This window comes from Streptococcus sp. A25 (assembly GCF_043674095.1).
Lineage (GTDB): Bacteria > Bacillota > Bacilli > Lactobacillales > Streptococcaceae > Streptococcus > Streptococcus suis_V.
On sequence record NZ_JBIMJO010000018.1, the window covers coordinates 1 to 55919 of the forward strand.

52 protein-coding genes and 1 pseudogene are annotated in these 55919 nt (G+C 41.8%); 5 read left to right on the forward strand and 48 right to left on the reverse strand.

What is annotated here, in order from left to right:
- The 19 genes and pseudogenes from ACHBID_RS08485 to hemW form a co-directional block, all read right to left on the reverse strand.
- A partial coding sequence (locus ACHBID_RS08485) for an SspB-related isopeptide-forming adhesin (protein ID WP_394732127.1) occupies positions 1-3020 on the reverse strand: 3020 nt, incomplete at its 3' end.
- A gap of 267 nt (positions 3021-3287) precedes the next feature.
- Positions 3288-3923: a hypothetical protein gene (locus ACHBID_RS08490; RefSeq protein ID WP_000222716.1), complete on the reverse strand. Its 636-nt coding sequence runs from the start codon at positions 3921-3923 to the stop codon at positions 3288-3290.
- 341 nt (positions 3924-4264) lie between these two features.
- The gene (locus tag ACHBID_RS08495; protein WP_394732128.1) at positions 4265-7066 is read right to left on the reverse strand and encodes a phage tail tip lysozyme; all 2802 of its coding nucleotides are present in this window, start codon (positions 7064-7066) and stop codon (positions 4265-4267) included.
- A 1-nt stretch (position 7067) separates the two neighbouring features.
- On the reverse strand, positions 7068-9419 hold the full coding sequence (locus tag ACHBID_RS08500) for a VirB4-like conjugal transfer ATPase, CD1110 family (RefSeq protein ID WP_394732129.1): 2352 nt from the start codon (positions 9417-9419) through the stop codon (positions 7068-7070).
- On the reverse strand, positions 9376-9729 hold the full coding sequence (locus ACHBID_RS08505) for a PrgI family protein (protein WP_394732130.1): 354 nt from the start codon (positions 9727-9729) through the stop codon (positions 9376-9378). Before ACHBID_RS08505 ends, ACHBID_RS08500 begins: the two co-directional genes overlap by 44 nt.
- A gap of 61 nt (positions 9730-9790) precedes the next feature.
- On the reverse strand, positions 9791-10645 hold the full coding sequence (locus ACHBID_RS08510) for a conjugal transfer protein TrbL (RefSeq protein WP_014636634.1): 855 nt from the start codon (positions 10643-10645) through the stop codon (positions 9791-9793).
- Between the two features lie 18 nt (positions 10646-10663).
- Positions 10664-10906: a hypothetical protein gene (locus ACHBID_RS08515; RefSeq protein ID WP_104929938.1), complete on the reverse strand. Its 243-nt coding sequence runs from the start codon at positions 10904-10906 to the stop codon at positions 10664-10666.
- Between the two features lie 17 nt (positions 10907-10923).
- Positions 10924-12741, reverse strand: coding sequence for a VirD4-like conjugal transfer protein, CD1115 family (locus ACHBID_RS08520; protein ID WP_394732131.1), 1818 nt, complete (start codon positions 12739-12741; stop codon positions 10924-10926).
- Complete coding sequence (locus ACHBID_RS08525) at positions 12741-13229, reverse strand: hypothetical protein (protein ID WP_394732132.1); 489 nt, start codon at positions 13227-13229, stop codon at positions 12741-12743. Before ACHBID_RS08525 ends, ACHBID_RS08520 begins: the two co-directional genes overlap by 1 nt.
- Before the next feature lie 76 nt (positions 13230-13305).
- Complete coding sequence (locus ACHBID_RS08530; protein WP_394732133.1) at positions 13306-13890, reverse strand: CPBP family intramembrane glutamic endopeptidase; 585 nt, start codon at positions 13888-13890, stop codon at positions 13306-13308.
- Positions 13891-13892: 2 nt separating this feature from the next.
- Positions 13893-14126, reverse strand: a complete 234-nt coding sequence (locus tag ACHBID_RS08535) for a hypothetical protein (RefSeq protein WP_014636637.1) — start codon at positions 14124-14126, stop codon at positions 13893-13895.
- Between the two features lie 8 nt (positions 14127-14134).
- Complete coding sequence (locus tag ACHBID_RS08540; RefSeq protein ID WP_105141302.1) at positions 14135-14518, reverse strand: hypothetical protein; 384 nt, start codon at positions 14516-14518, stop codon at positions 14135-14137.
- Positions 14519-14528: 10 nt separating this feature from the next.
- Positions 14529-14957 (reverse strand): hypothetical protein, encoded by a 429-nt coding sequence (locus tag ACHBID_RS08545; protein ID WP_170244844.1) that lies wholly within the window; start codon positions 14955-14957, stop codon positions 14529-14531.
- Positions 14941-16296, reverse strand: a complete 1356-nt coding sequence (gene dcm / locus ACHBID_RS08550; RefSeq protein ID WP_394732134.1) for a DNA (cytosine-5-)-methyltransferase — start codon at positions 16294-16296, stop codon at positions 14941-14943. Before dcm ends, ACHBID_RS08545 begins: the two co-directional genes overlap by 17 nt.
- 148 nt (positions 16297-16444) lie before the next feature.
- Complete coding sequence (locus ACHBID_RS08555) at positions 16445-17263, reverse strand: replication initiator protein A (RefSeq protein ID WP_394732135.1); 819 nt, start codon at positions 17261-17263, stop codon at positions 16445-16447.
- Positions 17260-17433, reverse strand: coding sequence for a hypothetical protein (locus ACHBID_RS08560; RefSeq protein ID WP_394732136.1), 174 nt, complete (start codon positions 17431-17433; stop codon positions 17260-17262). Before ACHBID_RS08560 ends, ACHBID_RS08555 begins: the two co-directional genes overlap by 4 nt.
- Before the next feature lie 160 nt (positions 17434-17593).
- Positions 17594-17890: pseudogene (locus ACHBID_RS08565) on the reverse strand (NUDIX hydrolase N-terminal domain-containing protein); the annotation flags it as partial.
- Positions 17877-18617: an acyl-ACP thioesterase domain-containing protein gene (locus tag ACHBID_RS08570; protein WP_105160561.1), complete on the reverse strand. Its 741-nt coding sequence runs from the start codon at positions 18615-18617 to the stop codon at positions 17877-17879. The pseudogene ACHBID_RS08565 and the gene ACHBID_RS08570, both read right to left, overlap by 14 nt.
- Before the next feature lie 12 nt (positions 18618-18629).
- Entirely contained in the window at positions 18630-19766 is a 1137-nt protein-coding gene (hemW, locus tag ACHBID_RS08575; RefSeq protein ID WP_394732137.1) for a radical SAM family heme chaperone HemW, read from the reverse strand.
- Between the two features lie 95 nt (positions 19767-19861).
- On the opposite strand from hemW, the gene ACHBID_RS08580 reads away from it, so the two are divergent.
- Positions 19862-20440 (forward strand): VanZ family protein, encoded by a 579-nt coding sequence (locus ACHBID_RS08580; protein WP_105110403.1) that lies wholly within the window; start codon positions 19862-19864, stop codon positions 20438-20440.
- 30 nt (positions 20441-20470) lie between these two features.
- Here ACHBID_RS08580 and ACHBID_RS08585 read toward each other — a convergent pair whose 3' ends face one another.
- The 15 genes from ACHBID_RS08585 to ACHBID_RS08655 form a co-directional block, all read right to left on the reverse strand.
- Entirely contained in the window at positions 20471-22738 is a 2268-nt protein-coding gene (locus ACHBID_RS08585) for a glycogen/starch/alpha-glucan phosphorylase (RefSeq protein ID WP_394732138.1), read from the reverse strand.
- A 181-nt stretch (positions 22739-22919) separates the two neighbouring features.
- Positions 22920-23267: an HIRAN domain-containing protein gene (locus ACHBID_RS08590; protein ID WP_105122526.1), complete on the reverse strand. Its 348-nt coding sequence runs from the start codon at positions 23265-23267 to the stop codon at positions 22920-22922.
- A gap of 37 nt (positions 23268-23304) precedes the next feature.
- A complete protein-coding gene (gene deoD, locus ACHBID_RS08595) occupies positions 23305-24018 on the reverse strand; it encodes a purine-nucleoside phosphorylase (protein WP_105160564.1) in 714 nt (237 codons plus the stop codon).
- Positions 24019-24027: 9 nt separating this feature from the next.
- The gene (locus ACHBID_RS08600) at positions 24028-24918 is read right to left on the reverse strand and encodes a chloride channel protein (RefSeq protein ID WP_394732139.1); all 891 of its coding nucleotides are present in this window, start codon (positions 24916-24918) and stop codon (positions 24028-24030) included.
- 12 nt (positions 24919-24930) lie between these two features.
- Positions 24931-25263: a hypothetical protein gene (locus ACHBID_RS08605; RefSeq protein WP_394732140.1), complete on the reverse strand. Its 333-nt coding sequence runs from the start codon at positions 25261-25263 to the stop codon at positions 24931-24933.
- Between the two features lie 243 nt (positions 25264-25506).
- Entirely contained in the window at positions 25507-26043 is a 537-nt protein-coding gene (locus ACHBID_RS08610; protein WP_394732141.1) for a hypothetical protein, read from the reverse strand.
- A 22-nt stretch (positions 26044-26065) separates the two neighbouring features.
- On the reverse strand, positions 26066-26875 hold the full coding sequence (locus ACHBID_RS08615; protein WP_172008847.1) for a purine-nucleoside phosphorylase: 810 nt from the start codon (positions 26873-26875) through the stop codon (positions 26066-26068).
- An 11-nt stretch (positions 26876-26886) separates the two neighbouring features.
- A complete protein-coding gene (locus tag ACHBID_RS08620; protein WP_172008848.1) occupies positions 26887-27243 on the reverse strand; it encodes an ArsC/Spx/MgsR family protein in 357 nt (118 codons plus the stop codon).
- The gene (locus ACHBID_RS08625) at positions 27243-28454 is read right to left on the reverse strand and encodes a phosphopentomutase (RefSeq protein ID WP_394732142.1); all 1212 of its coding nucleotides are present in this window, start codon (positions 28452-28454) and stop codon (positions 27243-27245) included. The genes ACHBID_RS08620 and ACHBID_RS08625 overlap by 1 nt, the downstream gene beginning before the upstream one ends.
- Before the next feature lie 91 nt (positions 28455-28545).
- Positions 28546-29220, reverse strand: a complete 675-nt coding sequence (gene rpiA / locus ACHBID_RS08630; protein ID WP_105122532.1) for a ribose-5-phosphate isomerase RpiA — start codon at positions 29218-29220, stop codon at positions 28546-28548.
- Positions 29221-29243: 23 nt separating this feature from the next.
- Positions 29244-29786, reverse strand: coding sequence for a DJ-1 family glyoxalase III (locus tag ACHBID_RS08635; RefSeq protein WP_125266049.1), 543 nt, complete (start codon positions 29784-29786; stop codon positions 29244-29246).
- Entirely contained in the window at positions 29783-31021 is a 1239-nt protein-coding gene (locus ACHBID_RS08640; protein WP_394732143.1) for an FtsW/RodA/SpoVE family cell cycle protein, read from the reverse strand. The genes ACHBID_RS08635 and ACHBID_RS08640 overlap by 4 nt, the downstream gene beginning before the upstream one ends.
- A gap of 194 nt (positions 31022-31215) precedes the next feature.
- Positions 31216-31476 (reverse strand): type B 50S ribosomal protein L31, encoded by a 261-nt coding sequence (locus ACHBID_RS08645; protein WP_105110411.1) that lies wholly within the window; start codon positions 31474-31476, stop codon positions 31216-31218.
- A 111-nt stretch (positions 31477-31587) separates the two neighbouring features.
- On the reverse strand, positions 31588-32616 hold the full coding sequence (locus tag ACHBID_RS08650) for an FAD:protein FMN transferase (protein WP_394732144.1): 1029 nt from the start codon (positions 32614-32616) through the stop codon (positions 31588-31590).
- Positions 32603-33547, reverse strand: coding sequence for a DHH family phosphoesterase (locus ACHBID_RS08655; RefSeq protein WP_172095520.1), 945 nt, complete (start codon positions 33545-33547; stop codon positions 32603-32605). Before ACHBID_RS08655 ends, ACHBID_RS08650 begins: the two co-directional genes overlap by 14 nt.
- Before the next feature lie 95 nt (positions 33548-33642).
- Here ACHBID_RS08655 and ACHBID_RS08660 point away from each other — a divergent pair, with 95 nt between their 5' ends.
- The 3 genes from ACHBID_RS08660 (at position 33643) to ACHBID_RS08670 (ending at position 35891) form a co-directional block, all read left to right on the forward strand.
- Positions 33643-34095: a flavodoxin gene (locus ACHBID_RS08660; RefSeq protein ID WP_105110414.1), complete on the forward strand. Its 453-nt coding sequence runs from the start codon at positions 33643-33645 to the stop codon at positions 34093-34095.
- A 343-nt stretch (positions 34096-34438) separates the two neighbouring features.
- Positions 34439-34714: a chorismate mutase gene (locus tag ACHBID_RS08665; RefSeq protein ID WP_105110415.1), complete on the forward strand. Its 276-nt coding sequence runs from the start codon at positions 34439-34441 to the stop codon at positions 34712-34714.
- Positions 34707-35891, forward strand: coding sequence for a chloride channel protein (locus tag ACHBID_RS08670; RefSeq protein WP_105122538.1), 1185 nt, complete (start codon positions 34707-34709; stop codon positions 35889-35891). The genes ACHBID_RS08665 and ACHBID_RS08670 overlap by 8 nt, the downstream gene beginning before the upstream one ends.
- A gap of 533 nt (positions 35892-36424) precedes the next feature.
- On the opposite strand, the gene ACHBID_RS08675 is transcribed toward ACHBID_RS08670, so the two are convergent.
- The 11 genes from ACHBID_RS08675 to ACHBID_RS08725 all read right to left on the reverse strand — a co-directional run bounded on the left by ACHBID_RS08675 (position 36425) and on the right by ACHBID_RS08725 (position 50435).
- Entirely contained in the window at positions 36425-39622 is a 3198-nt protein-coding gene (locus ACHBID_RS08675; protein WP_394732145.1) for a glycoside hydrolase family 26 protein, read from the reverse strand.
- 182 nt (positions 39623-39804) lie between these two features.
- The gene (locus ACHBID_RS08680) at positions 39805-41196 is read right to left on the reverse strand and encodes a family 1 glycosylhydrolase (RefSeq protein WP_172067156.1); all 1392 of its coding nucleotides are present in this window, start codon (positions 41194-41196) and stop codon (positions 39805-39807) included.
- The gene (locus tag ACHBID_RS08685) at positions 41177-42160 is read right to left on the reverse strand and encodes an acetylxylan esterase (protein WP_172008865.1); all 984 of its coding nucleotides are present in this window, start codon (positions 42158-42160) and stop codon (positions 41177-41179) included. Before ACHBID_RS08685 ends, ACHBID_RS08680 begins: the two co-directional genes overlap by 20 nt.
- A 1-nt stretch (position 42161) precedes the next feature.
- The gene (locus ACHBID_RS08690) at positions 42162-42800 is read right to left on the reverse strand and encodes an SGNH/GDSL hydrolase family protein (RefSeq protein WP_394732146.1); all 639 of its coding nucleotides are present in this window, start codon (positions 42798-42800) and stop codon (positions 42162-42164) included.
- Positions 42801-42802: 2 nt separating this feature from the next.
- The gene (locus ACHBID_RS08695; protein WP_172008869.1) at positions 42803-43675 is read right to left on the reverse strand and encodes an ROK family protein; all 873 of its coding nucleotides are present in this window, start codon (positions 43673-43675) and stop codon (positions 42803-42805) included.
- An 8-nt stretch (positions 43676-43683) separates the two neighbouring features.
- Positions 43684-44397: a GntR family transcriptional regulator gene (locus ACHBID_RS08700; protein WP_105096314.1), complete on the reverse strand. Its 714-nt coding sequence runs from the start codon at positions 44395-44397 to the stop codon at positions 43684-43686.
- 129 nt (positions 44398-44526) lie between these two features.
- Positions 44527-46752, reverse strand: a complete 2226-nt coding sequence (locus ACHBID_RS08705; protein WP_394732148.1) for an alpha-galactosidase — start codon at positions 46750-46752, stop codon at positions 44527-44529.
- On the reverse strand, positions 46736-47329 hold the full coding sequence (locus ACHBID_RS08710) for a hypothetical protein (RefSeq protein WP_394732149.1): 594 nt from the start codon (positions 47327-47329) through the stop codon (positions 46736-46738). Before ACHBID_RS08710 ends, ACHBID_RS08705 begins: the two co-directional genes overlap by 17 nt.
- A gap of 27 nt (positions 47330-47356) precedes the next feature.
- On the reverse strand, positions 47357-48184 hold the full coding sequence (locus ACHBID_RS08715; protein ID WP_105112824.1) for a carbohydrate ABC transporter permease: 828 nt from the start codon (positions 48182-48184) through the stop codon (positions 47357-47359).
- 3 nt (positions 48185-48187) lie between these two features.
- The gene (locus ACHBID_RS08720) at positions 48188-49066 is read right to left on the reverse strand and encodes a carbohydrate ABC transporter permease (RefSeq protein ID WP_172084544.1); all 879 of its coding nucleotides are present in this window, start codon (positions 49064-49066) and stop codon (positions 48188-48190) included.
- Positions 49067-49127: 61 nt separating this feature from the next.
- A complete protein-coding gene (locus ACHBID_RS08725; RefSeq protein ID WP_394732150.1) occupies positions 49128-50435 on the reverse strand; it encodes an ABC transporter substrate-binding protein in 1308 nt (435 codons plus the stop codon).
- A 174-nt stretch (positions 50436-50609) separates the two neighbouring features.
- Between ACHBID_RS08725 and manA the strand changes: the two genes are divergently transcribed.
- Positions 50610-51566 (forward strand): mannose-6-phosphate isomerase, class I, encoded by a 957-nt coding sequence (gene manA / locus ACHBID_RS08730; RefSeq protein WP_172067157.1) that lies wholly within the window; start codon positions 50610-50612, stop codon positions 51564-51566.
- Between the two features lie 737 nt (positions 51567-52303).
- Here manA and msr(D) read toward each other — a convergent pair.
- The 3 genes from msr(D) to ACHBID_RS08745 all read right to left on the reverse strand — a co-directional run bounded on the left by msr(D) (position 52304) and on the right by ACHBID_RS08745 (position 55682).
- Positions 52304-53767, reverse strand: coding sequence for an ABC-F type ribosomal protection protein Msr(D) (gene msr(D), locus ACHBID_RS08735; RefSeq protein WP_394732151.1), 1464 nt, complete (start codon positions 53765-53767; stop codon positions 52304-52306).
- A 119-nt stretch (positions 53768-53886) separates the two neighbouring features.
- Positions 53887-55104 carry a macrolide efflux MFS transporter Mef(A) gene (gene mef(A) / locus ACHBID_RS08740; protein ID WP_394732152.1) on the reverse strand — a complete coding sequence of 406 codons (1218 nt, stop codon included), beginning with the start codon at positions 55102-55104 and terminating at the stop codon, positions 53887-53889.
- Positions 55105-55535: 431 nt separating this feature from the next.
- Positions 55536-55682, reverse strand: a complete 147-nt coding sequence (locus ACHBID_RS08745; RefSeq protein WP_394732153.1) for a DUF1643 domain-containing protein — start codon at positions 55680-55682, stop codon at positions 55536-55538.
- Between the last annotated feature and the right edge of the window lie 237 nt (positions 55683-55919).

A 55919-nucleotide genomic window follows, 5' to 3' on the forward strand; every position in this document is an offset into this window, starting at 1 on the left:
TACTGGTCATAAAAGGCTTGGTTGTCATCCGGCAAAAAGACTTGAAAGGCACCTGTCGGTGTAATCTTAGCACGAGCCAATTTATCTTGAAGGTCTTTAGGGGCTTCATTTAGGGAAGCATAGTTTTTAACCGTAATTCCTGATACCTTCTGACCGTCAAGGGTTGTAACAGCCGTCCCATTTTCCACCACATCAAGCACTTCCTCTGGGTAATCGTCCACAAAGAAGAAGCCTCGTGCAATTGTCTCTTTAGCAGAACGCTCTCCCTTATACTGGTCCAAATCCCAAGTCAAACGATAGTGGTTGGTTGTGCCAAGGGCTACGACCGTGTCATTAATGAGGACACTATCCGCATTTTCATTGTTTTTATCTGGTGTAATGAGTGTGGTTGTCTCCCCATCACCTGGTGTACGAACCGTTACAACATTTGAAGTGACTGTGTAAGCATTTGTTGTGCCCTTGTTCAAAAGGAGTTTGTAACTATTGGAATAGGTTGCCCCATCATTTTGAACAGAACCATAGAGTTTTGGGGCGTTCAGTTGATAAACCTTGGTTAAATCTTTATTTACCTCCTGCAACAAGTTTTCCTTTGCGGTTAAGGTCACAAAATTCTTAGTCGCATCAAAGCTAAGGACATAGTTTCCATTCTCTTTTTGTGTAGTTTCCTTATCAAATAGGTAACCAGCAGGCAAGTAGTCCTCAAAAATGAGACTAGTCGTTTGGGCACGATTGGGCGATAAGGCATCAACTGTTAAGGGATAAATCACCGTTGAATCTTTTGCGACAGTTTTCTCATGAAGATTAGCTTGGTCACTATTGACTACTTCTTTCATAATCTCTGGAGTTGTCGTCAAACGGTACGCATGATAATGGATAGTCGGTACTTGTGGTGGTGTTGGAAGTTCTTTTGGAATAGGTTTAACAGGTAAGGTTACCTTGGTCAAAGTTAGACTAGGCTGCACCACTTCTTCCAAAGGCTTTGGCGTGAAGGTTACAGGCTTTTCTGGTGTAAAGTTTTTTGGAGTATAGACATCTGGTGTTACCGTAATAGGTTCTGGAACGGGTTCAAGTTCCACCGTTACATGAGGTTTGGGACTATAAGGTGTTACTGTACGTGCCACTGGTAGGGTATTTAAGGCAAACCAGTAAGACAAGCCAACATTCTGTGGCATATCGCCTTGCCCAAAGGTGACTGTATAGGTATTTCCTGATGTAACTGTTGAGACAATAGCTCCTTTATAAGCATAACGACTTGATGTGGTATCCCATTCCTCAGGTAAATTCAAATCACTTGCACGGTTGGAACCCAAAGAACGTGCTAGACCTTCATCAGTCACTTGAACGGTTGAACCATTAATCGGAACAAATTTCCCAGATGAATCTTTAACATATTCTAAACCAATGTCATTATGATTGAGGGAAGAGTGTGTGAAGACTCCTGGCTTTTCTTTGGAGAAGGTAACTTGTGAACCGTCTTCCAAGAAATACTTAGCAACTACACGAAACTCTATCTTGTCTGTTCGCCAGTCACCGTTTCCGTCATTTCGATAGGCAATAAAGCCCTCGGTTGGATCATTTGGCACAACCAATTTCACGACATCGGTTCCAGCTGGTGATACAAGGTTGGTAATATCGTAAGTCACTCGACTAATCTTTTTACCATCAAATCGTGCATTTTGAAGATTTTGATAGTTAAAACTAAGGGTCTCACCTGTTTTGAAGCTATCATAGACAAAGAATCCTGTTGAATCCAAAATTCTTGAGTAGCCACCCAGCATAGCATCGCCAGTTGAAATGATCTGATCAGGATTTCGGGTAATGGCCCCATGTTGTGCTTGTGGCTCACCGTTATTGAGATTGAGGGCTTGAGCAAGGGCTTCAGAAATATAACCTTCTTCACCTTTTGAAATCTCGGCTAAGTCACGTTGATAGCGTTCCAATTCTTTGGTATTATAGGCATCAATCGCTTCATTATCTTTTCTGGCTGCGGCTTCTTTTTCTTGATTTCGTTTAGTAATCGCTTCAATCTCGGCTGCACGATCTGAAACGAATTGTTGTTTCTCCTGATTAGCTTGATCTACTGCGGCTTGACCTGCACGGTTTTCAGCATCAACAGCTGCTTGACCTGCCTGATTACGCCTTTCAATGGCTTCATTATCTGCCTTTGCCTTAGCAAGTCCAGCTTCATTTTCTTTTTGAATGGCTTGGTTTTTCGCAACAATATCATCTGCCTTGGTTTTCTTTGTTAGATAATCCGCTACAGCTTGTTCGTTAGTTGATTGAATGGTTTCAACAGCCTTGCCATAGTTTGTATAGTCAAGGACAGATGTCCCATTTCCTGATGAAACTACTTGTTCTTTTACTGTCACATCAGCATCTACATACCGAGTTTTTAGGTCATTGACTTTGGTATCAACCCAAGCATTTGTCTCTTTACCAGTTTGGTTGGCCTCTTCGTAGGCCTGTGACAGCTCCCTATTTTCTTGTTCAATGCGGGCTTTATTCGATTCGTATGTCGCTTTGTCAGCTTTGTAGGTTTCAGTAACTTCATTGATAGCCACAACTTGGTTTTGGGCATCTGCTTCTGCTTTTGAAATTTGTTGGTTGGTCTCTGACGCAGAAGTTGTATTTCCTAAATCCATTGGGCTATCTTCAACCATAGAAACACCTTCAGCCTTGGCCACTTCAACTGCTTGTGTTACCGTATCATGAGGTACGGTGACAGCGATTGCACCATTAGATTGTCCAGTTGAATCTAGGCTATTTGTTTGTTCAGAAACTGGACTTGGTTGAGCCTCTGGTAAATTGGTGGCTGGATTTTCCGTTCGTTGAATGGTGGTGTCAACTGATGATGTGACTTCGTCTGCATGTGCAACCGTTCCTCCCCAAGCAACAACAGCCGTCACCATGGTTCCAAGGGCAACGGAACATAGAGTGCGATATTTTTTACTCTTGCGAAAGACGTGTTTCTCGCCTTTTTCCTGATTGACAAGAAAGTGATGATTACATGTTTTGGTCATAAATAGTCCTTCTTTTCTTTTTTATGTAGCAACAAACTGTCACTCTTTATTAGATACGAGGGCGTTAAGCGAGCACGACAAAAATAGGAGTTTTGACGAAGAACTTTCCGTTCTAGGAGAAACTCTCTTTTTTGTACAGCTCGTAGCCCAAGTTCAATACCATCATAAAAAAGAAAGCTTGATTTTGTTATCACAATAAATTGAGGGAAAAGAAAAAAGCCACCCATAAAAGTGGATGACCTGATTATCAGGATATCAATTTTTACATTAAGACGGCCAATTAACCTTTCTAACTTTAGCAGTCTTAAAGCGTTTCTTGTCAACAAGTTTCAGCTCTATTTCTCTACAATTTGTAATTAAGGTGTCGTTGATTTTAAGACTTCTTGGAAAGTATTGATTTCCTTGTTCATGTGATAATTCAACGGTATAACTAATACCATTACTTAATTTGAAGACCACAAAATAAATATTATCTCTTCTAAATCGTTTACCAACTTTTCTATTCAAAATACCATCCGTTGTATAAAATTTACATTCCATCACATGTAACATTTGATAAAGTAGTAATGTGCCAACGATTTTGAATTTATTTTCGTTAAACCATCCATTATCAGCCTTATTTAGACGCTGCAATGTCCAATCATCCTTTAATCCTTCAAAAATACTCCCTGCATTATTAGTTGGTAAATTGACATGATGATCTCTTGATAATCCTAATAGATGGGGAATAGAGGAATTTGGGACGGAGAGAACAATTTCAGGATAGTTCTCCATATTTGTCTGATAAACGTATTTGTACTGAGAAACATATTTCTCAATAGTATTGGCCAAACAAGACATATCGACATTGAGAATATCAATCTCTCCATCAAAGGTCTCGAGCCATTCCAAAGTATATGTCATTTTATTTTTCTCCTAAAAAAGAGAAGGAAGCAGGTGCTTCCTTCTCTTCCACGTATTGAGTTTCACCTCACGCTAGATATGCCCTATCTATTCCTCAAGGGTAGGCAGTCCTGCTATTCTTTTTCTCAACAAACAGTTTGAACTGAGTGCGGAGCCCACAGGCGGGTGCAGACCATATCCACTAGCCCACAAGTAATTTATAATCTTTATTTACCCTTATTATACGGGATAATTCCTTATTTGTCAACACCTATGTTCACGCTTAAAGTTTAGATGAGATGACCACTTTGTCCCAAATATCATACAACATTTAGGACAAGAAGACAAGTATTCTAATATTTTTATTTCGTCGTATAAGCAAAACTCAAGCTACTATCCACTCCAGATAATTTACGGAAGGTGTAGTTTGGATTGCCATTATAGTTGGTTTCTGAGATAAGAAATGAGCCATCTGGGTAGACTTTTTCGACGAAAGCCACATGACCGTATTCTGTTGGGGTGCCATGTCCTCCTCCCGCAAAGGAAAGGATAGCTCCTTCTTGTGGACTTGTCCCTGTCTCTCCACCGAGACTTGCGGCTGTTCGTACCCAATCTTGGCCATTGCCCATTGTACTGATAATTGGAATCTTCTCACCATTTTTACCTTTGAGTTTTAGCCCCAATTGGTTGATACGGGCTGCAACTCCCCAAGTACATTGGCCGTAAGCATATCCCATACCGTCACCACCTCCTGGAATAGAGTTTTCAAAAAGGTCTCCTCGTACAGCTTCAAGTGCTTTTGGATCACTTTGTGCTGTCCCACCGTTTGGTTGACTAAAACCTTTTTCAATTTGGTAATACCACTCACTTGCCCGTGTTTGGCGTTCAAGTAGCTTATCACCACTATTTCCTTCCCAGTAAATGAGAAAGAGTTGGGCAAGACTAGCTGGACTTCCTGAATTTTTGAAAAAGTCCTTTAACCAGTTGGTGTAATAAGGACTATCCCCATGCAACATGAAATCCAGTTGTAACCCCAAGTCATACCACTTTTGATGTTTTCCTTTGGCATATTCCAACAATAAAGTATGTCTGCGTGACCCATCCGCGGTATCTGTCCATTGGCCTAAGCCTAAACCACGTTTAAGTATATTTGGGTAACGTCCATTGTATATAGTTGGACCATTGATTGAGAGCCAGCCCTCATCATCCCACGAACTATCAGTCGCACCAACTGGCGGAGATAAATAGTCGCCTTCAGCTCGTTTTGGATTAATGGAAGATTCTACCGACCAATTTCCTAAAATAGCTGCGATAGCTTGATTGGTCGCACCTTTGCTTTTGAGATAGTCATAAATTGCCTTGGCTCTCTCGAACTCATCACCGCCAAACTGACCGATAGTTGGAAGAATGGTGGTCTGAACCTGGATCACATTCGGTAAGTAGAATGCTGGATTGACAAAGACCAACTTATCCGTGTCATCATCAACCTTCTGATAGGTGACTTTTAGACCCGTTCCATCCTTGGTCTGACCAATAATGTCTCCTGCCAAGACTTGTTGATGTTCACTCACTCGGCCTGAATGAATGCCAAACAAGGTTAGTTTAGTCTTATTCACTCCCTTACCAGATGTCAAAACAACGTTCTCTCCATCAAGAGATACCTTGCCATCCATCGGAGCTACAACGACTTGACCTTCTTTCGCTTCTAAGATGATATGATGATGAAGCGTTGGTTTCTCATCAATGACCTCATACCCATATCGGTAGGTCATGCTTAAGCTATCCTCGTCAGTCTGTCCCTGAAAGGGATTGTCCAATTCTTGAAGGGCTAAATAGTTGCCTTCTTCGGTCAACTCCTTTAGTTCTTCTTGGTCCTCATCTGACAGCTTGTAAGCAGGTTCTTTATACAAGTCAGACATGGATCTAATAGAGTCACCACCGTTTAAGTCCGTCCACACTTGACTGAGAAATGCTTTGTAGGTCGCACCACCTTTTTCCATGACATCGTCAAGCTTATAGTCTTGGTATTGATGATTCATGTAAACCATGACCTCATCAATTTTGGTGTAATAGGTAATCCCTTTTTCGTTAGTTCTCGTATGCTCCGCATCTTCCCACGTCATGTGGGTATAGGCTTTGGTCAATTCCATCTCATCTTGTTGAATGACACTGCTTCCTGACACACTCATGAAAAAGCTCATCATCAAAAGGAGTATCAAGAGAAGGCCTGAGACAATCCAAGTCAAAGGATTTCCCGCAAGGACAGAAAAGAAGGTCAGACTTCCCTTAATGGCTTGGACAACCCCCTTAACTCCTGCTAGACTGTGCTTTCTGGCATGCTTTAAAAAGGTTTGGTAGCGTCTTTGTGGTTTAAAATGTTTCTGGCGTGTGAATCCTTTTCCCTTTTTGAAGTTCTGGAATCGTTCCTTTCCATGAGCCACTTTCGTCTTTGTATAACGCACACCAGTCTGTCCACTTTTCACCGCCACTTTACCAGCTTGATAGGTAAACCTGCCATAGCGTCTGGCTTTCAAACTAGTATCCTTTAAGGTTCTAAAACCTTCTAAATCATCATCCTGTGCCACCAAGTCAAGCGATTCAGATGCAACTAAGCCTAATCCAACTTTGAACTTGGTGGAGTTTTTCTTAGACTTTTGGACTTTCTTGAGTTGTTTGACTTCACGTTTGGCAGAACTCACTTCTTTTTCTGCACTGAGTCGATCAAATGATTTTTCTTGATGAAACTGAAAGCGAGACTTCAAGGAAAATTTATCTTTTTGGAAGGTAAACTTGGGATTAACTGCCTTTTGCTTCTCACTTAGTTTCACTTCTGACAAATGTTTTCTTGCCATCCACAAACGTTCTTGGGCATGTGGAAGTCGATAGTTCTTGATTTCCTTAACCTTCAACAATCTAGGAGACACATAGGTAATTTCCTTTAGGAACTTCTCTTCTGCTTCCTTTTGGCTTCCTAGCAAATTTTGTTTTAACTCTGTTTTCTTTTCCTGAAAAAGAGAATTTTTAGCTGGTTTTCGAAATCGTCCTTTATTAGGAACAGTCTGTCTTAAGGTCCTAACTTCTTTCCGATAATGCATACGGGCTGATTTTAAGTTGCTTCGAAAGTTTTGCCTGGCTTGTTTGACTACCTTTTTATCCTCTTTCATCTCATGTCCTCATTTTTTCAGGGTCCGTACTCATGATGTCAAAGAGCTTGGTGCGTTGTGGAATCTTATTCTTAAACGGGACAACGGTGGAACCAGCCTTGATAAGTCCTCCCCCTTTTTCAGGATTGACCAAGTATTTCTCCAGTTCCTTGGAAAGTCCAAGCATATGCACCAATTCTTCGCGATCGCTCTTAGCCTGTTTTAATAGAATCATGAACTCGCTATTGGCAATAATACGTCTGCCATTGGCATCCAAAAGAAGCGTTTCTACATTCTGAGTAATGCCTGTCGGTATCGCCCCATACTTACGGACACGACTCCAAAGTTTGAAGAAGAAATCAGAGGCATACTTGTCCAATAAGAGTAGCTGCATTTCATCAAAGTAAATCCAGGTCTTCTTCCCTAGCTTTTGGTTTTTGACCACCCGATTCCAAATTTGGTCAAAGATAACCATGAGGGCAATTTGTTTTAATTCATCGCCTAACTTTTTGACATTGTAAATCAGGAAATGACTGTCTGTTTTAATATTGGTCCGATGTGAAAATATGTCCAGCGACCCTTCCACATAGAGTTCCATATCCAGTGCCAAGTCCTTAGCTTCCTGTTCAGGTTGTTGAGCTAAGACAAAGACCCATTCGACCAAGGACGGTGTGTCAAAATGCTTATAAGTGAGTCTTGTCACACGATCTATCAAGGATTTTTCACGACCATCCATTTTGCGGTCCAAGAGCTTTCCAATCCAAGACAAGAGAAATTCGGATTTGACCTTAACTGGGTCCTCATCCATATTCTCATCAGATAGATCTAAGACATTTAAGAAGGTGGTAGAGTCTGGGGCAATATCAATACTCTCCCCACCAAAGGCTTGACCGATAATACTGTACTCATTTTCTGGGTCAACAATAATAATTTCAGTATCACTATCTGCTTCCTTGAGCTTTGTAGAGATGATTTCATGTTTTGTCGCCATCCCTTTCCCCGCTCCAGAAGTCCCTAAAATCAAACCTGACGGAGTATTTAACTTGCCTCGGTCAATACTGATGATATTACTTGAGATTTGATTGATGCCATAAAATTTCCCACCCTTGTCCTGAATATCTACGGAAGTCCAAGGGGCATTCACAGCAATATTTGAAGTCAATAAAGACCGAGAAACACCTTCGAGATAGTTCTTCCCAAATGGCAAGAGACTATTAAAAGCAGCTTCTTGCATGTAGGTCAAATTATCAATAATCATATCATTAGACCCTGCAACTTGCTTGATAATATCAAGAGATTGTTTGAGTTGGTCTTCAGTATCCGCAAGCACGCCAATTAGAAATACGGTGTCAAACAGTTTATCTCCTGTTTGGGTCATGGTTTGAAGAAGAGCCTCAGCTTCATCGATGTTGTTCTCAAGAACATGGCCGACCTTCTCCAAATAGATTCCAGTCCGAGCCATCTTTTGTTGTTCCCCAATCTTTTGCGATTCCATCAAGGTCTTCTTAGTTCGTAGCTTGGTCATGGTTTCAGACTTGGTAGAGCCTTTGGCATGTAGGCTAATCATCACTTCCAAATCTGACTGCATGAGGTCTCGAATAAATTTATCCCCTAACTCCATGCCATAGTCACGAACATAAACAATCTGTAATAATCGTTCGTCCAATTCAATATGATTCTTGTGTTTAAAGGAAAGGTAGGTTGGGGCAATAAAGTGTTTGGTGGATTGACCTGAGAGAGTCAAATCCTTGTAAGAAAACGGTAAATGATTTTCGCCTCGTAACATATCCGCAAGGACATTCACTCGCTCCTCTCCACCGAGCAAACCAAGAGATACATCAATCTCTGAAAAGCCACTCTTGAAATATTCTCCAATTTGAGACAGAGAACGAAAAGCTAGTTTTGGTGTTTGGTCGCTCTTGCCAAATGAAAGAAACTTGACAGCTGAAAAGTTGTTCTCACCCGCCTCTAAGTTGGCATCCATCATGCGATTCAATTCATCACGATATGCATCAAACCCATCTTCCTGCAAGGGATAGAGAATACTCTTACGGAATTTTTCCAAATTAACTTTTTGATTGAAAATAGTCAGTTGGAAATTGGTCTGATCATCCAGTGAATTGATTAAATCGGAATATTTCTCCACGATAGCTCCCTTATCTTCTAAGCCAACTGTTTGATAATTGACATCTCCTAAGAGATAGGTTTGTGAGAAATAGCTTGGGCTGACCTGCATAAGGCCATTCTGAAAAAGCCCTTGATAGGCTAACGTATTTACGGTAGAAGGTCTGATCTCCTGCTTCTGTGTTTTCGTCTTTTGCTTTTGGTCATTAGAAGGTGTCTTTGGTTTCATTGAGTGTTTTAATTTTTTCACGTTGGTCTCCTTTTCTTCCAGTAAATGTGCGGTCTGGCACCGTTAGTTCATAATGAAAACGGTACTTGAGGTAGGTTTCAAATGGTAAATCGTTGGGGCGATAGACCCCAAATAACATGAGTGGAATGGTAAAGCAAAAAACAAAACCATAGACAAACCAATCCCCAAATTGCCAGTAAAATAGGTTCAAGCCCAATACCAAAATGGTTAGGGCGACAGCTGGAAATACAAAAATAACCTGTCTAGTTGTAAATCCTAGCCATGCCCTGTGTTGAACCTTTGAGATGTCCTTAAAGACACGAGTGTTCATAAATGTTCTCCAATCTAAGTAAGCTATAAAAAGAGGAGGCGAGATAATGACTCCCTTCCTCCTACATCCCCAAAATACTTCGGGCGGTTCGTTGACTGCCAACTAAGGCAATGATTAACAATATAGCCTGTACCAAGCCACCAAACATAATGGCGAGTGATTCCATCACTCCAGCTCCATTTGATACGGCAATCTTTCCAGCCGATTCAAACAAGGGAACAAGAGATACAATTAGAAAAATCAAAATACCTTGAACGGCATAGACCATGATGTTTTTAAGGTAGCCAATCCCAACACTTCTCCAGTCATCACTAAGGAAGGTTGGAATGGTAACAGGAGCAAAAGGTATCATCAGATAGAGTTGGATAAAACGAATGGTAATCAAGATATTGACAACCATGATACTGGCCATTCGTACCAACCAAATGAGAATCGCAAAAAAGCCAATAATCATTTTTCCTACAATCCCAGATCCCTTAATGCCTGAGATGGTATCATAATTAGCACCACCATTCGTGACAAGACTTGCCACTTGTTCAATAACATAAGAGGCAATGGCAATAATGGCTTCCACAATAACCGTCGTATTGGTAATCACGACCGCGACCATGATGTAGCTGACAATCATAGGTGCCATGGCTTCAAAGGTCATTGCACCACCTGAGTTTGCGATTTTCTTGGCCATTTTTGAAAATTCGAGTACGAGAACAACCGCAAGAATAGCTACTCCCAAGGGCTGCATAATCCCCTTGGTAATGGCTGTCATGTAAGACCACACCGTCGGATTAAAGTCCGCTAGTGACTTAACCAAGTTGGCGGTTGATTCTAAATCCACTTGAAACCCTTCAAAAAGGCTATCGCTAGATACTTTTTCAGAGGCTAGAAATACAAAAGGTGACGTAAAATTCATTATCATGTCATGTGCAGTCCTCCCCTAAATGGTAATCTGAGTCACAAAAGCACCAGCGGCTCCCACCATGACCCCACCAACAATTTCTAGAATGGCATTTCGGACACCTGGCCCACCATCTTTAATGTTGGTTGAAAGGTTGATAATGCCCATGACAACAAGAAAGGCTCCTACTGCAATTAAGCCTTTTTGTAATAGAGACATGGCTTGAGTGAACATGGAGCTGGCGTCCACTCCGTAAACAAAGCCTGTTAGTTTTTGATTCATATAATTCCTCATTTCTATTAATGTAGTGTCGTTTCTGTGCTTAAATCCCTAATTCTATGACCTGACAAATCTACTTCTTCCTCAGCGGTTAGGGGAGTGATGTGATAGTGCCACCAGCGTACATCGGTTTCCTTATCCGCAAGCCATTTCCAATTCTTATGTTTGAGTGGAAAATATTTCTTTGATCTAAATACTGGCACTCCTGCAATTCTTACGAGGCACTCATCTCGTTTCATATTCCCGACTTCATCAGCCGTCATCAAGTCACGGGCAATTTTCTGGTGAGAGGTCGAACTTGAACCCGTCTGCCCAAAAGAGCGACTGCTACTTCTGACATCAATGGTTTGTTTACCTAGAAGACCACTCATAAATTTGAAAGTTTCCTCGTCATTTCCACCCAAATAGAGGAGGCTGTCACAGTTCCCCAGTATAGTTTTCCAAGCCTCTTTTTCCTTATAAAGTCCTTGGAGTTGAGCAATATTTTGCAAGATTGGAACTAGACTCATGTTCCTAGAGCGAACTGTTGAGGTTTGTTCAGCAAAGTCTGGGATTTCTCCGACATTCGCAAACTCATCCAGATAGCTTCTAACATGAATCGGCAGTTGCCCTTTAAAGTCCACATCAGCCTGTCTGGTCAAAGTGGAGAAAACCGTAGAGAAAAATAAAGCAGATAGGAAACGAAAGGTCGTATCATTGTCTGGAATAACAAGATAGACCATGGTCTTTTGAGTGCCCCACGTTTTCAAATCCATAGTGTCTTTTTGCGTCAAATCAATCACCGATTGTATATTAAAAAGGGCAAATTTAGCTGTTGTGACAGCAATGACCGAATCCAAGGTCTTGTCCTTGTAGTTCTGAAAATCCGCCCAGTTTCTCATGGTAAAGTTCTCATGACCATATTTCTTAGCATAGTCTTCAAACAGGACTTCAAGAACACATTTGTCCTGAATGTCTCCCTTTGATAAGAGTTTGATGAGTTTTCCAATCTCAGAAAAGGCTGGATAACGGCCACGCTTACGTCTTGCTTCCTGCTCTAGCTTGGAACTTCCTGGAGGATTGTAAAAATCCACCAAATAAGAGGCAATAGCTCTCACCAATGTCATGGAAGCCTCGTCCCAAAATGGATCACTGCGAGAACCATTTCCTTTGGTATTATTAAAATAGACCGTTAACATGCGGTTCAAATCATTCTCTGTTTCTACATAACGAAAGGGATTAAAACCGTCCGAATTGGTCATATTAACCAAGTCTAAAACCTTGACCTGATAACCGTTCTCTAAAAAGAGTTTACCTGTCTTCTCAGCCAAATGGTCTTTCGGATCTACGACAATATTGGAACAATTAAGTTGGATAAGGTTGGGTTTCACAAAGCGAAAGGTCTTACCTGCCCCAGAACCCCCAATGACAATCAAATTTTTATTTCGGTCAAACTGGGGTTTCTTCTTTTCCAACAAGGTTAGACGAACATCACGAGCCAAAATCGTGTCATTTAAAGGATTCTTACTGTAAAAGTTCCACTTTTCCTTACTGGTTCCAAATCGTGCAGAACCGTATTCTTCCCCTTCTCGATACACCTTTTGTCCTGTCGATACATAAAGATAGACTAATGTCATCGTTAGAACCCCAAGGATAAAGGCAAGAAGAGATTTTTGAGTAAAGGAAAATAGCCATAAAGGATTGAAGACTTGATTTAGCCCCTCTCCTAAGAGGTAGGCAAAACGTTCCATAGGTGGGGCATTGGTTAAACTATCATAGAGCAGGGTTAGACGATGGCAGAAATAGCCAAAGGCGAGCCCCAAGAGTCCAAAGACAAATGCTTTTTGCCTGGAATACATTACAAGGTCACCTCCTTGGTTTTGACTGCCGAAGGTTCTGTCACTCTAATTTTCTCTTTGGCCAGTTCTATCTCTTGGTCCAAGGTTTTATCAAAGGTTAAACCTTCTAGCTTCTCTGGATTAGACATCAGTTTCTTCAACAATTCATCTAAGTGATGATCAAGCAAGGTCTTATCCTTGGCATAAAAGTAGAGATAGTCTTTTTGCCAACTAATAGCGATTGGCAGTTTTTCTGACTCCATCAACTCCTTGAATTTCTCCACATTAATTGGCTTATCTAGGATGTCTTTACTAACATCAATCACTTCAATTGCGTAAGGGCTTTGAAGGAGTTCTTCCAGTTTTTGAACCCCAATCTTATAAGCTGAATCTTGAGCCAAGGCTTGCCTAGCCGACCATTCTAAGAGCTTTAAGAGGATTCTGACTGTCAATAAACTACTTCTTTCCACGTATTGCATTGCTTGACGTTCTTGTTGTTCAGATGACATGGTGACCTCCTCTTCTTTGAATCCCCTATCAAACATAAGGTGCTTCCATAATACGGAAGCACTCTTGATTTTGGTATCACAAGAAGGTCAAGACATAAACCAAACTATTCCAAAGTAAATGTAAGGCGATTGCCGTCATACAATCAGTTTTCAATCGAACAGCAGCCAAGGTCAAGCCAAGACAGCTATACATGAGCCAACTCCCTAACTGATTGGGGCCATGGGATAGAACAAAGAGAAAACTGGTCACGCCTATTTGTACAAAAGGGAATATCAATTTTTCCCACAGCAATTGCCTATAAACAATTTCTTCAAGGATACTTGCATTGGCCAGAAACAATAAAAAGATAACATAAGGAACCTGCTTTCCTACTTGTAACAAGACCGCTTGATTCCTAGTCTGAACTGAAAATAGGGAACTGATGAAGACTGCAAAAGCAACCATAGACACAAAACCAAGAAGCAACCATCTTAGACGATTGCTTAAGGTTATTTTTTTTGCTTGAACAGTTTTATGACGGGCAATCTCTAAGCAAGTCACACTTAATAGGACCAATTGTAGCAAGACTATACCCTCTATTGTCAGATACTCTTTCAGGTATAAACTCACCAGAAGTCCATTAAGCTGTATGGCTAGATAAAACAACACTATCCTTATCATTGTCACCTCTTGAATAAATCTTCATAATCAATATCTAAGACTAGAACGATTCGCTCAACCCATCTAGTTTGTGGCATCAGACGATTCGATTTGTAATGCCGTAATTTTTGATAGAGGCGATTAAACTCACTTGGATAAACATATTGACCGTTGAATACTTTGCGAGCTAGTTCTGCCCAAGTGAGGTCTTTTTCTGACAGAATGATTTCTAAATTGTCCCAAAATCGTTCATTCATCTTCACACCTACCCTGTCACTTGTTTCATCAAGCTGGCTTGAAACAGTTCTTCTTTTACCTGTCTGGGAAGAAAAGTACGCACTTCGTCTAATCCAATAGCTGGATAGACGTGATTCTGACAGACAATGAGAGGCAGACGAAGGTTTTGGTCTGGCTTTTGGAGAACGAGCTGAATCATCTCATTCAAACTTATCGAATATTGACGCTTAAAGCAAAGAAATCGTGGCGACAGCAACTCAAAACAATCCATTGTTTTGGCAAAGAGTGACAGTAAGATTTCACGGTCTACATCACACGCTTTTATACAACGATAAGTCACACCATAGGTCGTCAAAATGGTTAGTAAATCTTGATTTGTATTGGCATTATTTCCTAGATATACCTCAAGCATAGGCACCTCCTTATAGGGTTAGGCTATTTTCAACTGTTGGTTCAGGAGTTGAGAAATAGCGACTCATATCAATGGGCATCCGTCCTTCACCAAAGCACTTGACTATCACTAAAGTCGTTAAAATGCCATCCTTTCCTCTAGCAGAATAATTTTCACCAAAGGCACGAAAGGCCAGGTGATTGTCTTTCGTCAGTAGTGTATCTACACCATTTTTAATATCCCTAGTTTCCATAAAATCCGAAATCTGATGAAGATTGGATTCGTAGAATAGGGGATCATTCATCTCTTTGTGGTAATCATCTTCAAAAGTCACCTCAAAGTCACAATCAAAATTGGGGAGCGACAGTATCTTTTGTAATAGCTGATTGGTTTCAGCTTGGTGAATACGTTCTTCTAATTCAGTACAATCTAGGATACTTTTCTTATGTAGTAAGTTCATGTTTTTCTTCCTCTTCCGTTCTTCTAAATTCTCTGGCAATGGCTTCAATAACTGTGACAGTCACGCTATTGCCGGCCTGTTTGTATAGCTGGCTCTTACTGGAAACACTTTCTGCTCTTTCATAAGCCCAATCAGGAAAGCCTTGAAGTCTGAAACACTCTCTTGGTGTCAGTCGTCTTATTCTCAGGCGATAAAGTTTCCCCTCTAAGACAATGCCTGTGACTTCATACCACTTATCCTGTCGATATTCCAGAGCAGCAACCACCACTCCCATATTGTCTGAAGTCGTCAGAGTATTGGATATTCCCTTTCCCACACGTCCCCTACGTTTGGTTGAGTCTGGATAAGCCAGATTAACAGAGTCTCCAAGAGTTGCCTTTGCGTACCCTGTTTTTGTGGCTTCCTTGATTTTCAGAAATGGCAGCTCCTCCCTCAGCAAAATCTTTGGAACCTTATCTCCACCCTGCATGGTGGTCAAGGTCGGTGACAAGCCAGAAATGTCAAATACTCTTCCAGTTTGGTCAAAGCTAGTCGGCAGATTTCCTGCGACAACAACTCCGTGTCTGTCTTGACTGGTCAAAGTAAACATAGGGTCTTGATTGTCCTTAAATCGACGACCATGTTGGCGTTTTTCTAGTCTATCTGGTGTTAAAACTGGAATGGCGATTTTAGCTCCCTCTCCTTTACCTCTTGTTAGTGTAGGAGCAAGTCCACTCGTCAGATAGATTTCACCATTCAAACCACGTTTAGAGGGATTGATATTTCCTAGCCTTTCAAGATGAGCTGGGCTATTTTCTCTTCTGAGAGGAAATAGGAATCTGGAACGGTATCTTCTAGAATGTCCGATAATAAAGACCCGATCTCTGTTTTGCGGGACTTGGAAGTCCTTACTGTTAAGCACCTGCCATTCGACATCATACCCCAATTCATCCAGCGTGGAGAGGATTGTGGCAAACGTCCGTCCCTTGTCGTGATTGAGTAGGCCTTTGACGTTTTCCAAAAATAGAAAACGTGGTTGGATTTGTTTGGCCGCTCGAGCAATCTCAAAAAAGAGAGTCCCTCTAGTATCTTCAAATCCCAATCGTCTGCCTGCGAGTGAAAATGCTTGGCAAGGAAATCCCCCGCAGATGATGTCCACTTGCCCTCTAAATTGTCTAAAGTCGTGGTCTGTGACCTCTTTAATGTCATGGTATTCTATTTCCCCTTCTGTGTTAAACATGGCTTTATAAGATGTTCTGGCGAATTTATCAATTTCACAAAAGCCCAGGCATTTATGACCCTGTGATTCCATCCCTAGCCTAAAACCGCCTATCCCAGCAAATAAATCTAAAAATTTCATTTTTCCTCTCTTTCCAACTAAAAAAGAGCCTTACACTTGTAAAACTCTTGCTTATATATGATCATCCATTTCTGGTGCACGGATGATTTCAAAAATCAAAATGACGATAGAAATCAGATAGATTCCACCTAGTATCCACCAAATCAACTTAATCACCTCCCTTTACTTCTTGTCGTCTCAGTTGCTTGGTCCACTCTGACAGCACACCATTAAATACGTATTCAGCTATTACTTCCGCTGACCGAGCAAATCGCATATGTTCCAAAGCATACTGATAACGGTCACTAAAATAAATCATGGCATAGTCACTAGCTGACTGAGATAGACCCGTCTGTCTTAACTGGTCATGAACCAAACCCCAAATATAGTCTCGATCGTACTTGGTCACGCCATCAACTTTTGAAATAAAGTTCTCTTCTTGTTTCTCATCTACTAGCTGCCTCTCCTCCTCGTCCTCAATAAGGAAATCACTCCCTTTAGTTTCACTATATTTAGTCTCACTTCTTTCAGTCTCACTAGGGGCTGAATTTAAGACCGGCCCCGTCTTTCTTTGAGACCCCCCTAGTGTTTTTTTAACACTAGCCCCGTCTGTATGTAAGACTGGGGTAGTTTCATGTTCTAATTCCCCCAAGTAAATTTTATTTGCCATTCGACCTTTTTCACTCGAGGACTGTTGGACTTCATCAATTAAGCCATAGTCACGTAAGGTTTTCTTGATAGAGAGTAGTTTTGACTTTGAACAGCCTAAAAGTGCCATCAGATTTGAATTGGAATAAATCAAATAAATAGCCCCATCTTCATCAATCCAACCTTTACTCAAAGACAGCTCCAACCTATCTTTTAAAACCGCGTAGGCTACCTTAACCTCCAGCTTCATATCCTTATAACGTTTACTCTCAAACAAGAGTTTTGGGAGCTTATAGTAACGCTCTGATGTCTGATATTGATTAGCGGTAATACGTTTCATGATTGTCCCTCCAAGACTAAAAGTCCAACATTTCCAAATTCATCAAATTGGATTAAACCTAGTTGTTCCAATTCATCAATTAGCTGGGTTGCTTTCTCAATATCAACTCCTAAAATAGCCACGAGATGACACATCACGATTTGGTGTGATGATTGTTCCTTCTTTTTCATAAATTCCTCCTGAAAATAAAAAAACGAGAACACTTATTAAAATGTTCTCGCTTATGCGATATTATAAATAATAAAATAAATTTTTCCTCCTTAACGACAGATTGTAGAACGCTCAAATCCTTGATTAATCAGCGTTTTAAGCACCTGTCATTATTATGACACAATCCCCACCTGGTAAGGACCAGAGCCCATCGTTTTCCTGGACCAGTAGGATTTTATCCTCTTGGAAAATAGCTGCGCGGGTATCCAGCTTGGGTGTCTGATAGCCTGTTTCATTGCAAAACAAGTCTTTCACCACTTCCAAGGGCTGTCCAGACGGTTCTACTAGCATCTCTGCCGCAATCTGTCTGATTTCCTCAAATCGTTCCATGTCATAAACATCTTTTCCATAGGCCAAGCCTGTCTGAGCCAAGGCCTGTAAACGTAAGGCCCATTCCAACCACTTATCCTGTGGCATGATCTTCCCTCCATTCTATAACAGCTTGAGCATGGATATGCCCGTCAACCACAATCTCGTGCTGACTGACCCCAGCTTCCACCACCATGCGTGAACTTACCAAGCTAGTTGCCTCTACTTCTTTGAGATACTTGAGTTGGATTTTTTTAGGGACATGGCAGAGCAGAAAATCATAGCCCAGTGCTTCATACATCCATTCCAGATACTTGCCATTATTGACATGCCCATTCATATCCAAATCAAAATAGCGAACAGGAAATTCTTGAACAGATGGATTTTCCAAGAGCTGATACTTGGGAGCCCGAGGTAATTTCTTGACCTGCTCAGACTGATAAGGAGCAATCAAGGCTTCTGGTACTGGAGCAGCCTTGCGGCTCTCAAAATCAATCAAGACAAAATAGCAGAGAATGTCCAACAAAAGATTGCCTGCTGCATCGTAGATATAGAACATCCGATGACAGAAAAACTTGTTGTAGGCAACCGCTTCTGTTTTAATGGTAATGGATTCATTATACTTGGGTAGGGCTTGAATAGTCAGTTCATAGTCTGTCACCACCCAAATCAAGCCAAATTCCTGAAAAACATAGAGATCACTGCGACCCAGTTCCTCTGACTGTCGGCCCGAAAGCCCCAGACAATAGGAAATCAAGTCAGGCAGTTTGACAGCCTGCTTCACATCACACATATCAAAGGGAATTGTGAAGTTTTCTTGGTAGGTTAGTCCCATTGTGTCCTCTTTCTAATCTTCTATAATGAAACGTTCGGCAACTGTGTCGCCAAGAAACAATCCTTTTTTGGTCATCCGAAGCCAACGGTCTTCTTCTTGCAAGAGACCTTCATTTTTCAAGTCTTTGACCACCTGACCATAGCGGTCTTCAAAGGAGATACCAAACTTTTCCTCGAATCGCTCAATGGACACGCCAGTTTTTTTCCGTAAGCCTAAAAACATCTCTTCTTCCATCTGCTCGGTCTTGCTGAGAAACTCTTCGTGCAGGCGGGAATGGCCTTTTTCGCGGATGGACTTGAGGTAATGCTGAATGGGGCCGCGGTTGCGATAGCGCATGCCGTCGATGTAGCCAGATGCTCCTGCTCCTAGACCATAGTACTCCGAGTTGTCCCAGTACATGAGGTTGTGGCGGCTTTCAAAGCCAGGCTTGGTGAAGTTGGAAATCTCATAATGCTCGAAGCCGTTTTTCTCCAACTCCTGAAGAATATAGTCGAACATATCGGACTCCACATCTTCGTTGGGCAGATGGAGGTTGCCACGGCGTTGACGGTTCATGAAGACCGTATGGTTCTCCAAAATCAAGCTGTAAAGGCTCATGTGGGGAATGTCCAGCTCCAGGGCCTTGGCGACATTGTCCACCACCTGCTCCATGGTCTGACCAGGCAGGGCATAAATCAGGTCGATGGAAATGTTGTAAAAACCCGCTTCCTTGAGGGCTGCAATGGTTTCATAAATCTGAGCTTGGTTGTGGCTACGACCGATTTTTTTCAGCATACGGTCATCAAAGGTCTGGACCCCCAGCGACACCCGATTACACTTGGACTTTTTCAGAACTGCAATCTTGTCTGCCGTCAAGTCACCTGGATTGGCCTCGATAGTGAATTCTTCCACCTGTGACAAGTCCAGCAAGTTCTCCAGATTGGTCAGGAGATAATCTAGCTGGTCTGCCGAGAGAGCCGATGGTGTTCCGCCTCCGATATAAAGTGTGCGGAGAGCTGGCAGGTCGTAAAACTTGACCTCTTCCATAAGGGCAGCCAAATACTCGTCAACTGGCTGATTCTTAATAAAGACCTTGGAAAAGTCACAGTAGTAACAAATCTGAGTGCAAAATGGAATGTGGATATAGGCAGATGTCGGTCGTTTTTTCATAAGAACTATTATAGCACACTGTCAATAAAAATTTTTTTTACAGCCTTTACCCCCCCCTCAAATAATGATATAATGAAATAAAAAGGAGGCCTTCTATGAGAAAAGAAGCTATCTATGACTGTATTAACCTGATCCTGTCATTTCTGCTCTGTCGCTGGCTCTTTATGACCTTTCTTTTTCACCAATTTTCAAACATTTTCATGACGGTTGATTTTTGGCCAGCATTTGCAGCAGTCTTACTGATGACCGGATTTTGCTTTACCCTATTTCGACTTGTCTATAAGCCCCATATTTCGCGACTGACACTTTGGTTTTTCTACGCTTGCTACGGGCTTCTGCTAGTCTTTCTTCTCTTTTTCAAAAGCATGGGCGTCAGAGGTGTCAACTGGGATCTCCTTAGCACCTTCTCTCAAGACCTATTTCTCAATCCTGCTATATTGGTCTTTAATCTCTTACTCTTTTTACCACTTGGGTTGCTTTTTTCATTTTCTTGGAAAAAACTTTCTCTCTTTGTAGGTGCCATATTGCTAGTTGAAGCCTGTCAATTCTTCTTTTCACTAGGCTTCTTTGACCTTGGCGACATCTTGCTGAACACTTCTGGCTTCGCCTTTGGAAACTTCTTGGGACAATCCGCAATGGCTCAATCTTTCAAAAATAGAATACAGAAAAAATGACCCCGAAAGGTCATTTTTAGTTTATTTAGCTTACTTAACTTCCAAATGCCAGATATCTTCATTGTACTGTTGAATCGTACGGTCTGATGAGAAGAATCCTGCTTTGGCAATGTTGACGATGACTTTGTCCAACCAGCTGTCACGGTCTTCATAGTCAGCCAACATTCTTTCCTTAGTCACAATATAGTCTTCCAAGTCCAGCAAGGTCATGAAGTGGTCATTGTGCTTGAGATTGTCCTGTAAGCGCCAGAGGCGTTCATCAATACCTCCAGCATGACGAATGGTATCAGATGTAATGAAATCGATCAATGGACGGATAGCTTCACGCTCATAGAAGGCATAAGGATGATAGGTTCCATTTGCATAGTGGTCAATAACAGTTTGGCTATCTTGACCGAAGATGTAGATATTTTCATCGCCGACCAATTCATGAATTTCCACGTTGGCACCGTCATCTGTACCGATAGTCAAGGCACCGTTGAGCATGAATTTCATGTTACCAGTACCAGATGCTTCTTTAGATGCAAGAGAAATCTGCTCTGAAATATCTGCCGCTGGAATGATGAAGCTGGCTTCCGTTACGTTGTAGTTTTCAATCATGACCAACTGCAAGTGTGGTGCCACTTCTGGGTCATTTTTGATAACCTGTGACAAGACCAAAATCAAGTGGATAATATCTTGAGCCGTTGTGTAAGCTGGTGCAGCTTTTCCTCCGAAGAAGACTGTCAATGGACGAGTTGGGATATTGCCAGCCTTGATATCCAAATACTTGTGGATAACATAGAGAACATTCATCTGTTGACGCTTGTACTCGTGCATACGCTTGATTTGCACGTCAAAGATAGACTCTGGATTGACCTCCACACCTTGCGTCTTAGCAATATGACGTTGCAACTTACGCTTGTTGTGCTGCTTGGTTTTTTCTAACCAAGATTTTAATTCCTTGTCATTCTTATATTCTAAGAGTTTTTCCAACTCGCTAGCATCATGGTGGTAGCCATGTCCAAGTAGTCCATCAAGATAGCTAGCCAATCTTGGGTTAGCATGCATGAGCCAACGGCGGAAGGTGATACCGTTAGTCTTGTTGTTAAATTTCTCTGGGTAAAGCTCGTAGAAGGCTTTTAACTCAGAAGTCTTCAAAATCTCAGTATGAAGGGCTGCTACACCGTTGATAGAGTAGCCGTAGTGAATATCCATGTGGGCCATATGGACACGACCATGCTCATCGATAATATTAACCGCTGGGTCATTCTTCACTTCCTTTGCACGACGGTCCAATTCCTCGATAAATGGCACCAAGTGTGGAACTACACGATTCAAGAAATCAAGCGGCCATTTTTCAAGGGCTTCAGACAAGATGGTGTGGTTGGTATAGGCCGTCATCTTCTTGACAATTTCAATTGCCTCATCAAAGGAAATACCACGAAGTTCCAAGAGACGAATCAATTCTGGAATGACAAGGGATGGGTGGGTATCATTGATTTGAACTACAGCGTAATCCGGCAAGTCATGAAGATTTGAACCTTTAGCAACAGCCTCATCAATCAAGAGCTGGGCAGCATTGGACACCATAAAATACTGCTGGAAGATACGCAGCACCTTGCCCTCATCTGTCGAATCATCTGGATAGAGGAAGAGGGTCAGATTGCGGAAAATGTCTTCCTTGTCAAACTCGATACCGTCATAGATGATATTGTCATCTACAGAACCAAGGTCAAACAGACGCAAACGATTCTTACGCTCTGTCTTATAGCCAGGAACATCAATATCATACAACTTAGATGTCAAGGTAAAGTTGGCGAATGGCACTTGGTAAGAAATTGGGGATTCTGTCAACCAAGAACGTGGCGTAATCCACTCATTTGGCACCGCAGACTGCTGGTGGTACTCAAACAGTTGACGGAAAAGTCCAAAGTGGTAGTTAAGACCGACACCATCTCCATTGAGACCAAGACTGGCAATGGAATCAAGGAAGCAGGCAGCCAAGCGACCCAAGCCACCATTACCAAGAGATGGCTCCATCTCCACATCTTCAATGGCGATTAAGTCCTTCCCTGCCGCTGCAAGCTGGCTCTTCACCTCATCATAAACACCCAAGTTAATCAAGTTGTTAGACAAGAGTTTACCAATCAAGAACTCCGCAGAAATGTAGTAGACTTTTTTCTTCTGCTCATTGGTATATTTAGCCTCGCTCTGTTGCTTTGTAAATGCGAGCAAAGCATAGTAAAGTTCATGGTCAGAACAGTCTTCAATCCGCTTAGCGTACATGGACTGGACAAAATTTTGTAAATTAATCATTCCTAATCTCCTAAATGAAACTAATATATGTAAGTGTTCATGATTATTTCGTTACTATATGTAACCGTTTTCTATTATACACTAAAAAACAAAAAAAGACAAGCTAAGTTCCATACAAATAGAACTTAGTTCGTCTTTCAAACGGTTACAGATTAACCTGATAACTTCTCTGTCTACTGATTTAGGCTGTCGGACGATTGTCCTTAAACTTAACAACCACGCGTAGTTGACGGTCAGGATGTTCCGTCAAATCAATCATTTGAACGCGAGCTTCCAAAATATCCCCGTGTCCATAAAAAAGCATCCGGCTGATTAAACTGTTCTTGTATTTTGGAATGTAGCCCAATTTCTTCCCCCGATAAAGAATAAGCACCGCTTCTGAATCATAAGGATTAGTTGGTTCAGCCAGTAAATCTAGAGAAGTTCCCAATTTTAACTCTTCGACAACATCTAATCCGTCATAATAAGCAAATCCTGCCAAGTGAAAATCTTCTACATTTCGAGTTGGTTCAAAGTGTGCAAATGTCATACATTCCTCCTTATCACAAGTTACTCCTTAGTCCGGCCTATTCCGCAATCAAGGTTTCCAGACCAACCTTCATCATGTCTGTGAAGGTATTTTGGCGTTCTTCTGCCGTTGTATCCTCATCTGAATTGACCAAGCTATCAGAAATGGTCATGATAGCCAGCGTTTCTACACCAAATTTAGCTCCCAAGTAGTAAAGAGCTGCCGCTTCCATTTCAACCGCCTTGACACCGATTTGCCCCAGTTCCAAGTTACGACTGAAGAGTTTTGGAGAATAGAAACTGTCTGATGAAAGGACATTTCCCACGTGAGTGGTCAAGCCAAAGTCTTTAGCAATGTGGTAGGCCTTGTCCAAAAGGTTGAAGCTTGCAATTTGTGGCAAATCGTACTCTGGCCAGTCAATATTGATCATACGAGAGTTGGTTGCAGCTGCTTGCGCCAAGACCAATTCACGAACATGAACATCAGCACTCAGTGAGCCCGCGGTTCCAACGCGGATTAATTTTTTCACACCGTATTCGTTGATGAGCTCGTGGGCGTAGATGGAAATGGATGGCATCCCCATACCAGTTCCCATGACAGAAACACGGTGGCCCTTATAAGTACCTGTGTAGCCGAACATATTGCGGACCTCGTTGAAGCACACAGCGTCTTCAAGGAAGTTTTCAGCAATAAATTTAGCACGGAGCGGATCTCCCGGAAGGAGAATTTTATCAGCAATATCGCCAGGTTTGGCAGAGATATGAATTGACATAGATATTCCTCATTTTCTATTAAATGTAAAAAGATAGTGATGTGAAAGATAGGCGGTCCCAACTGCAAGGAGCAAGGGCAGATAGGCTGGCAAAGGTTGACCAGTGAAAGAAATGACCAAGGCTGTCGCTATCAAGGGTGCCTTCATAGTCATGGCTAGGAAAATAGCAGAGCCTAAAACCATAGCAGCATCCATAGATAGACTAGGCCAAATGACCTTTAAAGCCGTCGCGAGAACATATCCTAGGGAAGCTCCGATGGCAACTGACGGTGTCAACGTTCCTCCATAGGCTCCGGCTCGCAAAACCAGTAATACAAGAGCAGCTTTCAATAGCAACAGGATGACCACCTTTTGAAAATCCATTCCGAGGAAAAGACTCTCAATAAAAGCACTGCCATTTCCCAAGAGTTCCGGAAAGATTGTTGCAGAGATGGCAAGTAGGGAAAAAGCCAGCGGTAACTGCCAAAGCAGTCTATTATCCTTTGCTTTACTAGCCTGGGCCTTGGCGGTCAAACCTCGAAAGAGACCGGCCAGGGGCGCTATGACTAAAGCCAAGCAGACAGCCAAGACTAGATTGCCCCAACTCAGCTCCATGACTGAAATCTGATAAAGTGGTGCGCTGGAAATGGAAAGCCCCGCCACTCCTGCTGCCAGTCCCATAGACAAACTAGCTAGGAGGAAATTTTTTATGGAAAGGCCAATCCCCATAGTCTCAAAGGCAAAGAAGACGCTAGCCACCGGCACCTGGTAAACGGCTGACAAGCCGGCGGCGGCTCCACAAGCAATCATCAAGTGACGGTCAGACAAGGAAAAGTGCTCACGGTCAGATAAGCGACCTGCCAACAGGGCCCCAAGCTCCCGAGGTGCCGCCTCCTTGCCAATGGGCGAGCCAGCCGCCACCGAGATGATTTGTCACGCAATGTGAATCAGATGAGACAGCATACCTGGGCGTTCCTTCACATTCTTGACTGCAAGCTGGGCCTTAATGGTATAAATTCTATGGTTCTGGTTCTGAAGCAGATACCAGACGAGACCAGATAGCAAATCAGTCGCAGTCACTAGGATAACGATTTTCTGCGACGATAGATGAGAGAAATAAGCAGGCGTAAAAGGCTTTTCCCTACCGTAAAGAAGTTCTCCAACCAAGTCTTGCAAGTGATGGAGCAAGATTCCTCCCACTCCAGTCAGCAAACTGACGAGGCAAATGGCCGTTACCAATTTGAACCAGTAGCTAGCTGACCTCATGGTTTCTTACTCCATTGGCAATAAGACATTTTCTGTACTCAATCCTCCCTGAATGACATAAATTGGCAAAGCTCTACTTCCTGAAAGCCACACCTAGAAATAAGACTCCTAGTACAAGATAAATGGCATAAGAACCCGCCTTACCTTGGATTAACTGGTAGATAGAGCCTAAGACTAGATTGGAGCCTGCTCTGAAAAAATAACTGTTTTTATTTTTTGTGAAGAATTAGTTAAGAATAACTACTATTGCTTCACCAGTTCAAACTGAGACGGTTCATGTATTTCTACAAACCACCCTTCAGGAATATTTATTGTACCTGTTTCATCAACTTTTAGTAAAATCGATTGACCATTTGTATAATCATCGTATCCCGTTGTTTCATCTCTTTTGAACCCTTCATAAACATTCAACTGACTTGGAAAATTACCAACATTTTTCACTTGATAATCTCCTGAAGGGAGGTAAAATACCACAAGTTCTTCCGGCATATCTGTTCCTTCATTCATGACAATTTTCTTACCATATTGCCCAATATCACCAGCAGTTAATATAATTGATTCGACACTTGCACTTTCAGTAGTATTCTCAGCAATATTGGACGATTCCACCGCATCCGTCGTAGATGAACTTGAAGTAGTCGTTTGAGTAGAAACTTCTGCATTTTTTTGTTCTTCATTTTTAGGCATGAAAAGACCAATAGTAAAGAGAACAATTAAAGCTATAAACCAGTTTTTCTTGTAAAAAGGTTTCTTTACTGTATCTTTTGTTTTTACTTTCATAAGACTAATCTCCTATTAATTCCTACAACTCAGCCAAAATCGCCTTAATCAAGCCCTTGAAATTTTCTTTGATTTGTTCAGTCACTTCTACCACTTCTTCGTGGTTGAGTTCGGATTGGAAACCAGCTGCAAAGTTAGTGATAGCTGAAATTCCCAAGACATTCATGCCTGAGTGAGCTGCAACGATGACTTCTGGAACAGTTGACATACCAACTGCATGGGCACCCATGGTCTTGAAGGCCAAGATTTCAGCTGGTGTTTCGTAAGTAGGACCTGTCACACCGAGGTAGACACCATTGTCCAACTTGATGCCCAATTTTTCCGCAACTGCATGTGCTTTTTCTCGGTATGCTTTGGTATAGGCATTGGACATATCTGGGAAACGTGGACCAAATTCTTCCAAGTTTTCACCAATCAATGGGTTTTGACCAGTCATGTTGATGTGGTCTGTAATGGCCATAAGGGTACCTGGACCGTAGCCGATACCTCCTGCGGCATTGGTAACAATCACACCTTCACAACCAAGAGCTTTCATAACACGGACTGGGAAGGTCACAACTTCCATTGGATTGCCTTCGTAGAAATGGAAACGACCTTGCAACGCCAAAACCTTGCGACCTGCCAAATCTCCATAAACCAACTTACCAGCGTGGCCTACAACTGTTGACTTGCCCCAATTTGGAATGTCAGCATAGTCGATAACAATAGCATTTTCTACTTCTTCCGCTAATTCGCCCAAACCTGAGCCCAAAATCAAGCCGAATTCTGGCTTAATCAAGCCTTTTTCTTCTAAAAAAGCCTTTGTTTCATTGATTTTTTCTAATAGTGTCATAATTTCTCCTTTTACAAATATCTTGACCAGTCGTATTCTGGCATTTTTTCTACGATTACGTCCAGCGGTCTGCAGAGAAAAGCGGTACTTTCTCGCTCGACAATGGGTCTGTTGACAAGACTGGGTTCAGCTACCATGAGTTCCAGAATTTCTGGCTCGGATTTTCCTTCAAAATCGTCCTGTGCCAGGCGGATAAGCTGGGAAGGCTGGGCATCCATTTTAGCCAAAATTCTTTCCAAATCTGCCTTGGACAGGGGATTTTCCAGATAATTAACCCAGGTCACTTCCAGATCTTGATGAGCGAGAAGGACCCGCAATTTCTTGCACTTGCTACAATCGGGATTGTAATAAACGGTTACTTTTTCCATTAGACTAATTTATCCAAGAATGACTCACCAATCATGGCTTTGTCCACACCAAAGTTTTCAGCAATGGTCGCCGAAATATCCGCAAAATGTCCCTGTGGAATCAAGCCGTTGCCAGTAAAGGAGGGACTGTAAGCCAAGAGCGGAATGTACTCACGAGTATGGTCCGTACCGACATAGGTCGGGTCATTCCCATGGTCAGCTGTGATGAGGAGCAGGTCGTCCTCACGCATGGCAGCCATAATCTCTGGCAAGCGAGCATCAAACTCATGCAAGCAATCACGGTAGCCCTTGGCATCACGGCGGTGACCAAAGTTGGCATCAAAATCCACCAGATTGGTGAAGGAGAATCCTGTCTCAAACTCAGACAGACCCATGGTTGTCAAGAGGGTATCAACACCGTGGTTGTTATTTTTGTTGTGGCCCATGTCGTTGGTAATGCCTGAGGCGTTGAAAATATCGCTAATTTTACCAACAGAGTAGGTCGAGATACCAGCATCTGCCAGTTTATTGAGAACAGTTGGCTCAAATGGAGAAACGGCATAGTCGTGGCGGTTGGCCGTGCGGGTAAAGTTACCAGGCTCACCAACATAAGGACGGGCAATGATACGACCCAGAAGGACTGGACGTTCTAAGGTAATAGAACGCGCGTACTCACAGATACGATAGAGCTCCTCAAGCGGAATAATGTCCTCATGAGCTGCAATCTGAAGAACAGGGTCTGCGGAGGTGTAAATGATGAGCTCCCCAGTTTCCATTTGACGAGGACCAAAATCATCAATCACAGCCGTTCCAGAGTAAGGTTTATTGGCCTCGCGGATGACCTTACGACCTGAAAATTCTTCTATTTTGGTCAAAATTTCCTCAGGGAAACCATTCCAGAAGGTATCGAAAGGTTCGGTAATGTTGAGGCCCATGATTTCCCAGTGACCCGTCATGGTATCCTTACCAAGTGATACTTCTTCCAATTTTGTCGCATAACCTGTCGGATTTTCCTCGGCAGGAACTGTTTTCAGAGGTGTTTCACGAGGGATATTGCCGAGACCCAGTTTAGCCATATTTGGCACATCCAAGCCGACTGTTTTTGAAATGTGTCCCAAGGTGTCTGAGGCACCGTCTGGAACGCCTGCATTGGTAAAGTTGTTGGCATCTGGCGCCGCACCGATTCCCACAGAATCCAGGACAATCAGATGAATACGTTTAAATTTAGGCATATTGCTCTCCTTTTTTTTAAAATAAACGTTCGTCTTTTAATTATAACATAAAAAAGCTCTCATTTTATAAAAAAATGAGAAGCGTTTTCAACTATTCTTTAGTAAGGATTTTAGGACCTTCTGCTGTTCCCACGATGACTCTTGAAATCAAGTTAATGAAGAGACCGTGCTCTACTACTCCAACTGTGTGGTCCAGTTCATTGGCCAAAGCAAGCGTATCCAAAATTCGTTGCAAATCCAGATCAATGATAAAATTCTGCATATCGGTCACCAATTTCTGGCCGTCCTTCATACGGAAACTTGGACGATAGCCCTTCTTCTCAAACAGTCGGAAAAGATTTTCAGAACCGTATTGAACCACTTCAACCGGCAGTTTGAAGGCTCCGAGTGTTTCCACTAGCTTGCTTTCATCGACAATCCAGATAGAGTCCTTGGAATAGCTGGCAACGACCTTTTCCATGAGCAGGGCTGCACCGCCACCCTTGATGCCGTTAAAAGCTCCGTCTACTTCATCTGCTCCGTCCACCGTCAAGTCAACATAATCCACCTCATCAATATTCTTCAGAGGAATTCCCAGTGAAGCAGCGTGTTTCGCTGTGGCATGCGAAGTCGTCACACCGATGATGTCCAGGCCTTCTTCCTGTACCCGGCGACCGATTTCCTGGACGAAATAATAGGCAGTCGATCCTGTTCCCAGGCCCACAATCATCCCGTCCGTGACAAATTCAGCTGCCTTAATCCCAACTTGTTCTTTCAAATTTGACATAGTTTACTCCTTTGCTTTCTTAACTAGCCCTGTTGATAAACCATGGTCTGCGCAAGTGCTTGACCGTCACCACCCAGCAACTCAACAAGTTTATAGGCAAATGGCAGACTGGTTCCGGCACCTCGACTGGTCACGATATTGCCATCGACAACCACCTCATCCGTCTGGTGAATACCTGAGGCAATCTGCTCTTCCATGCCTGGATAGCAGGTAAAATGACGGTCCTTGAGAAGCTCTGCTCTCTCTAAAACAATGGGTGCAGCACAGATTGCTGCCACAAATTTACCAGCCGCAGCTTGAGTTTTCAATTCCTCAATCAAACCAGATTTGTCACGTAGATTGGTCGCCCCTGGCATACCGCCTGGCAGGACAATCAAATCATAGGCTGACAAATCGCCATCAAAGACAGAATCAGTCTGAACAGGAATCCCATGAGAACCTGTCACCGTCTGGCTGGTCAAGCCAACCATCTGGCAATCCATATTGGCCCGACGAAGGACATCAACCGGTGTCAGGGCTTCGATTTCTTCAAAACCTTCTGCAAATAAAACCGCTACTTTTTTCATTTTTCCCTTCTTTCTACACGCTTTATCGTGATTTTCTTATAGGATGATGCTTGGCGAGTCTGAGCCTCGTCAAACAAGGTAAATTGGTAACTCATGGACAATATCAGGCCAATGCCAATCAAGTTGGAAACCATAGAAGACCCACCCTGAGATATGAAAGGCAAGGGAATCCCGGTCAGAGGCAAGATACCTGTTGCTGCACCGATATTTTCAAAGACGTGAAAGAGCAACATGACAATGAAACCTGTCGAAATATAGGTGTAAAAACGATTGTTGGACTCGACAGTTATTTTCAACATGCGATAGATCAAGAGCAGATAGAGCGCAATGACCACCGAGGCTCCGATAAATCCAAAATCTTCTGCAATAACTGTGAAAATCATGTCACTTTCGCGAACAGGAATCAGCAGATTGGTTTTATTGATCCCGATACCCGTCAGACCGCCACTGCCAATCGCAATCAAGCTTTGGGCTTGCTGATAGGTCGTTGATTGGGCATTTTCAAAGGGATCTAGCCAGCCCAAAATTCGGTTGATTTGATAGGTGTCCATCCCCAGATTATGAAGGAAGGATCGCCCACCAGGACTGATGAATATCATCAGAAAAACTCCGACCAAGACGACAGCTGTCAAGACAGCTGGTAATAAAATTTTCCAGGAAATTCCCGACAGGAGCAACATGCCACCGTATATGGCCACGAAAACCAAGGAAGTCCCCAAATCTCGCTGTAGATAAAGCAAGCCAAGGACTGGCAAGGTCAAGAGGGTCAGAAAGGCAATCAGACGAAAATCTTCCTTTAACTGCCGCACTGGATTCCGCTGTTGAAAGTTGACAATCAATCTGGCTGACATGACAATGTAGGAAATCTTCATGAATTCCGACGGTTGAAACAGTGTCATATCACTGACCGTTACCCAGTTTTTAGCCCCTGTAGAGGCAACCAGCTCTGGACTAAAATAATAGAGAGGCAAAATCATCAATCCCAGTCCCAACATGTAAAGAAGCGGAGCCATTTTCCATAAAAACTTATTGGAAAAGAACATAACTAGGAAGGCTAAACCGATACCTAAGGCAATCCACAGCAGCTGCTGGCCGACTATCCGCACCAGTTTTTCCGGAAAATCAATGCTAACGGCGATATAGAGGGATAAGATACCTATCAACAATAGTAAAAATACAGGTAATATCAGACCGTAATCAATCCGATTATCTAAATCAATCTTTCGAGTGCTCATGTCTCCTGCTTTCTAAATCTAATCTTCTACTATTATAGCAGAAAATAACGCACCGTATTTTATCAAACCCAAGATTCCTATCAAAAATCGCAGATGCGGCTGGCTAACTACAGTCTAGAGCAATCAAAATGGCAATCACGCGCACAAAAAAGCCCTCTCCGAAACTCGGAAAAGGCTTAAAATCAATGTTTCTCTTAGTTCGCAGCGTTTGCGTCTTTGAGACCGTATTTTTTGTTGAACTTGTCCACGCGGCCGTCTGCTTGAGTGAATTTTTGACGTCCAGTATAGAATGGGTGTGAATCTGATGAAATTTCCACACGAATCAATGGGTAAGTTTCACCTTCAAACTCAACAGTTTCATTAGAGTTCTTAGTAGAACCGCTAAGGAACTTGTAACCAGTAGTTGTGTCCATGAAGACAACAGTGCGATATTCTGGATGGATATCTTTTTTCATTATAAAAATTCCTTTCTGCCATGGTCTCTTTCCGAGCCATAGATTATAACCATTTAAGTTTACCAAAAGTTAGGCAGACTTGCAAGTCTTTTCCCCTATTTTCTCAACATTTTACAAAGCAGAGGCTCCGGAGGCCACATCCGAAGTCACACGCGCCCCAAAACCGCCTCTTGAAGGGCTGGCCAAACCGTCTGACAAATGCTGTTTCCTAGCCACAACCCTGTCCACCAATCCCGGCGTCACAAAAACCTTGCCATCCAGGCCAATCAGCACAGCCTCAATACCCTCCGTCTGGCAAACCGTCCTATAAATCTCAGCCATGGACTGACCAAAGAGACGTGTGGTCCAAATCTCGCCATCGACCGACCGCTTGGAGACAATGGAAATACTGGCCAGTTCAGAGGCAATGGGATAGCCTGTCTGCGGACTGAGGATATGGTGATAGGTCTTGCCTTCAACCGTTAGGCTCCTTTCGTAAATGCCAGAGGTGACCACCGATTCTTGAATGATTTGCAGAACCAAGATGTTCTGCCCTCGTTCTTTTCCAGGATCCTGAATACCGATTAGCCAGTTACCATCAGGATTATGAGGTGCCTGTCCAAATGTCTTTACATTGCCACCCAGGTTAATCAAGCCAGCAGTCACACCCATTCGCTCTAAAAATTCGACGATGCGGTCTGCCACATAGCCCTTGGCTAAGGCTCCCAGGTCAATGGCCATGCCCTCTTTTTTCAGATAGACCAGCATGTCCTCATCGTCCAATTCAATATCAGCTGGGTCAATGATAGCCAGCTTTTCATCAATTTCTTCCTGACTAGGCAGCTTGGCATCGGAAAAACCAATCCGCCAGGTCTGGACCAGCGGACCAATGGTGATATTGAGAAAACTCTTGTCAGCCAGGCTGTGTTCCTTGCCCAGCTTGATCAGTTCGTACAAATCCTCTGCAACAGGAACCGCCTGTACACCTGCATTGAGATTGACTTCCATGAGTTCCGAAGTCAGGTCATTGGCTGAAAAACGGTCCTTGTACAGAATAAGGAGGTTTTCCACCTGGTCTAAAATTGGCTCAGGATTCTCATGCCAAATCTTGGTTTCAATGACCGTCCCCATGAGACGGACGCTTCTGCTACTTGCTTGCATCTCGGACAACCTGCTGGATTTCTTGATAAATGGCTTCATTTTCGGCTAGGGAATAGGAATTAGCACCGCTGGCTAATGGATGCCCCCCGCCGTCATGCCGCTGGGCAATAGCCGAAATAGGAATATACTTGCTGCGGAGACGGACACGGTAGTTACCATCGGCTTGTTCCACAAAAATCCCCCAGGACTGGACATCACCGACACGACCCGGAGCGCCAACGATAAAGGAGGTTTCCGCATCTGTCACGCCGTATTTTTCAAGAGTAGCGCGGGTCAAGGTCACCCGAGCAGCACCATGTTCATCCACCTCTAAATTGTCGTAGACATAGCCTGTCAGCTTGGCAATCTTGTAGTCAATGGTGTCCATTTGGCGGCTCATCCTGGTAAAATCAAAGTCCTCCTGACGCAGGCGGGCCACAATTTCAAAGGTGCGAGCAGTCGTCGCAGGGTAAAGGAAACGACCCGTATCTCCGACAATCCCTGCGTAAAGCAGGCGGGCGATTTCCCCGTCTAGTTTGAGGTTGTTGCCCAGAGCAAACTCCGTAATCATTTCGCTACAAGAGCTGGCAGCTGTGTTGACCCAGAGCAGGTCACCGTAAGGCTCTTCGTTTGGGTGGTGGTCGATTTTGATGAGAAAATCCCCAGTGGTATAGCGATTATCATCCACTCGCGGCGTATTGGCCGTGTCTGTCACGATGACCAAGGCTCCGTGATACTCCTCATCTGCGACTGAGTCCATGCTAGCCAGCCAAGCCAGGGTGGGTTCATCCACACCTGTCGCCTTGACGTTTTTTTCAGGAAAATTGGCCTGCAATAATTTCTTCAAACCCACCTGACTACCAATGGCATCTGGGTCTGGCCGCTGGTGACGGTGAATGATAATAGTGTCGTACTTCTTAATGGTTTCTAAAATATCTGTAGTAATAGTCATAGCAACTCCTTTCCCAATATTTTAGCACAATCTCCCCCTTTTGAAAAATAAGGGAGTGTGGTATAATGGGATTACTATGTAACTTGGAGGAAATTATGGCACTAGCAAAAATTGTTTACGCTAGTATGACTGGTAACACAGAAGAAATTGCGGATATCGTAGCTAGCAAACTAGAGGAATTAGGTTTGGAGGTACAGGTTCATGAATGTACCACAATTGAGACGGAAGAAATCCTAGATGCTGACTTAATTGTCGTTGCGACCTATACTTATTCTTATGGTGGCGACGGTGAATTGCCAGATGAAATCATTGATTTCTACGCTGACCTAGCTGACCTGGACTTGACTGGTAAGGTTTACGGTGTCTGTGGTTCTGGCGATACCTTCTATGATGATTTCTGTAGTGCGGTAGATGATTTCGACACTATGTTGGGGTCACGTGGTGCGGTCAAAGGTGCTGAAAATGTCAAGGTAGACCTGGCTGCTGAAGACGAAGACATCGTTAACTTGGAAAAATTTGCCAGCGATTTAGCCGCAAAATTAGATTAAGATGCAGAACAAAATAACCAGTAACAGGTGTTACTGGTTCAGAACGTAGACAAACTAAACTCTGGATAAATAAACTGAGTAGCTCTGCTAAGAAAAATAAAAATTAAGTTTATTTCGCGAGCAGAGTGAGCCTTAAGTCGGGACTTTCTGCTGTGATGAAAACGCTAGAAACGTTGTCGTTTCTAGCGTTCGGAGTCATTGAGACCTTAGGCTCAATGACTAGGTATGGAATTCCGAAGGAAGTCGCTACCGTCCGACATCACCTCAGGAAAGTCCGAAAAGAGACTTTGTTTACAAACTCAACCAGTAACAGGTGTTACTGGTTTTCTTAAAGGAGAATGGGATGCTATTAGAAGACATTCGAAAAGACATTAACGACTTGGACTGCCAACTTGTCAGCTTACTGGAAAAACGAATGGAACTTGTTGATCAGGTCACAGCCTACAAACGTGCGACTGGAAAGCCAGTCCTGGATGCCAGCCGCGAACAAGCTGTTCTAGATAGAGTCGGTAGCCTGGTGGAAAATCCAGCTTACCGCTCTGCCATTGTCGCGACCTTCAGCGACATTATGGCCCGGTCCAGGGCCTACCAGGCGGAAAAATTGGCTGACTATGAATAACAAAATTTCACGCACTGGACAGCTCAGTCTCTTTTCCCTTATCATTGGTCTCGCCGCAGGAGTGATTGAAACAATTTTTGGCAGAGTCTTGTTGGCTATAGGCACTATCCGTACCGATTACTTCTCCTACCTCATTCCCTTACTCAGTCTTGCCGGACTTCTCATCATCTTTGTCTATCAAAAATGGGGGAAATCCGTCCAAGCTGGGATGAATTTGGTGTTTCAGTCAGGACAAGGACAAGACACCACTATTTCCCCTATTCTAATCCCACTGATTACCACAACCACTTGGCTGGGACATCTGGTTGGCGCATCAGTAGGACGCGAGGGGGTCGCTGTTCAATTGGGTGCCAGCATATCGCACTGGCTGGGTAAGCTCTGGAAAAGCGCACTTCCTAAAGACACTATGACGCAAATTGGGATGGCTGCTGGCTTTGCTGGGCTCTTTCAAACGCCTTTGGCTGCTAGTTTATTTGCTGTCGAGGTCTTGGTGGTCGGGAGCATTTCTTGGGTTGCCCTGCCTTACTGTCTCCTTGCTGCTATCATCGCCTCTTCTACCTCACATTGGCTAGGCTTGGAAAAATTCAGCCATTCCCTGTCAGCTTTTCCCTTCCAATTTGAAGATCTATTCAAGTGGATGTTAGTGGCCATCTGTCTCGGACTGATCGGTAACTGCTTCGCTTGGATCCTCACACATGCCAAAGCAGAAATATCTACTTTTCTTCCCAATCCTTACTGGAGAATGCTTGCACTGGGCTTGTTACTCTCGCTCTTTCTCTATTTAGCACACCTCGGTCGCTATTCTGGTTTGGGGACTAATTTAATTGAGGCTAGTCTATCTGGAAATACAATTTTTGCTTATGACTGGCTACTCAAGTTGGTCTTTACCTGCTTGTGCTTAATTGCAGGTTTCCAAGGCGGTGAAGTCACCCCACTCTTTGCCATCGGTGCAAGTGCAGGACTTGTTTTGGCACAGTGGCTTGGTCTCCCACCAGAATTGGTTGCTGCACTAGGTTATTGTGCTGTATTTGGCACCGCGACCAATACACTCCTTGCTCCTATTTTGATTAGCTACGAGGTGTTCGGTTCTGCCATTCTTCCATATGCCCTGCCTGTGCTCGGAGTCGCTTATTTCCTCAACCGTAAACAAACCATCTACGGGCAACAAATTCATTGAATAGATAGAAAAGTCTGATTAGTAGGCTTTTTCTTTCTCAAAAATTCAAAAAGAAACGCTGATTTGACAACGTTTCTCAAGTCGTATCTATCTCCCCTGCAGGAAAATTCAGGTTAAATTGAGTTAAAATTAATATTAAAAATTGGATATTATCAAGATATTATCATTTACTGAGTATATGTAAAAAATAAAAGGTTGAACAAATGGTTGAACGGATTTATTTTTTCATCGTCTATTAGCAACAAACCGAACTAAGTCTGTGATTTTTTTTTATTAATATTATCTACTGAACTTTTACTGAAGACAAATAGAGATTCACTACACGTCAATAGACGGTAGAACCCTTGATTTAATGCGATTTTTGAAAGATGAACTTTCACTATATTACAGTACAAATCAGTCGAATCACTACCTTTTTTGAAATAAGATTTTGATTCGGATAAGTAATAAACCCACTGGCTCATTATAAGTCAGTGGTTTTTTGAATTAAGGAGAGTCTTGCTCCAAGCTATTTTAGGAGATGAGTATTAATTTCATTTTTTCAATTTAAAACATCGAACTGCTGACAAGAGTCCTAGACCTAACACTATAAAGGATAAACCGCTGCCATCACCTGTCTGTGGTAAGGATTTAGAAGCTATCTCAGAAGTTTGTTCTGTCATATCTGCCCTAACATCTAGCCGACTTCTAGTTTGTAAAATGTGACCACAAGGGATCGGTGATTGATGTTTCGTTTCATTTTTTTGGGGATTCACTTGCTCAATTGGGACTGATTCATGCATTTTATTCTGTACCTCTTCTATCATTGAGTTTAGTGGCGTTTCAACTGATTGGTCCCCATTTGAATCTTCTCGTATTGGATTTCCATCCTTACTTTGTTCTTCTTTTTCTACAGGTGAACTTGGTGCACCGTCTGCAGATGGTTCTTCTTCTAAACTTTCCTCGTTCCCCTTGTCTTCTAACTCAGCAAGGTCTTTTATTATAGCAATCTTGTCAATCTGTACTTGAATTGGCCCTTCACTACCTTGCCCCAAGAACTCAATACCAATTTCACGTGTATTAAAACGCTCCGCAATCTCTGACAAATCGAATCGTAAATCCGTCCACTGGTCATTAACTATTGCCATTTCATTATTAAGCCATTGCCAACTATCACCAACTTTGACGTAGAGTTTGGCTTGAACAGGAGAACTTGTTTTTAGTTTAACAACATACCAATTATAGTTGGATAGGTCTTGATTGGCTTGGAGATTGATTTCTGTTTTCTGATCTTTTTCACCAGAAATAGTGGCAACAAGCTGTCCAGCTTCTGTCTTCAAATCAGTACCGTTCCATTTTTCAACTCCCTCATCAAAGCGATAAATCGTCGGTTGATAAGTTGCTACTTCTGGCTCATATTTGTCCACGATTTCAGGTAAATCTTCTCTAGTGACTGCTTGAATATCATCGACGTAAAGAGTACCAGTCCCTTTTTCGCCTCCCAAATATAAGGCGAATTGGGTTACTTGGCCTAATCCAACTTGATCAATGCGTGCACTTTGATTGCCTTCCCAAGCAGCTGGTAGAAATTCAGCGAGTGGCAAGCTGACGAGACCTTCGAATGCTTCGTTCAAGGCAATATTTTTCTCATAGCTGACATTGCCAATGCGTATTTGGACAGTCAAGTGTTGAGGATAACCGCTATGTTTGAGCCAGAAACTTAAAGCGTTGGCTCCTTGCCAATTTTTTTCAAAGGAAATTTGGCGTCCAGCATAGCCTTTATCTCCAACTTCATAGTCATAGACCATGCCATATTTGCCTTCTTGCTTTTGGTTTTCAGATAAGCTAATTTGAATCTTATCCCCGTTCGATGAGTAAGCTTGGTGCAGTAAACTATTGTCTCCAAAATATTGCTCAAAAGTATCAACTATAAGGGGGGATTCTGTGTTCTGCGTGAAACGAGTATATAGTTTTACTTGCTCCTGCTTGGTTTCCTGTCCCTTACTGGTGTATAGGATGGTTGCAATCAAGACTTGATTGTCTAACTCAACCGGAAGTGTAATAGTTGCTGTAAAATACTGACCTTCCTTGGAAAGCTGATAAATTTGGTCGCCAATTGTCACAGATACGGCATCATCCTCCTGACTTGGCTTGACAACAATAGTGACCTCTTGCTGACCAATAATATCCCCATTTGCTGGACGGATCAGATAGGCTGAATTAGTTACGGGACTTGTTTGGAAATTCTTACCCTTTCCATAAATTTGGCCCACTTCCTTGGCAAATACAGTATTGGCATACTGATAAAATCTTTCAAAGTCTGGCAATAATTCATGGTCTCCACCAAGGCTACCATTGACATCACGATAAGGAACGTAGAGGTTATTAGGCAGACCAAAATTTGCCCAAGTCAGCATGTAGGCAATTTTAGAGGCCTTTTGGTCAGATTGAATGGTGTTAAAGATGCGGCTATACCAATCTAAGGTATTGCCGGTTTTATTGAGACCTTGGGCGCTATAGCCAAATTCTGTCAAGGCTGCTACTTTCCCTTTTTGTTCTGCTAAGTCCACTATCATGGAGAGGTCTTTCACCAAGCCTGAAAGGAATTGTTCTGACCCTGCATTGTCTTTTGAATCATAGGAATCTATTCCTAAAATGTCCACATAAGCATCACCAGGATAGGTCTCTAAATAACGTTCTTGGTCCCCAGGTGTAGCTGTATTTGGCGAATATACATAGAGGATATTATGAATATTTTTCTGGTCACGAAGATACTCAACAGTGTAGCGATAAAGAGCCTTGTATTGGTCGGGTTTGGTTGTGCTGGCACCCCACCAGAACCAAGAACCATTCTGCTCGTGGAAGGGACGAAAAATAAGTGGAGTATCCTTACCTTCATCATCCTTTAATCCCTCAGCCAGACTGGCAATTCGATCCAACCATTGATTAAACTCTGTGTTTTTCGTACCACCTGGTAGAATTTCAGACACGACATTGCCAGAGCTATCATTGAAATTTCCACCCGTCACAAAATTATAGGGGTGCATACTGAGAACGACTGCCCCTCCTAGTTTGTGAGCAGTTTTCATGGATTCGATGACATTGTTCAAGCTTTGTTCAGGATCCCCTGCCACGCCAGGCTTTTCATGACCGTCTAGAGATAGCGTATCCCAACCAAAAATTGCAGGATAATCCCCAACAGCATTTTTTACCTCAGATTCAGTCGAGCCTGCTCGACTGCCTTCACTGGTCAAGCTCACTCCTTCATCAAGGGCATGCTGTTGTCCAAACAAGATGTCTGGACTGGCCGCCTTTTCCTTGAGATAGTCCAGTAATTCCTTGGTCTCCTGACTGGCCTTCTCATCAACCATATTGAGAACCACACTATCTCTTGTACTTTCAGTCTCCACCCCTTCAGTAGCTACAACCTCCTCTGTTGTCTCTGACTGAATCTCTGTTACAACTCCTGTTTCTTCACTACTAGGCTCATCAGTCTTTACTTCAACAATTTGTGGAGCAGATGTAGCTTGTGTTTCCGTATTTTCATCTGAGACTTTGATTTCAGAGTTTTCATCGGGAACCGCTTTCATTTCTGTGTCGACAGAAAGTTCCCCTACTGGTGAAGGAATAACTTCTGTTGAAAGAATAGGGTCCGAACTTGTTTCTTCCGCCATAACAGCATGCCCTCCCAACATACAACTAGCCACCAAAACACCTGCTAAAACACTTGATTTCGTCAGTCTGTTTCCCATTTTAGACTCCTTTTTATCTATTTTTTCCAAAAATTGACCGCAAAAAAGAGCGATTATTGTAAAACCGCTCTCCATCAAAAAATGAACCGATGTCATCGGGAGGTCAAACCTCCCATGGCAAAGCACTACTTTTCACACTTAAAGGACCTGATGTCCTTTGCACAAGGTGTTCCAGCAGCTTCTTAGTTCAATCCATTTTGACCAGCAACAGTTTTAAACCACTCACCTGATTTTTTAATGGTTTTCACCTGCGTATGGATATTATTTGAGATAAATCCATAGCGATTGCGATAAGCATTGGTCCATGACCAGCAATCAATCGGTGTCCAGAGGTGATAACCAAAGCAATTAGAACCTTCTTGGATTCCCTTATGAAGAAATTCCAGATGCTCACGGATAAAATCAATCCGATAGTCATCTTGAATCTGACCACTCTCATCCAAGAACCGTTCTTCTCGTGAAACTCCCATACCATTTTCAGAAACAAACCATGGAATATTCTTGTAATTGTCACGAATATTGATGGCAATATCATACATGGCTTCAGGATAGATTTCCCAGCCCTTATCAATATTCATCCGACGTCCAGGCATGTCATAATGGTCATAATAGCGGGTAGGCATCCAGTCACCTACAGAATTTGGAGCGATGTCTGGCGCCTTCACACGGTTTGGATGGTAGAAGTTGACCCCAAGGAAATCCACAGTGTTGTTCTTGAAAATAGCAGCATCTTCAGATTCTGTTTGCCAGATAACCTTGTCGCGTCTCAAGACTTCCTCTAGTTCTGCTGGAAAATGTCCGTAGATAGCTGGTTCCAAGAACATCTTATTGTTCCAGAGTTCAGCAAATTTAGCTGCTTCTTGGTCAGCTGGCGCTTCTGAGGCTGCATAGGTTGGCGTCAAGTTCAAGACTGTACCAATGCGTCCGCCATCCTTATCCAAGCCTAACTCACGGAATTTGGAAATGGCTTTGGCAGAGGCAAGGTTGAGATGATAGGCTACCTGAACAGCTTTTTTCCCATCCACTATTTTAGGATAATGGAATTGATAAAGGTACTCTCCATCCACAACGACCATTGGCTCATTATGAGTTGTCCATTCTTTGACACGGTCACCGAAGTGTTTGAAGGCCTGCTCCGCAAAGCCAACATAGAGGTCCACCACATGACGAGACTCCCAGCCACCGTACTTGTGATAGAGCTCAACTGGCAAGTCAAAATGGTGTAAGTTCATCACTGGGCGAATACCATTTTCAATGAAACAATCAATCACTTGATTGTAGAAAGCAATCGCATCCTGATTGACCGTATTGGTTTCCAAATCATCAATCAAACGCGTCCATTGGATAGAGGTCCGCACACTGTTGAGACCAACCTCTTTCATGAGAGCAATATCTTCACGAAAACTGTTGTAAAAGTTAGACGCCGTATCGGGACCAACTTGATTGTAGAAAACTTCTGGCTCTATCTCATACCAGTAGTCAAACATATTGGCGTGTTTTTTAGCAAAACGCCCTTCGCTTTGGGGACCAGATGTGGCTGCTCCCCACCAAAAATTAGCTGGAAATTCTTTCATCATCTTCTCCTTCTGCACATAATCGTTGATGCATCATATCGTTAAATTTCGGTAAATACTCATGTCCAAATTCTGGATAAAAGAGTAATTCTTTTTCTGATTGTAATTGATTATAGACCGCAAATTGCGTTTTGGGGTGGCAGATTCGATCTTCTAGAGCCATACCCCACAAGACTTTGGCTTGAACCCGTGACACCAAGTATTGGATGTCAATGTAATCCAGGGCACTAAATACCGCTTCTTCCGTTTCATGTAACGGATCTCGAAATCGGAAATAATAAGGGATTTCTTCATAGGCTGATTGTTCTGCTTGTAGTCCATAGGCTTCTCTAAAGTCACTGAGAAATGGATATTGGACAAAGCTGGCCTTTACCTGCGGACAAAGACTGGCACAAACCAAGGCTAATGCCCCTCCTTGGGAAACGCCATAACTATACATACGTTTACTGTCAACCTCAGGCATCGATTTCACAATCTGAGTAAGCTGATAAATGGCTTGGTAGACCCGCTTATAAAATAAATTCTCCGGACCTTCCTCCACTCCTCTGAGTAAATGTCCTTTGAGAGTTCCTCCCTTTGTCTGGCTAGAATCCTGAGAAGCGCCACCCTGTCCAGGAACATCCATAGCTACAACCATATAGCCCAAGGAAACCAGAGTCAATTTATCAGACCAGTCTCCGACATTGGTGTGATAGCCGTGAAATTGAAAGATGACTGGATATTTCTCTATTGCTCCCTTGGGTTTCAAAATTTGACAGACAATCCTAGAGCCGTCCAAAGCTGAAAAAACAAGTTCAAAACAATCTGCAAGCGGACTTTTAAAAGAGACTGGTCTCAACTGATAGTCTAGACCTTTTTCATCAACCCCATTCAAAGCTCTTTCCCAGAATGCATCAAAATCTTTTGGTTTTGATTGACTACCACCATAGTCACCCCAAAGTGTTAGAGCATCTTTCGTTCTCATCCTATACCTCCACCTGCAAACGTTTGAGAACCTCATTCCCAATAAACGCTGCACCTGCTAGTGTCGGATGGACACCATCTTCACCTGTCAAGTACTGTGCAGAGTGGAGAATGGCTTGTTCATTTAGTAGTCCATCTAAGGGAACTAGTTCCAAATCAAATTCCTGAACCAAGCGTCGCACAATCTGAATTTTAGAATCTAAATCAACTCGCCATTCCCGTCTATCCAAGGGATAAGGCAGGACAAAGGGCTCCATAACCAGGATTCGTTCTACTCCTGCCTTTTTCAAACTCGTCAGTAGTTTGCGATACTCCTGTTCAAACCTTTCCTGCTCTGCATGACTTCCAAATGATTCTAGGCCAACAGTATGCCAAACGTCATTGATTCCCACCATGAGTAAGATGGCTGTCGGGTTAAGGTCAAGACATTCATAAATACGGGCATTCAAATCTGCAACCTTGTTTCCACCAATTCCCCTGTTATAGAAAGAAAAACGGGCTTGTGGATACCGAGCGGCTAATTGGCCTGCAACGTGATTAACATAACCATGTCCCAAGCTTCCTGCATCATTCTTATCTCGCCCCCACTCTGTAATTGAGTCTCCGAAAAAGACGATGGTATCATCCTTGTATAGCTTCATATTTATTCTCCATATTGGCTCACAAAATGGGCAGCTGCGCCAAGTAAGTTGGCATCATTTCGGTATTGGCAAGCTTCCAGTTTGAATGTCAAATCTGTAGCATCCGCCTCTAAAATAATCTGGTCTAGGCGCTTTCTGACTTCCTCTACCAATTCTTCCCGAACGGAAATGCCTCCACCAATTGCAACAAGTTCTGGATTTACAGTCATCAACACATTGTAAATTCCGATAGCTAGACTCTGATAGATGCCTTCCACTACCTGTCTGGCCTTTTCATGTCCTTGGTCAGCCAGAGAAAACAAATCTTTTCCTGAGAAAGATTCAGCTATGCCTTCTGCCTGCGCAAAACGGTTTGCCACGTGAACAGGACTGACTAGGTGACTCAAGGTCATACCATCCTGGAGGATCATATAACCAAATTCCCCACCAAAGAGATTTTCCCCTTTTAGTAAGGAATTCCCCTGGGCAACAGCTCCACCTACTCCAGAACCAATGATGAAGAAGATAGATGATGCGCTATCCTTGGCTACTCCAAGATGCAATTCTGCCAAAGCTGCACAGTTGGCATCATTTTCAATCGAAACAGGTAGTCCAAATAAGTCACTCAACTCCTTTTGAATAGGAAAACGGTGTATATAGGGAATGGCACTCTTGCCATAAATGACTCCCTCTTCCGTATTGACAGAACCGGGACTGGAAAAAGCCACTCCTGTCAACTGATTTGCTGAAAATCTTTCTTGTAATTTTTTTAATTCAATTTTCATATCTTCCCAACTGTCTGGAGTTGGAAAAGAAGACTGATGGGAGAGTTGCCCCTGATTGTAGAGGGCAACTTTCACAGCAGTTCCTCCCATATCACAAACTAGTAAAGCCATATGTTCTCCTAATCTTGTCGAATCATCATTTCAATACTGAAGGTATCATAGCGATGGGTACTGATAGAATACTCAAAGGTTGTCCCGTTAGATAAAAAGCCAATTTGTTCCACTATACCAACAGGATCTCCTTGTTCTAATTCTAAATGTGTTACTTCAGAATCAGATGCTTTGCGAACTGTAATATTGCGGTGAGCACTTTGAATTTTCATCCCTAAGGTATCTTGAATATACTCATAGATAGATTCTTCTACATTTTTCAACCTTAAATCAGGTATGACTGAAACAGGCATAAAGGTATTTTCCATAACTAGTGGACTTCCATCTAATATCCGGACACGTTCAATGTCATAAACAAAACTACCAATTGGAATATTGAGCTTATTGGCTACTTTTTCTGACGCGGCAATTATTTCAAAATGCAAAACCTTACTGGTCACTGTACGAGTTGGGTAATATGCAGAGGTACCAATCATTTGACTGCCTACTACCATCTTCTCCATATCCTCTACTGATAAATCTTTGACAAACGTACCAGCCCCCCGACGTTTAATAATTAACCCTTCTGCAACAAGAATGTCCAAGGCTTTCTTAACCGTCATTTTACTAACTTCATAAACCTCACACAAATCCTTCTCAAAAGGAAGCTGGTCATTAGCTTTATAAATACCATCTAAAATTTTTCTTCTAACATCATTTGCAATCACATTATACTTTTCCATGATTGCCTCCTTCTAATCATTATCAGCTTAACAAACCAAGACAGCAGTTCATGTAATGGATTGATTGTCAAACAGAAAATACGAAAACGCTTTACTTTATTATATACCTACTCGTGACCGAATTCTTGTCTAGACCATTTTTAAATAAAATAATTTAGACGAAAAGTCGCCTGGCATCACTCTAGACCAGTACTCCACTTCACGGCCTAGATAATTTTCGTTCAATAATAGGCCGATCGTTTCCAAATCTCTCCCAAAGCGAAGTGTCTCAGACTGTTTTTCTTGTACTTTATAAGAAACATCTGCTTTTAATCCTCTTAATTTCAAGCGTTGATAGGTCGGATTCGGCTGGGCTAAAAGTTGAAAATGCCCAACTAAAGCCTCTGATTGATCTTGGCTCACAACCATCCATGCAACTCGGTTACTATCGCCTGTTTCTAGGCGGTAAAAATCTCCCTGCATCACCAACCCTTGATGGGATTTATACTCTTTAATTTGCTGCTTGATTTCTTCTTTTTCCTCTTCGGTCAACGCCAGAGGGTTTAATTCATAACCAAACATACCAAAGAAAGCTACATTCTTTCTCATATCGAGGGATGTGACGCGAGCAACTTGATGGTTGGGAACTGCTGAAACATGACTGCCCATACTAGACAGTGGGTAAAGCATAGAAGTTCCGGTCTGAATAGCCAATCGTTCTATTGCGTCTGTATCATCGCTAGTCCAAATTTGCGGACTGTAATAGAGCATACCAGCATCAAATCGTGCTCCTCCACCCGCACAGGATTCAATCAAGATATGTGGATAATTCTTGCTTAGGCGATTATACAAATCATAGACACCCAGAATATAGCGATGAGCCAGCTCTCCCTGCTGGTCTGGCAAATAGTCAGAAGAATAGGCCTCTGATATATAGCGATTCATATCAAGTTTCAGATAATCAATCGGAACCTCCTGCAAGATGGCATCCATCTGCCTATAAACCTCATCAACCACTTTGGGATTCCCAAAATTGAGGACATATTGGTTTCGACCTTGTGAAATATTTTTCTGCGGATGTCCAATGATCCAATCAGGATGCTCACGATATATAGGAGTATCTTCTGAAACCATCTCTGGCTCAAACCATAAACCAAATTGAAGTCCCATTGCATGAATCTTTTGGCCAAGACTGGCTAAACCATTTGGTAATTTTTCGTGGCTTTCAACCCAGTTCCCCAAGGAACCCTTATCACTTTTTCGATTGCCAAACCAACCATCATCTAGGACAAATAAATCTACTCCTAGTTCCCTTGCTGCCTCTGCAATATCAAGTATCTTTTTCTCATCAAAATCAAAATAGGTTGCCTCCCAGCTATTTAAGAGAACTGGACGAGGTTTATTTTTCCAAGAACTCCGAATGAGATGCTCTCTAAAAAGATGATGAAAGGCCTGACTCATACCTGTCAATCCATTTTCGCTAAAAACCATGACAGCTTCAGGACTAACAAACATTTCATTTGGTTTCAATTGCCACTGAAACTGAAAAGGATTGATGCCTAATTGGACTCGTAGTCGGTCATAATTATCCAATTCTATTTGGGCACGGAAATTTCCACTATAGATCAAACCAAAGCCATAGACCTGCCCCTGACTCTCTGTCGTTTGCGGTTGGCAAATAGCAAGGAAAGTATTGTGAACATGGCTACTAGCTCCACGCGTGGAGGAAACATGTTGAATTCCCCGATGAATTTTTTCACGTGATAGGTGATTTTCACGCGCCCAAGCTCCATCTAGGTGAAGCCACTCATACTGTTCATTGGGGAGGTCTAGGTTCAGACTAGCCAGTTGTTTTACAGAATACTCCTGCTGACCACCATTTCGTAAAATAGCCTGACGTGTTATAACAGGCAAATCTCTGTAAATGGCATAGCGCAAGGTCAAATAGACATCCGAATAATCATCCTTCAGATAAACCTCCAAAACCTGAACCTGCTCTGCTTCCCCAAAAGTTCCTGGCAGGGGCTCAAGGACTACCTTTCCATCAAAAATCTTATATCCTTGATAGCGAAAATGACTGATAGAGTCTCCGTCTGGATAGGTCATTTCAAGAGCTGGGTAACGAAAATCTGTCGTTCCAAAAACGGGCATTTCTTGCTTGATATGTTCTAGGGAAGTCAATAATTTCCCAGCCACCAGATTGTTTCCAGGCCGAATCTCTCGTTCTAAGAGCCAGTCGAACTGATCATAATCAGCAATCGAAGCGCCATAATAGAGATGTTCCAGTATTCCTGTATCTTCCATCACCCGAAAAATATAGGAAATGTGGTCATTTTTTAAATGAAAATATAAGTCTTGTTCATAAACCCGTATCATTCTTTTTTTCCTTTCTTAATTGACTGATTTTTGTAAGGACCAGACAATAGATACCCGGCATGAAAAACCAGATAAGGAGATGTTTTGTAAGGGCAAGATAGAATAGAAGAGTTAAAATGGTGCCTTGCACAGCCACATCATTAAGATTGCGAGAAATCAAGTACAAACTCATTGCTAAACTCTTTTTAAAATGAGGGCCCGCTACTCTTTGGTAATAGGGAAGCCAAACCATCAATACTAGCCAAAACATACTTCCCACAAGAAAGCCTAGCAAGAGCTGGTCTGAATAGTTTTGAAGCAAACCAAACCAGCTGACCAGGGATAATAGAAAAGCAAAGGTCATAAAGGAAGAAATGAGCATCTCTGAAACTTTGGATTCTTTAGGAAGATAATCCACTTCTTTCAAACTCACATAATAGGGCTGTGAACTTTCATATAGTGCCAAACAAGTTGCCAAGGCACCGTACCAACCGTAAACGAATCCTCTTCTCACCAAGCCCCACCAAAAATAGTTTGAGGCTTTAGCCAAGACATAGACTCCATTGATGGTTGCAATTAAACGAGATTGTTTCTCCATGAGTCCTCCTTTCTATCACATGATTGACTACTTAACAGAACCAGCCACCCCATTGTAAATGTATTTTTGGAGGGACAAGAATACAATTAAAATTGGCAAGATAACAATAATAACACCTGCTAGAATGACTGGCCAGTTAGTACCATATGGCCCTTTAAAGGCGAAGAGGGCTGTTGAAATCACTTTCAAATTCCGATCTGGCATATACAAGAACGGGCTATAGAAGTCATTATAGACACCTACACCACTGATAATCAACATGGTCACAATTGGGGCCTTTAAGTTTGGCAGAATAATTCTCCAGAAAATCCCAAAGTGACTTGCTCCATCAAGGTAGGCTGATTCATCCAATGAAATTGAAATTTCATCTAAATACTGCATAAAGACATAAACTGAGATCACATCAGTTCCCAAATTCAACAAGATAACAGCCCAAATAGTGTTAAACAAGCCGAGGGAATTAATGATTTGGAAGGTTGCTACTTGACTGGTAATCCCTGGAATCAACATAGCAATCATGAAAAGACCGAGAATCACTTTCTTCAATTTAAAATCAAAGCGACTCATTGCATAGGCAAACATGGATGCCAAGGTCAACTTCCCAATCATACTAGCCACAAAAATGATCAGCGTATTTTTAAAACCCAAAAGCATCTGTCCATTGACAAAGGCTGTTTTATAGTTTGAAAAATCCCAGGTTTTAGGAAGAGCGAGGACATTGCTGCTCAAAAATTCATTGTTTGATTTAAAGGAACCAATAAACACAACCAAGATGGGCAACAGTGCAACGACTGCTCCTAGAATGAGGACAAGGTATTGGAAGACCTTGCCAATTGTCAATTTCTCTTTTCTCATCGTTTATTTCCTTTCCTGCGTAGCATAGCGTTGCACCAAGGTCACTACTACGACAATGACCAAGAGAATAATGGCCATAGCAGAAGCCAAACCAACCTTGTTATACTTAAAGGCTGTATCGATTGTTTGAATCACAAAGGTTGTAGTGCCGTTTGAACCACCTGTCATAATGTATGGAATGTCAAATACACTCAGTGAGCCACTAACACCAAGAATAATATTCAAAAAGATGATATTTCGGATACTTGGAAAAATAATATAGATAAACTGGTCCCAACGATTGGCACCGTCAATTTCTGCCGCTTCATAAATCTCTGGATTGATGGATTGAATGGCACCAAGGAAAACAAGGAAATTAAAGCCTGTATAGCGCCAAACAGAGGTAAAGGCAAGAGAAATATTATTAATTTCTCGATTTCCCAACCAAAGTTGAATCTGATCCCCCAAGCCTAACATCTCAAGAACCGTATCCAAGGTTCCTCCGCCTTTGTAGAAATACAAGAAGATGAAACCAATCGCAACACCATTTAAAAGATAAGGGAAAAAGAGAATCCCCTTCCAAAAATTAGCAAATTTTACCTTGAAAGATAAGATTGTCGCAAACAAAAGTGCAATTCCCAACTGGAAGAAAGTTGCAATAAAGTAATAAAAACTAGTCTTAAAAACCGTAAAATAAGCAGGTTTTGTTAAAATGGTCTTGTAATTGTCCAAACCGACAAAATCCGGATTGGGAGAGTACCCATTCCAATTGGTTAAACTATATTGAAACATTTTCACCAAGGGATAATAAGAAAATGTTAACAATAATAGCACAGGAATAATTGTAAACGTGAAAATCAATAGACGCTTTTCAGCCGCTTGACTCATTTTCATCTTAAGCATAAGATCCTCCTCAAATAACTAGCGGGCCAGTTAGAGAATTCCAACCAGCCCACCACTATTCTTAGTTGCCAGCAACTGCTTTAATGGCATCTGCCCAACGAGTGTTGAAATCCTTCATAATATCTTGGTAAGTCTCAGAAGAGTTCCCTACTGCAGCATCAATGATGCGTTGTTTTTCAAGGTCAGTTGTACCAATACCCAATTCAGATTGGTTATTAATATCGCTGAAGAGTGATTCTTTTCCTTCTGGTGCTGGATTTTCTTCAAACAATTCTACACCAGCTTCTTTACTTGCCTGCAATGCTTCTGGATAATCTGCACCTTTTACAGTTGGAAGTCCACCATTGTCTTTGGCATAATCAGATTCGTTGACCATCCAGTCTACGAATTTACGAGCTGCTTCTTTGTGTTCTGAATGAACGCTAATACCATAGTTATAGTCTCCACCAACTGGCATATATTGTTTGCCATCAGATGCAGTCATTGGAAAGGCTTGGAAAGTAATGTTTGATGCATTATCTGGATTTGCTGATTGGATTTGTGGAACGGCCCAGCTACCCAAGACCATGACTGCAATCTTACCATTTGCTAAATCAACTTTTGATTGCTCCCAGTCAGTTGTTGTTGGATCTGCTTCAATCAAACCTTCTTTGGCTACATCATACAAAAGCTTGTAAATTGTTCCCATTGTATCTTCTTGGTCAAATGGCGAAGTATCAGACGTCATTTTGTTGGTAAAATCTACATCCCCTGCAGCTCCAGCACGAGTAAAGTCCCAGTTTGATAGCGTCCAACCAGCTGCGTAGTTGGTATAAAGTGGAACTACATCATTGTTCTTTTCCTTGATGGTTTTCAAAGCTGCTAGAAAGCTTTCAGGAGTTTTAGGAAACTCTTTTATACCTGCGTCTTCAAATACCTTCATATTTACTACCATACCAGTAGCATTCATCTGACTCGGAATACCGTATGAGACTCCTTCAAATGAACGATCGTTCAAACCGAGATAAGTCTTTTCTAACTCAGCCTTGTCTCCCAACGGTTCAAAGAAGGTTGCGTAATCTTGCGGTTGAATATCACCTGGAATCATTAGAACATCGCCATACTCTTTGGAATTCATACGGGTCTTCATCTGACCAGCATAGTCCGTGATGGTTTGAACTTCTACAGTGATGTCAGGGTATTTTTCATTGAACTTAGCAATGTACTCATCCCATTTGCCATTTCCTTCCCAGTCTGTCTTGTGGTTAATAAAGGTGATGGTTTCATTTCCATCCTCACTTTGGCTACTTCCACCTCCACTAGCACATCCCGCTAAAACAAGTGCAGCTGCTGCTGCTGTGACACCAAATTTAAACAATGCTTTTTTCATAGATTTCTCCTCCATTATTTTTTCTTTGCATTTGTTTACGCTTTCATTATAACACAAGATTTTTAAAAAGTATATACTTTTGTTTAAAAATATATACTTTTTTATAAAATTTTATAACTTTTTCTGAAAAATCTGTTATACTTTTATAGTAGAATTCTTATTATGAAGGAGAAAATCATGGAACCCTTGTTTCTCACACCTGTAATGCACGAAAAAATTTGGGGAGGTCAACGCCTGAAAACCAACTACCACTATGATATTCCTAGTGAAAAGACTGGTGAATGTTGGGCTATATCTGCCCACCCAAACGGTGTAACAACTGTCTCAAATGGTCAATTTAAAGGAAGAGGACTGGATGACCTCTATCAGAATGAAAAACATTTATTTGGCAATCCCACAGATAATGTCTTTCCATTATTAACTAAAATCCTTGATGCAGACGATTGGCTTAGCGTCCAAGTCCATCCCGATGATAGCTATGGCTTGGCTCACGAAGGTGAATTGGGCAAGACAGAATGTTGGTACATTTTAGAAGCCGAGGACGGAGCTGAAATCATTTATGGCCACAATGCCCAATCCAAAGAAGAACTCCGTCAGCAAATTGAAGCTGGAGATTGGGACAAGCTGTTGACCCATGTATCCGTCAAAAAGGGTGATTTCTTCTTTGTGCCAAGCGGCACCATGCACGCTATCGGTAAAGGTATCATGATACTAGAAACCCAACAATCTAGCGATACAACCTACCGTGTCTATGACTTTGATCGCCGTGATGACGCTGGGAACCTCCGTGAACTTCACATTGAAAAATCTATCGACGTATTGACAATCGGGCCCGTAGCTAATTCCACACCTGCCCAACTCAAAGTAGGCAAACTTGACACAACCCTCCTTGTTTCAAATCCCTTCTTCTCTGTCTATAAATGGCAAATCAAGGGAGAAATTCAGCTGAAGCAAACTATTCCTTACCTACTCGTCAGTGTCATAGAAGGCCAAGGTTCCATCCAAGTCGGTGAAACTAGCTACCCACTTGAAAAAGGGACCCACTTTATCTTGCCTGCAGATGTGACTGACTGGACCTTCACAGGCCAGATGGAAATCATCGCAAGCCATGCGAACAAAAATCAATTATAAACTCATCTCACACTAGAGTACTGTCAACTGACGCATTGTGCTTCAACTAATTATTGACTCATGTCTTGCTAGATAATAAAACCAGCCCTTGAATAACGAGGACTGGTTTTAATATAAAAAATTTCAATATTGATAAACGAATAGAAAATTACTAAAAATGCTATATATTATCACTGGCAATTATTCGTCTATCTTCTCCGTAATTTTATAGATTATTTTCAAATTAGTTTATCAAAAATTCTTTTGCTATATAGAAGCCAATGAATTCCACAGTGTTTTCTATTAACACATAAAATTTCTAAAAGCTCCTTACTTTGATTGTGTAATAATCATGAAGACGCTTTTTTTATGCGAAAAAGGTACATAGCCTGTTGAATTCTTTTTCAATTAAATTCAAAGCTGCTTGAGGACTGTATAAAGTATTACAGCTCATTATTGTAGCAGATAATTTCTAAACAATGTCCTTGTGATTTGAGGATGTTGTTTTTTTGTCCTTAGGGCGAATGTGCCGTATGCAAGCCCCCTCGGAGAGCGTTTGTAGTTTTGATGGACCACAGGGCTGTCAAAACTACAAAAACGTTATTTTTGGGCAAAAAGTAACATATTTAGCAGAAAAATAGGAGCAGTTCAATTGACTGTTCCTATTTTTAATCTTCATAAAATCTAAAGTCTTTATACTCTTTAACAATGGAGTCGCCAGCCAGAACAGACTATACTGACCAGCGACTACCTTAAATTTAATGTTTCATATTTATTTTCTTATCTCTAATTTCATAAACTACATCAGCTACATTTTCGAGTAATCGGTTATCGTGGGTGATAAACACGATAGTTCCGGTGTACTCCTTCATTAGTATTTCCAAAGCCTCTAAACTTGGTATGTCAAGGAAGTTACTGGGTTCATCCATTATTAGGATGTTATATCTACCCATAAGCATTTTAGCAAGCAACAATTTTATAATTTCTCCACCGCTTAAAACAGATAAACTTTTTCCAATATCGTTCTGTTTGAACCCCATAGATGCTAGCACAGAACGAATTTCTGATATATTGTAATCACAATCCTTCTGCATAAACTCCATAACATTCTGATTACTGTTGTACTTGTAACCATTCTGTGCAAAGTAACCTATTTTTGCCTTAGGTGAAATAGAAATTCCTTCTTCATGGTTTAAGATCATTTGGATTAAAGTTGTTTTCCCGGTTCCATTACCACCAGTTAACGCCACTTTTGCTCCTAGCGGAATTTGAAAAGATGCATTTTCAAACAGTGCCTTATCCCCAAATACTTTATTAATTTCCGCACCGACTATAGGGTATGGATTATGGAGCTCCAATGCTTTACTTTGCCTGAAACGAATTCTGCGAATGCCTTCCGGAGCTTCTACTTTTCCTAATGCCGCAATCCTGTTCTCTAGGGATTTAGCGGCATTATGCATCTTTTTTTCCTTACTTCCTATTGATTTTTGATGAGCTAAACGCCCTCCGCCTTCAGTACTTTTTTTCTTTGAAGAACCTTTTGCCTTCTGTTCTATTTTACGAGCCTGTTTTCGCTTTTCCTCCGCAGCCCTTTCCAATCGAGCACGTTCCGCAATAAATTGTTCGTATTCTGCAGCTTGTCTCTTACGTTCTTCCTCTTTCTGACGAAGATAATCAGAATAGTTTCCCCAATACTCAGTGATTTTGCCATCTTTCAGTTCCCATATTTTATCTACTATTTCATCAAGAAAATAGCGGTCATGGCTAATAACTAACAGTGCACCTGTAAAATATTTTAGCTGTCCTATTAGAAAATCAATTCCTTCACGGTCTAAATGGCTCGTAGGTTCATCCGCTAAAATACCATGAACCTGTGCCGATAAGGCCTGTGCTATTTTAAGCCTTGTTTCTTCACCACCGCTCATGGTCTGTATATTTAATTGCTCAACACCTAGCTTGCCTACAAGCGCAAAATCTTTTTCCTCCTGCAGAGTTACTTCGTCCAACTGGGGAATATAGGCAAGTTCACCCAGATGATTCATTTTACATCCTGGGGGAATTAATTCTCCTAAAAGTACCTTGAATAAAGTGCTTTTTCCTGCACCATTTGCTCCTACTAAACCAATACGGTCATAATCATATACTTCTAATTCATTTATATCTAAAACATCGTGTCCTTTGAATTCCACACGAATGTCTTTTGCTTTTAATATTAATTCCATAACATTTCCTCCTGTCTATAATCGCATGTTTTCATTTGCTTGTACGCAGGAAAAACCCTGCGATTTTAGCAGGAAGAATTACATGAAAACAAGATACATAAATATCCCTCCAATATTGTTTATTTTAAATCTAATTTTCTAATCTCATTTATCATTGGGCAAACTATTGCAATGCAAATAATTAAAATACCTGATAGTAAAAACCAATGATTTACACCGATTCTATCAGCAAAGAGTGCAGAAAGAATTAATCCAATTGGCATAGCAAGAGACATGATACTTCCAGTTAAAGAAAATACACGTCCTAAATATTCAGGCTTAATTTTCTCCTGAAAAAGAGCTGTTTGCACACCGCTGTAAAACGGAACAGAAAGCCCCATTATTGCACAGCAGACTACAAAAATGAAAAATCCACTTTGGGGAAGTAATCCTGAAATGGTTAAGCTTATCCCCATCATAAAAATGGATGCCATTATTAATAAGATTCGCTTTTGGTAATTCCCAAATAACCCTAATAATAGACCCCCTATCAACATACCAGAGGCATAAGCAATCTCCGTAATAGAAATATGCATCGGTGTACCATTAAAATATTCCATAGTGATTAAAGGATATAATGCATTTATGGGCATATAAACAAACATATATAATGTTCCAACGAGTAATAAAGCAAATAATCCTTTATTTTGCCGTAGTACAGCCATTCCTTCTTTCATTTCTCTTATGAAATTTGGGTCCAAACTTTGCACGCGATCACCCAGCTTAGGAATACGTACAATTGCTACCGTAATAGATGCAATCACAGCACCCAATACATCGATGGCAATGATAGCATTTAGTTCCCAAACGGAGTATAAGAGTGCTGCAACCGCCGGACTAACAATATAGCTTATAGACTGCAAAGACTGACTATAGCCTGCACATTTCGTAAGCTGTTCTTCTGGTACTAAAAGTGGCGTAACCGCATTGAGAGCCGGGGTGTGAAAAGCTGTTCCAATGCTACGGATAAACAATACTATCATAACCATCCAGACAGGTAGCTCCATATAGAATGCAACAATAGTAAGCACCGAACCAGCTGCTGCGATAATTAAATCAGCACCAATCATTATCTTCTTCCTATCATGACGATCCACTAGCACACCAATTGCAGGTCCAAAGACCGCATAGGGTAAAAAAACTAATAGTGAAGCCATAGACAAGACCATCGCGGATCCAGTTTTTTCTGTAAGGTAAAAAATAATCGCCATTTGCAAGATGGCACTAGTGATTAATGATACTGCTTGCCCTGCCCATATTGTATAAAACTTAAGTTTCCAATTGTTGTATTTTTCCATTTATATTATCTCCTGCATATTATTTTGCTTAAATTTCTATTTTGAATAGCATTCTAGGCAATAAAAAAATGCAGGTCTAAATCCACAATGTGGCTTTTGGTCTGCATACATACAATTTGAAAACATTCATATTAAAGGCATAGTTAAATAAAGGTATAGTTTTATAACCTTTATCCTCACCGTAACTAATTAATGCTCAATATCGTATAAATAAGCACAACAAAAAAGCCTATCATTGGGGGTAGATTCTGCTTTTTTTATTGCCAGCTTATCTTAAACGCATTGAGGCTGTCATAGTTTCGGTTCCTCCTAAATTCTTATTTGGATTACTGTTTATTTTAACATAATAAGTTATTTTAAGCAACTTTTAAATTAAAAAAATCCATTAAAAACCGCCAAAGGGGGTTAGCCCTTAATTGGCGGTTAATATTCTATATCTCTTCGTCAATCTCAATCCCATACTTGAATTCAACGGTGAGCTTATCTTCATATAATTTTTTACTAGCATTTAGAATTCGGTTGATTGTACGATCGCTATAGTCCTCATTAGCTGCTGAGGGATTCATACATATAGCCACGAGTGGATTCGTTCCTAAGCATCCCAGTAGGAATCTACGGTAGGCATTATATTTTTCAGGAATACATAGATTAGGTCTTCTCCCAAAGGATATTACTTAGAATAAAAAAGGAACAAAGTATGTATTATCTTCAAAATCCTGATAATATGTTATTTGTAAATTTTCGCACATTGTCAAGTCAAGTGCAACAAGTTCATTGATAACTAGAGATCCAGAGGTTAAGCTGTCTGGGCTAGC

Excerpts from the sequence above, each read along its gene's own strand:
- ACHBID_RS08680 (WP_172067156.1), bottom strand. The coding sequence starts at position 41,196 with ATGAAAGAATTTCCAGCTAATTTTTGGTGGGGAGCAGCCACATCTGGT.
- ACHBID_RS08685 (WP_172008865.1), bottom strand. The coding sequence starts at position 42,160 with ATGAGAACGAAAGATGCTCTAACACTTTGGGGTGACTATGGTGGTAGT.
- ACHBID_RS08535 (WP_014636637.1), bottom strand. The coding sequence starts at position 14,126 with ATGAATGAACGATTTTGGGACAATTTAGAAATCATTCTGTCAGAAAAA.
- ACHBID_RS08615 (WP_172008847.1), bottom strand. The coding sequence starts at position 26,875 with ATGACACTATTAGAAAAAATCAATGAAACAAAGGCTTTTTTAGAAGAA.
- deoD (WP_105160564.1), bottom strand. The coding sequence starts at position 24,018 with ATGTCAATTCATATCTCTGCCAAACCTGGCGATATTGCTGATAAAATT.
- ACHBID_RS08610 (WP_394732141.1), bottom strand. The coding sequence starts at position 26,043 with ATGAAAGTAAAAACAAAAGATACAGTAAAGAAACCTTTTTACAAGAAA.
- ACHBID_RS08590 (WP_105122526.1), bottom strand. The coding sequence starts at position 23,267 with ATGACATTTGCACACTTTGAACCAACTCGAAATGTAGAAGATTTTCAC.
- ACHBID_RS08585 (WP_394732138.1), bottom strand. The coding sequence starts at position 22,738 with ATGATTAATTTACAAAATTTTGTCCAGTCCATGTACGCTAAGCGGATT.
- ACHBID_RS08510 (WP_014636634.1), bottom strand. The coding sequence starts at position 10,645 with ATGATAATGAATTTTACGTCACCTTTTGTATTTCTAGCCTCTGAAAAA.
- ACHBID_RS08515 (WP_104929938.1), bottom strand. The coding sequence starts at position 10,906 with ATGAATCAAAAACTAACAGGCTTTGTTTACGGAGTGGACGCCAGCTCC.
- ACHBID_RS08700 (WP_105096314.1), bottom strand. The coding sequence starts at position 44,397 with ATGGAAAAGTATAATGTGATTGCAAATGATGTTAGAAGAAAAATTTTA.
- dcm (WP_394732134.1), bottom strand. The coding sequence starts at position 16,296 with ATGAAATTTTTAGATTTATTTGCTGGGATAGGCGGTTTTAGGCTAGGG.
- hemW (WP_394732137.1), bottom strand. The coding sequence starts at position 19,766 with ATGAAAAAACGACCGACATCTGCCTATATCCACATTCCATTTTGCACT.
- ACHBID_RS08620 (WP_172008848.1), bottom strand. The coding sequence starts at position 27,243 with ATGGAAAAAGTAACCGTTTATTACAATCCCGATTGTAGCAAGTGCAAG.
- ACHBID_RS08555 (WP_394732135.1), bottom strand. The coding sequence starts at position 17,263 with ATGAAACGTATTACCGCTAATCAATATCAGACATCAGAGCGTTACTAT.
- ACHBID_RS08725 (WP_394732150.1), bottom strand. The coding sequence starts at position 50,435 with ATGAAAAAAGCATTGTTTAAATTTGGTGTCACAGCAGCAGCAGCTGCA.
- ACHBID_RS08655 (WP_172095520.1), bottom strand. The coding sequence starts at position 33,547 with ATGACTATTACTACAGATATTTTAGAAACCATTAAGAAGTACGACACT.
- ACHBID_RS08605 (WP_394732140.1), bottom strand. The coding sequence starts at position 25,263 with ATGAGGTCAGCTAGCTACTGGTTCAAATTGGTAACGGCCATTTGCCTC.
- ACHBID_RS08715 (WP_105112824.1), bottom strand. The coding sequence starts at position 48,184 with ATGAGAAAAGAGAAATTGACAATTGGCAAGGTCTTCCAATACCTTGTC.
- ACHBID_RS08690 (WP_394732146.1), bottom strand. The coding sequence starts at position 42,800 with ATGAAGCTATACAAGGATGATACCATCGTCTTTTTCGGAGACTCAATT.
- ACHBID_RS08505 (WP_394732130.1), bottom strand. The coding sequence starts at position 9,729 with ATGAACACTCGTGTCTTTAAGGACATCTCAAAGGTTCAACACAGGGCA.
- ACHBID_RS08625 (WP_394732142.1), bottom strand. The coding sequence starts at position 28,454 with ATGCCTAAATTTAAACGTATTCATCTGATTGTCCTGGATTCTGTGGGA.
- ACHBID_RS08490 (WP_000222716.1), bottom strand. The coding sequence starts at position 3,923 with ATGACATATACTTTGGAATGGCTCGAGACCTTTGATGGAGAGATTGAT.
- ACHBID_RS08645 (WP_105110411.1), bottom strand. The coding sequence starts at position 31,476 with ATGAAAAAAGATATCCATCCAGAATATCGCACTGTTGTCTTCATGGAC.
- ACHBID_RS08665 (WP_105110415.1), top strand. The coding sequence starts at position 34,439 with ATGCTATTAGAAGACATTCGAAAAGACATTAACGACTTGGACTGCCAA.
- ACHBID_RS08520 (WP_394732131.1), bottom strand. The coding sequence starts at position 12,741 with ATGTATTCCAGGCAAAAAGCATTTGTCTTTGGACTCTTGGGGCTCGCC.
- ACHBID_RS08540 (WP_105141302.1), bottom strand. The coding sequence starts at position 14,518 with ATGCTTGAGGTATATCTAGGAAATAATGCCAATACAAATCAAGATTTA.
- ACHBID_RS08560 (WP_394732136.1), bottom strand. The coding sequence starts at position 17,433 with ATGAAAAAGAAGGAACAATCATCACACCAAATCGTGATGTGTCATCTC.
- ACHBID_RS08705 (WP_394732148.1), bottom strand. The coding sequence starts at position 46,752 with ATGATACGGGTTTATGAACAAGACTTATATTTTCATTTAAAAAATGAC.
- ACHBID_RS08530 (WP_394732133.1), bottom strand. The coding sequence starts at position 13,890 with ATGATAAGGATAGTGTTGTTTTATCTAGCCATACAGCTTAATGGACTT.
- ACHBID_RS08660 (WP_105110414.1), top strand. The coding sequence starts at position 33,643 with ATGGCACTAGCAAAAATTGTTTACGCTAGTATGACTGGTAACACAGAA.
- ACHBID_RS08525 (WP_394732132.1), bottom strand. The coding sequence starts at position 13,229 with ATGTCATCTGAACAACAAGAACGTCAAGCAATGCAATACGTGGAAAGA.
- rpiA (WP_105122532.1), bottom strand. The coding sequence starts at position 29,220 with ATGTCAAATTTGAAAGAACAAGTTGGGATTAAGGCAGCTGAATTTGTC.
- ACHBID_RS08545 (WP_170244844.1), bottom strand. The coding sequence starts at position 14,957 with ATGAACTTACTACATAAGAAAAGTATCCTAGATTGTACTGAATTAGAA.
- ACHBID_RS08495 (WP_394732128.1), bottom strand. The coding sequence starts at position 7,066 with ATGAAAGAGGATAAAAAGGTAGTCAAACAAGCCAGGCAAAACTTTCGA.
- ACHBID_RS08580 (WP_105110403.1), top strand. The coding sequence starts at position 19,862 with ATGAGAAAAGAAGCTATCTATGACTGTATTAACCTGATCCTGTCATTT.
- ACHBID_RS08670 (WP_105122538.1), top strand. The coding sequence starts at position 34,707 with ATGAATAACAAAATTTCACGCACTGGACAGCTCAGTCTCTTTTCCCTT.
- ACHBID_RS08640 (WP_394732143.1), bottom strand. The coding sequence starts at position 31,021 with ATGAGCACTCGAAAGATTGATTTAGATAATCGGATTGATTACGGTCTG.
- ACHBID_RS08635 (WP_125266049.1), bottom strand. The coding sequence starts at position 29,786 with ATGAAAAAAGTAGCGGTTTTATTTGCAGAAGGTTTTGAAGAAATCGAA.
- ACHBID_RS08675 (WP_394732145.1), bottom strand. The coding sequence starts at position 39,622 with ATGGGAAACAGACTGACGAAATCAAGTGTTTTAGCAGGTGTTTTGGTG.
- ACHBID_RS08720 (WP_172084544.1), bottom strand. The coding sequence starts at position 49,066 with ATGCTTAAGATGAAAATGAGTCAAGCGGCTGAAAAGCGTCTATTGATT.
- ACHBID_RS08650 (WP_394732144.1), bottom strand. The coding sequence starts at position 32,616 with ATGCAAGCAAGTAGCAGAAGCGTCCGTCTCATGGGGACGGTCATTGAA.
- ACHBID_RS08710 (WP_394732149.1), bottom strand. The coding sequence starts at position 47,329 with ATGGAGAAACAATCTCGTTTAATTGCAACCATCAATGGAGTCTATGTC.
- ACHBID_RS08695 (WP_172008869.1), bottom strand. The coding sequence starts at position 43,675 with ATGGCTTTACTAGTTTGTGATATGGGAGGAACTGCTGTGAAAGTTGCC.
- ACHBID_RS08570 (WP_105160561.1), bottom strand. The coding sequence starts at position 18,617 with ATGGGACTAACCTACCAAGAAAACTTCACAATTCCCTTTGATATGTGT.